At 41.2% G+C, this 57,671-nt stretch carries 40 protein-coding genes, 1 other RNA gene and 4 pseudogenes (1 of these 45 running past the window's edge); 23 read left to right on the forward strand and 22 right to left on the reverse strand.

Going from position 1 to position 57,671, the window contains the following annotated elements:
• Nucleotides 1–241 precede the first annotated feature (241 nt).
• Entirely contained in the window at nt 242–2,002 is a 1,761-nt protein-coding gene (hmpF, locus tag RMY16_RS13475) for a pilus motility taxis protein HmpF (RefSeq protein WP_322736787.1), read from the forward strand.
• Nucleotides 2,003–2,239: 237 nt separating this feature from the next.
• On the opposite strand, the gene RMY16_RS13480 is transcribed toward hmpF, so the two are convergent.
• The 3 genes from RMY16_RS13480 to RMY16_RS13490 all read right to left on the reverse strand — a co-directional run bounded on the left by RMY16_RS13480 (nt 2,240) and on the right by RMY16_RS13490 (nt 4,792).
• Entirely contained in the window at nt 2,240–2,848 is a 609-nt protein-coding gene (locus RMY16_RS13480; protein ID WP_322736788.1) for a hypothetical protein, read from the reverse strand.
• A gap of 542 nt (nt 2,849–3,390) precedes the next feature.
• Nucleotides 3,391–4,383, reverse strand: a complete 993-nt coding sequence (gene tilS, locus RMY16_RS13485; protein WP_322736789.1) for a tRNA lysidine(34) synthetase TilS — start codon at nt 4,381–4,383, stop codon at nt 3,391–3,393.
• Between the two features lie 79 nt (nt 4,384–4,462).
• A complete protein-coding gene (locus RMY16_RS13490; RefSeq protein WP_322736790.1) occupies nt 4,463–4,792 on the reverse strand; it encodes a KGK domain-containing protein in 330 nt (109 codons plus the stop codon).
• 409 nt (nt 4,793–5,201) lie between these two features.
• Here RMY16_RS13490 and RMY16_RS13495 point away from each other — a divergent pair.
• From RMY16_RS13495 to RMY16_RS13515, 5 genes and pseudogenes are all read left to right on the forward strand, one after another.
• Nucleotides 5,202–5,459 (forward strand): annotated as a pseudogene (locus RMY16_RS13495) (ribonucleoside-triphosphate reductase, adenosylcobalamin-dependent); the annotation flags it as partial.
• A 677-nt stretch (nt 5,460–6,136) separates the two neighbouring features.
• On the forward strand, nt 6,137–7,930 hold the full coding sequence (ltrA, locus tag RMY16_RS13500) for a group II intron reverse transcriptase/maturase (RefSeq protein WP_322736791.1): 1,794 nt from the start codon (nt 6,137–6,139) through the stop codon (nt 7,928–7,930).
• Nucleotides 7,931–8,023: 93 nt separating this feature from the next.
• Nucleotides 8,024–8,902: pseudogene (locus RMY16_RS13505) on the forward strand (ribonucleoside-triphosphate reductase, adenosylcobalamin-dependent); the annotation flags it as partial.
• 291 nt (nt 8,903–9,193) lie between these two features.
• Nucleotides 9,194–10,267, forward strand: a pseudogene (gene nrdJ, locus RMY16_RS13510) (ribonucleoside-triphosphate reductase, adenosylcobalamin-dependent); the annotation flags it as partial.
• A gap of 182 nt (nt 10,268–10,449) precedes the next feature.
• A complete protein-coding gene (locus RMY16_RS13515; protein ID WP_322662852.1) occupies nt 10,450–10,668 on the forward strand; it encodes a hypothetical protein in 219 nt (72 codons plus the stop codon).
• Nucleotides 10,669–11,339: 671 nt separating this feature from the next.
• Here the strand turns inward: RMY16_RS13515 and RMY16_RS13520 are convergent.
• Nucleotides 11,340–13,109, reverse strand: a complete 1,770-nt coding sequence (locus RMY16_RS13520; RefSeq protein WP_322736792.1) for a WD40 repeat domain-containing protein — start codon at nt 13,107–13,109, stop codon at nt 11,340–11,342.
• 406 nt (nt 13,110–13,515) lie between these two features.
• Nucleotides 13,516–13,911: a hypothetical protein gene (locus RMY16_RS13525; RefSeq protein ID WP_322662848.1), complete on the reverse strand. Its 396-nt coding sequence runs from the start codon at nt 13,909–13,911 to the stop codon at nt 13,516–13,518.
• Nucleotides 13,912–14,230: 319 nt separating this feature from the next.
• On the opposite strand from RMY16_RS13525, the gene RMY16_RS13530 reads away from it, so the two are divergent.
• Nucleotides 14,231–15,211 (forward strand): dienelactone hydrolase, encoded by a 981-nt coding sequence (locus RMY16_RS13530; RefSeq protein ID WP_322736793.1) that lies wholly within the window; start codon nt 14,231–14,233, stop codon nt 15,209–15,211.
• 11 nt (nt 15,212–15,222) lie between these two features.
• Nucleotides 15,223–15,900 (forward strand): SDR family oxidoreductase, encoded by a 678-nt coding sequence (locus RMY16_RS13535; RefSeq protein WP_322736794.1) that lies wholly within the window; start codon nt 15,223–15,225, stop codon nt 15,898–15,900.
• Nucleotide 15,901: 1 nt separating this feature from the next.
• On the opposite strand, the gene RMY16_RS13540 is transcribed toward RMY16_RS13535, so the two are convergent.
• The 3 genes from RMY16_RS13540 to RMY16_RS13550 all read right to left on the reverse strand — a co-directional run bounded on the left by RMY16_RS13540 (nt 15,902) and on the right by RMY16_RS13550 (nt 18,976).
• A complete protein-coding gene (locus tag RMY16_RS13540) occupies nt 15,902–16,954 on the reverse strand; it encodes an aromatic ring-hydroxylating dioxygenase subunit alpha (protein ID WP_322736795.1) in 1,053 nt (350 codons plus the stop codon).
• A gap of 183 nt (nt 16,955–17,137) precedes the next feature.
• Entirely contained in the window at nt 17,138–17,575 is a 438-nt protein-coding gene (locus tag RMY16_RS13545; protein ID WP_322736843.1) for a secondary thiamine-phosphate synthase enzyme YjbQ, read from the reverse strand.
• Nucleotides 17,576–17,785: 210 nt separating this feature from the next.
• On the reverse strand, nt 17,786–18,976 hold the full coding sequence (locus RMY16_RS13550; RefSeq protein WP_322736796.1) for a pyridoxal phosphate-dependent aminotransferase: 1,191 nt from the start codon (nt 18,974–18,976) through the stop codon (nt 17,786–17,788).
• Nucleotides 18,977–19,633: 657 nt separating this feature from the next.
• Here RMY16_RS13550 and RMY16_RS13555 point away from each other — a divergent pair.
• From RMY16_RS13555 to RMY16_RS13570, 4 genes are all read left to right on the forward strand, one after another.
• Nucleotides 19,634–20,626: a hypothetical protein gene (locus RMY16_RS13555; protein ID WP_322736797.1), complete on the forward strand. Its 993-nt coding sequence runs from the start codon at nt 19,634–19,636 to the stop codon at nt 20,624–20,626.
• 284 nt (nt 20,627–20,910) lie between these two features.
• On the forward strand, nt 20,911–21,102 hold the full coding sequence (locus RMY16_RS13560) for a hypothetical protein (protein ID WP_322662834.1): 192 nt from the start codon (nt 20,911–20,913) through the stop codon (nt 21,100–21,102).
• A gap of 90 nt (nt 21,103–21,192) precedes the next feature.
• Complete coding sequence (locus RMY16_RS13565) at nt 21,193–22,338, forward strand: AI-2E family transporter (RefSeq protein WP_322736798.1); 1,146 nt, start codon at nt 21,193–21,195, stop codon at nt 22,336–22,338.
• A gap of 175 nt (nt 22,339–22,513) precedes the next feature.
• Nucleotides 22,514–23,683, forward strand: a complete 1,170-nt coding sequence (locus RMY16_RS13570; RefSeq protein WP_322736799.1) for a homocysteine biosynthesis protein — start codon at nt 22,514–22,516, stop codon at nt 23,681–23,683.
• A 156-nt stretch (nt 23,684–23,839) separates the two neighbouring features.
• Here the strand turns inward: RMY16_RS13570 and RMY16_RS13575 are convergent, their stop codons facing one another.
• The gene (locus tag RMY16_RS13575) at nt 23,840–24,868 is read right to left on the reverse strand and encodes a hypothetical protein (RefSeq protein WP_322736800.1); all 1,029 of its coding nucleotides are present in this window, start codon (nt 24,866–24,868) and stop codon (nt 23,840–23,842) included.
• Between the two features lie 378 nt (nt 24,869–25,246).
• On the opposite strand from RMY16_RS13575, the gene RMY16_RS13580 reads away from it, so the two are divergent.
• A complete protein-coding gene (locus tag RMY16_RS13580; protein WP_322736801.1) occupies nt 25,247–26,140 on the forward strand; it encodes a tetratricopeptide repeat protein in 894 nt (297 codons plus the stop codon).
• Nucleotides 26,141–26,308: 168 nt separating this feature from the next.
• On the opposite strand, the gene RMY16_RS13585 is transcribed toward RMY16_RS13580, so the two are convergent.
• The 3 genes from RMY16_RS13585 to RMY16_RS13595 form a co-directional block, all read right to left on the reverse strand.
• Nucleotides 26,309–26,929: a TMEM165/GDT1 family protein gene (locus RMY16_RS13585; RefSeq protein ID WP_322736802.1), complete on the reverse strand. Its 621-nt coding sequence runs from the start codon at nt 26,927–26,929 to the stop codon at nt 26,309–26,311.
• Nucleotides 26,930–27,241: 312 nt separating this feature from the next.
• Complete coding sequence (locus RMY16_RS13590; RefSeq protein WP_322736803.1) at nt 27,242–27,694, reverse strand: DUF29 domain-containing protein; 453 nt, start codon at nt 27,692–27,694, stop codon at nt 27,242–27,244.
• A 301-nt stretch (nt 27,695–27,995) separates the two neighbouring features.
• Complete coding sequence (locus RMY16_RS13595; RefSeq protein WP_322736804.1) at nt 27,996–28,955, reverse strand: protochlorophyllide reductase; 960 nt, start codon at nt 28,953–28,955, stop codon at nt 27,996–27,998.
• Between the two features lie 424 nt (nt 28,956–29,379).
• Between RMY16_RS13595 and RMY16_RS13600 the strand changes: the two genes are divergently transcribed.
• The 7 genes and pseudogenes from RMY16_RS13600 (at nt 29,380) to RMY16_RS13630 (ending at nt 40,596) form a co-directional block, all read left to right on the forward strand.
• The gene (locus RMY16_RS13600) at nt 29,380–30,786 is read left to right on the forward strand and encodes an AAA-like domain-containing protein (protein WP_322736805.1); all 1,407 of its coding nucleotides are present in this window, start codon (nt 29,380–29,382) and stop codon (nt 30,784–30,786) included.
• A gap of 138 nt (nt 30,787–30,924) precedes the next feature.
• On the forward strand, nt 30,925–32,499 hold the full coding sequence (locus tag RMY16_RS13605) for an AAA-like domain-containing protein (protein ID WP_322662817.1): 1,575 nt from the start codon (nt 30,925–30,927) through the stop codon (nt 32,497–32,499).
• A gap of 346 nt (nt 32,500–32,845) precedes the next feature.
• Nucleotides 32,846–35,008, forward strand: coding sequence for a DNA helicase RecQ (gene recQ, locus RMY16_RS13610; protein ID WP_322736806.1), 2,163 nt, complete (start codon nt 32,846–32,848; stop codon nt 35,006–35,008).
• Between the two features lie 44 nt (nt 35,009–35,052).
• Nucleotides 35,053–35,601: a hypothetical protein gene (locus RMY16_RS13615; RefSeq protein WP_322736807.1), complete on the forward strand. Its 549-nt coding sequence runs from the start codon at nt 35,053–35,055 to the stop codon at nt 35,599–35,601.
• Nucleotides 35,602–35,673: 72 nt separating this feature from the next.
• Nucleotides 35,674–36,237, forward strand: a complete 564-nt coding sequence (locus RMY16_RS13620; protein WP_416211666.1) for a Uma2 family endonuclease — start codon at nt 35,674–35,676, stop codon at nt 36,235–36,237.
• 934 nt (nt 36,238–37,171) lie between these two features.
• A pseudogene (locus tag RMY16_RS13625) lies at nt 37,172–38,407 on the forward strand (glycosyltransferase family 4 protein); the annotation flags it as partial.
• A gap of 470 nt (nt 38,408–38,877) precedes the next feature.
• Nucleotides 38,878–40,596: an NFACT family protein gene (locus RMY16_RS13630; RefSeq protein ID WP_322736810.1), complete on the forward strand. Its 1,719-nt coding sequence runs from the start codon at nt 38,878–38,880 to the stop codon at nt 40,594–40,596.
• A gap of 147 nt (nt 40,597–40,743) precedes the next feature.
• On the opposite strand, the gene tnpA is transcribed toward RMY16_RS13630, so the two are convergent.
• On the reverse strand, nt 40,744–41,154 hold the full coding sequence (gene tnpA / locus RMY16_RS13635) for an IS200/IS605 family transposase (protein ID WP_322736811.1): 411 nt from the start codon (nt 41,152–41,154) through the stop codon (nt 40,744–40,746).
• A gap of 382 nt (nt 41,155–41,536) precedes the next feature.
• Entirely contained in the window at nt 41,537–44,167 is a 2,631-nt protein-coding gene (locus RMY16_RS13640) for a DNA polymerase III subunit alpha (protein WP_322736812.1), read from the reverse strand.
• A 193-nt stretch (nt 44,168–44,360) separates the two neighbouring features.
• Between RMY16_RS13640 and RMY16_RS13645 the strand changes: the two genes are divergently transcribed.
• The gene (locus RMY16_RS13645; RefSeq protein WP_322736813.1) at nt 44,361–45,653 is read left to right on the forward strand and encodes a dicarboxylate/amino acid:cation symporter; all 1,293 of its coding nucleotides are present in this window, start codon (nt 44,361–44,363) and stop codon (nt 45,651–45,653) included.
• Nucleotides 45,654–46,179: 526 nt separating this feature from the next.
• Here the strand turns inward: RMY16_RS13645 and RMY16_RS13650 are convergent.
• The gene (locus tag RMY16_RS13650) at nt 46,180–46,335 is read right to left on the reverse strand and encodes a hypothetical protein (RefSeq protein WP_322736814.1); all 156 of its coding nucleotides are present in this window, start codon (nt 46,333–46,335) and stop codon (nt 46,180–46,182) included.
• Between the two features lie 210 nt (nt 46,336–46,545).
• On the opposite strand from RMY16_RS13650, the gene RMY16_RS13655 reads away from it, so the two are divergent.
• Nucleotides 46,546–47,127 carry a calcium-binding protein gene (locus RMY16_RS13655; protein ID WP_322736815.1) on the forward strand — a complete coding sequence of 194 codons (582 nt, stop codon included), beginning with the start codon at nt 46,546–46,548 and terminating at the stop codon, nt 47,125–47,127.
• 268 nt (nt 47,128–47,395) lie between these two features.
• On the opposite strand, the gene RMY16_RS13660 is transcribed toward RMY16_RS13655, so the two are convergent.
• Both RMY16_RS13660 and RMY16_RS13665 read right to left on the reverse strand, forming a co-directional pair.
• Nucleotides 47,396–49,108, reverse strand: coding sequence for a diflavin flavoprotein (locus RMY16_RS13660; RefSeq protein ID WP_322736816.1), 1,713 nt, complete (start codon nt 49,106–49,108; stop codon nt 47,396–47,398).
• A gap of 119 nt (nt 49,109–49,227) precedes the next feature.
• Nucleotides 49,228–50,967, reverse strand: a complete 1,740-nt coding sequence (locus RMY16_RS13665) for a diflavin flavoprotein (RefSeq protein WP_322736817.1) — start codon at nt 50,965–50,967, stop codon at nt 49,228–49,230.
• Nucleotides 50,968–52,067: 1,100 nt separating this feature from the next.
• Here RMY16_RS13665 and RMY16_RS13670 point away from each other — a divergent pair.
• Entirely contained in the window at nt 52,068–52,523 is a 456-nt protein-coding gene (locus RMY16_RS13670; RefSeq protein WP_289795030.1) for a helix-turn-helix domain-containing protein, read from the forward strand.
• Between the two features lie 699 nt (nt 52,524–53,222).
• Here the strand turns inward: RMY16_RS13670 and ssrA are convergent.
• The 5 genes from ssrA to atpH all read right to left on the reverse strand — a co-directional run.
• Nucleotides 53,223–53,615: a transfer-messenger RNA gene (gene ssrA / locus RMY16_RS13675) on the reverse strand.
• Nucleotides 53,616–53,681: 66 nt separating this feature from the next.
• Nucleotides 53,682–54,446: a class I SAM-dependent methyltransferase gene (locus tag RMY16_RS13680; protein WP_322736818.1), complete on the reverse strand. Its 765-nt coding sequence runs from the start codon at nt 54,444–54,446 to the stop codon at nt 53,682–53,684.
• 104 nt (nt 54,447–54,550) lie between these two features.
• Complete coding sequence (locus RMY16_RS13685; RefSeq protein ID WP_322736819.1) at nt 54,551–55,498, reverse strand: F0F1 ATP synthase subunit gamma; 948 nt, start codon at nt 55,496–55,498, stop codon at nt 54,551–54,553.
• A 95-nt stretch (nt 55,499–55,593) separates the two neighbouring features.
• Nucleotides 55,594–57,108: a F0F1 ATP synthase subunit alpha gene (gene atpA / locus RMY16_RS13690; RefSeq protein ID WP_322736820.1), complete on the reverse strand. Its 1,515-nt coding sequence runs from the start codon at nt 57,106–57,108 to the stop codon at nt 55,594–55,596.
• Nucleotides 57,109–57,316: 208 nt separating this feature from the next.
• Nucleotides 57,317–57,671 carry the 3' portion of an ATP synthase F1 subunit delta gene (gene atpH / locus RMY16_RS13695; protein ID WP_322736821.1) on the reverse strand. It continues 200 nt past the right edge of the window, so the window shows 355 of its 555 coding nt (coding positions 201–555); its start codon lies beyond the right edge, outside the window — the gene reads right to left on this strand; it ends in the stop codon at nt 57,317–57,319.

Raw genomic sequence — 57,671 nt, forward strand, 5'->3', positions numbered from 1 at the left:
ATCTTTCGTAATACACTTTGACAAAGCTAGTGTTAACACGGAAGTCATCATCACTGTCATCAGTACAAAATATAAAGGCGCGACCAAATCGCTTCTATAAGTATCAAGACGTAACATTTTGCGTCTATAGTTTTGTCTGTCTTGTTCTTCTAAACCCTGGTTCAGTGAGACAAGTTAACAGAATTATTTAAGGTATATCTCAAAACACGAACTTTAAGTGCATCAATAAAGGACTAACGGTGTGCTGTATTTAGCAGAAGTACAAAAACAGAAAGGTGGTTTACTCAGTGGCGGTGGCAAAACCGAACTGAAACTGCTAGCTTGTCAGCGAACTGACCAGAATTGGAGTACTGTGTCGGAAGAGGTGATTGCCGCTGAGGACGCAAGCAAATTAAATGATGGCGCTTTGGTATTGGTTGAACTCAATCCCAATCGTCAAGTGCAGCGAATTCAAGAAGCAGGGCGTCCACTCGTCAATATTTTGCAGAATTTTTCCCGCCAGTTGGAGAAATTTAAGCTCAAGGAAGATGAGATCGATCAGTGGAAACAGTCACTAACATTTCAGGCGCAAGAGTTGAATCGCCGTGAAATGGACATGGAGGTACGAGCAGAACAGTTGCAGCAATTGGAGGATGAGGTACAACATCTAGAGCAGCAAAAACAGGAAGTTGACACCTCGCGCCAGGAAATTGAACGATTACAAGGAGAAATTGAGCGCAACCGCCAAGAGTTGGAAGGCGCTTGGGAGCATTTACGGGGTGAGCAGCGTCGCCTGGAAGAACGCCAAGCGGATTTTCAACAAGGGACGGTTTTGGATGAGGAGCAAAGTCGAGTAATGAGTGAGTTACTTGATCGCTTGTCTAGCCGTGTTACTCCTACGGAAACAGTTAGAGAACACCTGCATCTAGCCTTTGAATTAGTCGAAAAGCAGCAAGCGACTCTTAGCCCGCACTGGCAAAAACTGGAGGAGCATAAAAGTGCGATCGCACAACAGCAAGAAGAAGTTGAGCGCTTGTCACAAACCTTTAGCGATCGCCAAAATGCATTACAAGAAGCGCAAAATTCTCTAGTTCAGCAAAGAGCGCAATTGCAGATAAATACAGCAGACCTTACCAGTAAGCAAGAGTATGCTCGGCTCGTCAAAGAGCAGTTACGAAACGCTGAAGAGTTATATCAACAGATGCACTCTTTAGCTGCAACATCTGGTGATGTAGTTCTTGGTAAGGAAGCTGATGTGGAGGCTTTGGAAAAAATGCCTTTAGAAGAACTACAAAAGATAGTGCAAGACTTACAGCATAAGTTAGAAATCGACGCTAGCTTTGTTCACGATCAAGAACAAGAACTGAAATATAAACAAGAAGCTATAGAAGAACTTCAAACTAAATTAAATCACGCATCTGACCATGACCACATCAATTTGGAACTAGAACTAACTGATGAAAAAGACCTTTATCAGATGCTAAATTCCAGTTTGGTGGGACAACGCCGCAATATGCTACAGCATCAGAAGTTTCTCAAGCAACATCAAACTGTACTGCTACGGCGGCAAGGACATACTGTTACTGAGGAAGAAAGTAACAACAAAATTAATTTAGAACCGATTCTGTTACAAATTGAAAATCAGCGACAACAATATTCACAAGAAATCCAAAAGCTGGAACGTGAAATTGAGCAGATTCGTTCTGGTGTTGAGCTAAATCAGGGAATGATTGACAATCAAACTCACGATCTAGATGAAAAGCGCCAAGAACTGAAAGCGATCGAGGAAAATTTACTATCCCTACGAAGAACAACCGCTGAATTATCTGGTCGAGTGAATCTTTATCAAGAAGCATTACAACCAATTCAGGATTCTCTAGATGGATTACGGCAAAAGCTGCAAGGAATTGGAGAATCTTTGGATCAATTCCAGGAAACTGGTGATTATCAAGTCCAAGCGATCGCTCAGATGCGTCATACTCTCCAGAGTTTAATGCCTCAGCCAGAATTATTAGCATCTTAACAAGTTAGAAGTTATGGCGATTCACATCTGAATGAACTACATGATATCAAAACCTCACTCCCAACCTCTCTCCTTAGTAAGTATCCATTGGCCATAATTTTCAATTATGCAGTTGACCGGGTTTCAACATTTTATTGCTAACAAAAGATTTCCAACATTTTTAAGCCTTAATAAATCGCTAAAAGTCTTGCTGAATAAATGTTCAAATTTTGCTGTGTTAAGAGTGACAGAAAAAGGTTAGTTGTAAACAACAGTAACCTTTCCTGTAGCTGAATTCCAGTAAATTGCACCTCTTTCAAAAAAGCTCACTCGCTGTCCCGCAGTACCAACAGGTTGTTCGTCGGAAATTGGATAACCTAAAGGGCTTCTTTCACGCCCCATACTTACCCATTTTAACCGAATATCGCCATACACGGCATAAGCACCAATGCTCGGATGCCAATAGATTGATGCGTTAAACTCAAAATCATTGAATCGTCCTCCATTATAAGCAGGAAGCTCATCGGTAATGGGATAGCCAAAGCCATTTTCCCGACCAGTTTGGTTCCACTTCACACCAATGTCTCCGTAGACAGCATGTGCGCCCAAGTTGGGAAGCCAATAAATATAACCATATTGGAACTCATTGTACCGTCCTCCTCTAGCAGCAGGCAGTTCATCGGTTATGGGAGAACCAAGTGGGCTTGAATAACCACCTAGGCTTACCCATTTATCATAAATATCTCCGTAGATTGCTACTGCGTACACCGGCTGGTTCAGCACTAACGGCATCGTTACAAATGAAATTGGCATCACTGACAGGATTGCCAGTGTTGATAATCCAAAACCAAGTTTTTTAAGTTTCATAAAATTCTCTTTGTATTTATGAGCGTGATATAAAACTGACCATTAACTAAGATTATGTTCTTTTATATGTTTGCTGTCTATACATAAAAAATCAGTGCTTTAACTGAGAGTTTTTAACCTAAAAAATCAGTTTTATACGAAAAAATAAGTAAAAAAAGAGAAATTAAGGTAAATCCCTTAAATCTTCCACAATACGTACTAATAACTTGTTTCGTCTCGAGATCTTATGTCGGGTTGTCGTAATTCTTCAACTGCCCACTTCTGCATGATGTACTATGATCTATAACTATACTTTTCTCAAAACTATACCTAGCAAGTCTTTTGGTTTATTTTAAATATTTTGTTTTTTTATTAACAAAGATGAAACTAATGGATAGCCGAACTCACGGAGAGGAAATAAAGTACACTTTTATCGGGGTGAGGTACAGCTTAACCTCACTAGATTAGAAAATGCTATAAGAATGATTAGCTAAGAATTAAATAAAGTTTTGAGAGCAAATCTCAACACCCAAAATCGAAAATTCCAAACTTCAAACTCATAACTATTTCAAGCAGATCCAATCGCCTTCTACTTGAGCGATCGCACCACCAGGAAATGGATCAGTTTGGGATCGGTTGGGCGCTATGATTAAAGCGGTTAATTTTTCAATGTGTTCAAAACTGGGCGCATCAGTCAGTATTTGCTGCAATACCTGACGCATCACGCGACGTTGCAACGCCAGTGGTGCTTTCTGCAATACCCGACGATTTAACCGTAAGGGAAGAACAGTAAGAGAATCTTCTTCATGTCTCACGCCCAATGCCGCACCCCGCAAATGCTGGGCAGCTTTTTCCAAATATTCCACTTCCGCTTGTAAAAGTTCTGCTGTTTGGGCTAAGGCTGATTCTACTTGGGGGTTGAAATTATCTCGCAAATATGGTAGTAATTCTTGGCGAATGCGGTTGCGGGCATATTGCAAATCTTGATTGGTGGAATCTTCCCAAATTGGTAATTTAAATTCTTGACAAAATTGCTCTGTTTGTATTCGAGTAATTTCTAAAAGTGGACGCACTAAGACAATGCCTGTAGTTAAAGGGCGTTGCCAAGTCAAGGCTTGTAAACCATCAGCACCAGTACCGCGAATTAAATTGTAGAGGAGAGTTTCGGCGCGATCGCTGGCGGTGTGTCCTGTAACTATATATTGATAATTATTTGCCTGAGCGATCGCACTTAAAACTTGATAGCGCCAATCGCGTGCAGCAGCTTCACTATTTATCGGTTTGTTCGCTGTTTCTAAATAAAAGGATATACCCCAAGTTTTAGCTAAATTTTCGACGTGGTTAGCATTAGCTTCGGAGTCAGAACGCCAGCGATGATCGCAGTGAGCAATACCTAAATACCATCCCCATTTGGATTGTAAATCTAAAAGTAATTTTATTAAACACAGAGAATCTTGTCCGCCGGAGACAGCAACTAATAGCCGCTGGTTGCGCTCAAATAAGTGGCGCGATCGGATGGTGCGATGAATTTTTGCATGTAGGGGAGTCCATACCATTTTATTTTTTTCAGCGCACACAGACACAGATAATTTTCTATTATATCTGTGTATATCAACTTGAGTATTAGTTTTTACCTTACTTTAGTTGCTGCCGAAGGTCGTCAAGGGGAGAGTTTTCGTGTTTGATGTCTAATCGATTATCTTCGATTTCAGTTTCATCAGGGCAGAATTCTAGGCGCACTCTAATTTTACCTGTTCGCCATTGTTGACCGGGTATTAAAACACAACATTCAAATCCTTCTCCAAATACTCTTGATCCTGACGATGTAAAGTGTTCTGCCCAAATTTTTTTGATTTCCTTGAATAACTGAAACACTATTTGAGTGCGGGGTAAATTTTCAAATGCTTCTTGATAAAAATGCACAACATCATCATCAGAATTTAGAGGTTCCCATTCATCATTCATAATCAATTTCCTGTAACTAAATTTATAGTTCCCAAGAGATTGAAATTAATTGTTTGGATTTGACTGACAGCCGCAACTTATTTAACTATCACTGCTAGTTAGGGGAAACTAATGAAGAGTCCTGAGTACAATTAGCGGTAGCGGAGCGTTGAGCCATTGCTGAGTAGCGATCATCAGCCTGAAGATGGAGTGATAGAGATAATTTACTTAAAATTAATAGTGCTAATTATAACTTAGTATCCATCTCTTATCCAAGGGTAGAGGACATTATACATCATAAATTTCTGTTGTAATTAGTGCCGGGTAGAGCTAGCGTAAAGTGGACAATTTGACAATCTTTAATACTCAAACTACTTGGCGTATAGTCATAATCTGTCCGCACGCAAGAAGAACGCAAGACACTTAATATATGGTTCAGAATCTCGAAAGAACACGCCAGAGTGCAAGGTTTCCAGAAACTGCACCGGCTGCTAATCCCGTATTTTTTAGAACCTATAGCCGCCGTACAAAGGCCGGACTAAGGGAAACATGGGATGAGGTATGCGATCGCACTATACTCGGCTTAGTCGAGTTGGGAAAGTTAACTCAAGAAGAAGCTGCCACACTGGATAAGATGCAGCGCAGCTTGAAAGCTATGCCTAGTGGGCGCTGGCTATGGGTTGGTGGTGTGTGATTCGTTGAGTCGAAACTGGTTACAGGAAAAGCTTTTCAGCAAAATCCTTAGCCTTGAGATGACTCACTAGGTTCTTAGAAATCCGTTACAAATACTCAAGCGGATAACCGAATAAGTTATGTACGGATAACCGAACCTTGATAACTGTATAACCTTATAGGTGATGTGACAAACCATCACAAAGTCCTATCCTCCAAGCGTGGGAGTGAAAGCATTTCCCCTACCTAGTGACTGGTTATCAAAGGGTAAAGCGGGGAAAAACGCTGGTAAAACCAAACCATGAGGTGAATCCCAGCAAGCAAGAATGCATGGACAACGAAAGTGAAGGTACGTCTGAACAGTCGTAATCCAGTAAGCAGCGAAAAGAATGGTTGATACGCTGCGGTCAAAAGACACTGAGACACATAGGAACCTGAAAGTACCGCCATAAAGGTCACGCTTTCCTGTCTCCGGCTGAGTAGTACCGTCCTAAACATTCAAACAAAGGTTATACGGAACGAAGTAATCCTGTCTGTGGCTCTCTAAGAGGTCGATATTAGAGTAGGAACCAATCCACAAGCCCTAACAGGAAGAGATGGAATCAGAAGCAAAATGCCTACCTGTAATGGGTATGGATACGCAGACAGATTCCCGATGATTTGGAAGATAGAGTTTCAACAAAAGCAATGAAAATGACTAAAACACGGGAAAAACCGATGGTGGTATGGACACAAGTGAACTGGCGAAAGCTAGAACGCACGGTGTACAAGTTGCAAAAGAGAATCTATCAAGCCTCTCAAAGGGGAGATGTCAAAGCAGTGCGTAAATTGCAAAAGACTCTTCTAAATTCCTGGTCTGCCAAAATGCTTGCCGTCCGTAAAGTGACACAAGATAACCAAGGAAAGAATACTGCGGGAGTAGATGGGAAAAAGGCTCTAACGCCTAAAGCCCGATTTGAGCTAGTGAAAACACTAGAACTAAACCACAAATCTACCCCCACCCGCAGAGTATGGATTCCCAAGCCCGGGAAAACAGAAAAAAGACCTTTGGGTATACCCACTATTGCAGAACGGGCAAAACAAGCACTGGTGAAATTAGCCTTGGAACCCGAATGGGAAGCCAAGTTTGAGCCTAACAGCTACGGATTCCGACCTGGTAGAAGTTGTATGGATGCTATTGAGGGTATCAAAGTAGCAATTAAGCAAAAGAGCAAATATGTTCTGGATGCCGATATTGCAAAATGTTTTGACAAAATTGACCATAAGAAACTTTTGAACAAAATCAATACGTTTCCAAAACTTCGCAGACAGATTAAAGCATGGCTTAAGTCTGGTGTTTATGATAGCGGAGCATGGTTTCCAACCGATGAAGGAACCCCTCAAGGTGATGTAATTTCACCATTATTAGCAAACATCGCTTTACACGGAATGGAAAAGATTGTCAAGGAATTTGCCCGAACCCTTCCAGGGAAAAAGCACAATAACGAGAAGGAAATCACCTTAGTCAGATATGCCGATGATTTTGTCATCCTACATCCCAAGTTGGATGTACTTATGAGGGCTAAAGCACTAATTGAGGAATTCCTTAATGATACTGGTTTAGAACTTAGACCAGAAAAAACTCGCATCACCCACACCTTGGAACACATGGGTGAAGAAACCCCTGGTTTTGATTTCCTTGGCTTTAATATCCGCCAGTACCCAGTAGGGAAGTACGCAACAGGCAAAAACACACACGGGAAACCGCTAGGATACAAGACATACATTAAGCCAAGCAAAGAGGCTGTTAAAGCTCACTATCAAAGGTTAGCTAATGAAATTGATAAGTTAAAATCTTGTCAATCTCAAGTCGAACTAATCAAGCGACTAAATCCAATCATCACTGGATGGAGCAACTATTACTCCAAAGTTAACAGTGCTGAAATCTTTTCAGAGCTTGACCATTTACTAACACTGAAGTTAATTGCTTGGATTAAGGCTAGACACCTACACAAATCTATAAAACGGTGGATTAGGAAATATTTCGGCTCCAAAGGTGGGTCAAACTGGATATTCCGCGCTATTACCGAAGGTAAAACACTCTATCTTACCTACCACGGTGATTTCCATATCCAGAAATTTGTCAAAGTCAAAGGAGAAGTCAGCCCCTACAACGGCGATTTCATCTACTGGGCTACCCGCATGGGCAAAAGTGTCGAATTACCAACTAGAGTCTCCAAACTGCTGAAAAAGCAGAATGGAAAATGCACAGAATGCAATATGTACTTCAGAGATGGAGATGTAATGGAAGTAGACCATGTTATTCCTCGAATCAAAGGGGGAAAAGACAGCTACGAAAATTACCAACTATTGCATAGACACTGCCATGACATCAAAACCAAACGAGACGGTACTCATGACAAGAGCCAAATCATTGAGGAGCCGTGTGATGCGAAAGTATCACGCACGGTTCTGAAGCCGAGTCATATTGGCGACAATGTGGCTTAGGGTAATACAGACTGGATAACCAAGCCAAAGAACTTTTCCGGGGCTTATAATTGTACTTCTACCAATCTCGAAGACTGGAGCGCCTTCGGCTTAATGATGGATTTGGCAATGATGGGCTGTGGTACTGGAGCCGTCCTAGAACCACAATTTATTAACCAGTTGCCCCACATCCGTAATCGACTAAATGTCACTGTAAAAGGTGAAATTGGCAGCACTCCTGTCCAACTGCGACGTGAATATACTGAAACTCATATAGAAGGAAATAACGTCACTATTCACGTTGGAGATAGCCGTGAAGGTTGGGTTGAATCATATCAAGCCTTATTAGAACTCTCTACTGATGAGCAATTTTCAGCAGAAGTGGAAGTATTAGTTGATATTAGCGATGTCCGAAAAGCAGGAGAAACTCTCAACGGCTTTGGAGGAGTTGCAAATCCGGTGAAATTGCCTGGACTTTATCAGCGTTGTGCTTCTATCCTGAATAAAACTGTAGGGCGGCAATTAAATTCAGTTGAATGCTGTCTGTTAATCGATCAAGCTGCTGTAACAATTGTTGCCGGCAACATCCGAAGAAGCGCGGGGATGCGTCAGTTTATTGCTGACGATGAACAAGGAGCTACCGCCAAAGATAACTTATGGCAGCAAGATGAAAATGGCAACTGGCGAATCGATCCAGAGCGTGATGCACTCAGGATGGCAAACCATACCAGAGTTTTTCACCGCAAGCCCACTTTAGAAGAATGTGTTGGTGCTGTCCGCAAACAATATTATAGTGGCGAGGGAGCCATTCAATGGGCTGGTGAAGCCGTAGCGCGATCAAACATAGATTTGCTACCAACACAAGCTTTGAAAGTTGAGTTTTTACAAGCTTATGAACAAGGAACAGCAAAACAGTGGTTAAAAGAACGTTATTCAAATCTTGATGCTAATGAGTTAGAACATCGTTTAGCTCGCTATGGGCTAAATCCGTGTGGTAAGTGATTTTGCCTCACGTTAAAAACCTCGCAAAAACGGGGAAGGCTGAGATGCTAATCCCGTGGTAATCAAAGGAAGTAAAAAGTCTTTGACACCGTACAGCGTAGAGAGTGAAACTAGATGACATCCGAAATTGGTGTCTAGAATATAATCTCTCCAAGAGTGCGGGGGCGGATGTGAAAAACACTTTTATTATCTGATATCACATCTGTAAAAGGTACGCGGAGCTACTGCAAATAATCAAGCAGTAGAACTAGGGGATAAAAAGCCTCTAGGGTAACAAATCTGGAAATCATCGGTAGTAACTTCCACTGCAATTTGTCAGAGGTTCACCTTAATCAAATCGACCCACGTAACTACAAAGAACAAGAAGAAGCTTTCACTGCTGGGGCGTTATCTGTAGCGGCACTTTTAAATCACAAATTCCTAGAACCACGCTATCAATACAGCCGTGAATTAGACCCAATTGTGGGAGTTTCTTTTACAGGTTTATTTGATTTCTTTGTCCATGCTTTTGGTGTTGATTGGCTGCGTTGGTGGGAAGCAGGAAGGCCTGCAACTCCCCAAGGATTAGCTTTCAAGCGTGAGGAAGAAAAATATCTAAGTTCTTGGAGAGATATTGTACATCGTGTAGTTTGGGATTATTGCGATCGCCACAATCTCAAGCGCCCAAATCGCTGCACTACAGTGCAACCCAGTGGTACTAAGGCTTTATTAACTAATGCTAGTTCAGGCTGGCATCCTCCCAAAGCTCAAAGATTTATTCGCCGGATCACCTTCGGTAAAAATGACCCAGTAGCTTTAGCTTGTATTGACTATGGTTACAACGTCATTCCTTCTCAATCAGACAAAGATGAACAAGGTAATTTGCTTAACGATCCCTTCGATCCACGGGTGAGTGAATGGCTAGTAGAAATCCCTGTTTCTGTAACTTGGGCTGATTTACCAGGAGCTGATGAAATTGATGTTTCTAAGTTTTCAGTCTTAGCCCAATTTGATTTTGTCCTCCAGGTTCAACGTTGGTACGTGACTCACAACACATCAGCAACTTTGGAATTGCGCTCTGATGAAATCGAGCCTTTGGGACAGCGCATTTACGAAACCATTCAGAATGATGAAGGATATATTTCAGCGGCTCTTTTAGCTCGTTTTGATGATTTGCAATCATTCCCACGTTTGCCATTTGAACCAATAAATAAATCAACCTACGATCGCTTAACTCAAGAAGTGAAAGCGCGGCGCAAAACAGATGATTTCTGTGCAGTACTAAGCCGCTACGATTTAGGCGAAATGACAGAAGCTGGCCCTAGTGGTTGTGATTCTGATAAGTGTATGTTTCCTGATCAGCAACCAAGCTTGTAAGGGGAGATGAGTGGAGAGTTGGAAAATGAGGGAGATGAGGGAGACAAGGGGGACAAAGGAGAATTTACTCCCCCCTCTCTTCCTTGCCTCTTCTCCATGCTCAATGCCCCATCGCCAATGCCGTAACACGTTACGATCAATTAAGAAGTAATAATTTTTTACGGCAGTGCCAGGAGTCTCTTATGTTCATTGATGAATTGTCACCTATATTCAGAGAATTTACCCAGCATCCAGTCTCATTTGTGGGTGGGTTCTTCTCTGGTGTGCTTCGGCTCAATCTTGCAGACGATCCCGTTAAAAGCTGGCTGGATAAACAAATCCGCTCAAATAGTTACACTAGCAACACAACGGAGGCGCATAACGGCAAAGCCACCGGTCCTCAGCAGATTTCGATTGACTAAAAACTCCATCCATACATAGTTAAATTTACTACAAAAGAAGGAGTCAGTGCTGCGTCGGCAGCACTGACTCCTTCTTTCTACAATAGACTTCTTGGCATTTGTCGGGGTAAAGGGGAAGGTGGGGTCCCCTCTGGGGATAAGGGGCGGGGGAAAAGGGTAAAGAAACTCAAAATCCTTTCCCTTTAACCTTTTTCCTTTTCCCTAAGAGTGCAAAAATATATTTTTGCACTCTTAAGGCAATACTTCTCGGGTTTTGGGGAAAAGGGGAAAGGGAAAAGGGAAAGAAAAAACCTTTAACCCTTACCCTTTACCCTTTACCCCAAACCCGATTCCGAGTTAAAAATGCACAAAGCGAGAAGTATTGACTCTTAAGGGACTTGCAAAAAATAAATTATCCCAAATTATTTATAGATTTATAGGGGCGCAAGTCCTTGCGCCCCTACGACGGAATATTTTTTAACTGGAAGTCTCTAGGGAAAAGCAATCTAAACTAGATTTTTGCTCATTAATTGTTGTCTCCAGGCTAAACAAACTTTGTAGCAACAGACTTTTTAAAGTTTGTTGTCCACGATTCTCAAAGACTCCACAAGCACGAATTACATTAGCGAATCATTGTAATCCTGCAAGAAGCAAGCTAAGTAGAAAATGTGAGGATCAATTACGAACTACCATTAACTGCGTTGCCAAATTTTAATTGTCTTATCCAAACTTCCACTGACTAACATTTCACCGGAAGCTGTGAAGGCTAATGCTGTGACTATATTACTATGACCTGTAAATGTACCCAGTAATTCCCCAGTTTGTAAATGCCACAACTTGATAGTTTTATCAGCACTACCGCTGGCGATAATTTGTCCATCGGGACTTAAAGCGATCGCATAAACTCTACCTCTATGCCCTTTAAGGGTATGAAGTAATTCTCCAGTCTCCAATTGCCAAACTTTAATCGTTTGATCCCAGCTACCACTCACAAGCAGTTTAGCATCTGCACTGATTGCTAAGGAACAAACGATGTGAGAATGACCCATAAGGGTGTGTAATGGTTGTGCATCTTTTAAACTTTTGATTCCCGTTTGGGGTGAAGTGCGCCAAACTTTGATTTTGCGGTAACTACCTGTAACGAGAGTTTCGCCATCTCGACTTAAAACTAGAGAATGAGCAGCTGTATCATCTAAAGAAAGTGCGATCGCTACTTGACGTTGCATCAAATCCCAAAAGAGAATTTTTCTGTCATCTCCGCCTGTCGCTAACATTCTGCCATCTGGGGTGAAAGCAGCACACCGCACTACTCCATTGTGTTTGTGCAAAATATCTATCAAGTCTAAAGCGCCTACGTGCCAAAGCTTAATTGTTGAATCTGCACCGCAACTCACTAAAGTCTGTCCATCTGAACTAAAAGCTAGGGAATTCACTTCATCCACCAGCCCAGATATTACCCAAGGATACTCTGATAATGTCTCAATTAATTCACCCTTGCTTAAATCCCAGAGTTTCGTTTCTCCACGACTACCACTTGCCAATATGGGTAAGGCTTTGCCATTGTTACACGCAAAACTGAAAGCGAGGCAATTAATCCCTCTGGTGTGTCCTTGCAAAGTCTGCCAGCATTCCCAGTCACCGACTATATTCTTAAGGTAATGATCTGATGGTAGAGTTTGTATTGTATCTGCGATCGCCATCTCATTAATTACTGGCGACGTGTCTTTTTTGCCAATAAGTGATTCTAAATACCAATTTAACCCCCCTGCATACAACAAGTTACTCGGAGTGACATAGAGTTTTGGTTCAGTCAATTCAAGTTGATTTGTAGGTAAAAAGCCTGTTATTATACTTTGTTTCTCGTAACCTAAATTACCTGTAGATGGATAAAACAAACACAGAAAAATTAATACTTGGTGATTTTTTAAATCTTCTTGAGTAACTGACCACCTAATTTTGTCTTTCTTAATACCATTAAAACTTTCTCCATCAGCAACGTAAACTTGAACACTTAGCTGAGGATGATCTTTGAGTATATAAGGAAATTTACTTTCGCCACACAAATTTCCCTCATCATCTAAAATCATGTTTTGCAAAGTATCTTGTGACACCTTTTTTACCAATTTGCCCAAGCGTTCAGTTATTACTCTGTCAACAATATGCTCCCGAAAAAGATAATCTTGAGCTTGTTGTTGGAAGTATTTAGGAAAAGGTATCGTCCAGTCAGGCGGCTCAGGATATTCCGGCGGGGTTGGCGGCGGATTTTTAGCGAGAACTTCTGCTTGTTGGCGAGAAAGTTCTTGGAGTCTAGCCAATGGCTCGCCCCAAAAGGCTATAACTTCAGTGTGACAACCTTTAACTTGACTTTCCAGTAAAGATAAGTCATAAGTTTTAGGTTTTTTCACACGTTGAAGGAAGTCAATTTGTTGAGCTTTGAGTAAGCTAATCCAATCCATCTCCATTCCTGCGGCAAACTATTGCATACCTACGGTAAGCTATACAAATGCAATTACTCAAGTTTATAATCTTAGTTAATTAAAAATTCAGTAATATTAACAGTCTAATAAAACACAGCCATTGACAAATGTTTCCGTGAAAGAGATAGATGGATAGCACTTAGACATTTCATGAACTGATGCAGTTGAAGTATATAGAATTAGATGATATCAGTCAATTCTAACGGAGATAGAGAATGAGATACTGTTTCCCTAGAAACACTTCTAGCTGTAAAGGAAAGTTGAATTTGAGACGGATTTTAAAGACTAGAGTAAGCTGAAGTCAGCAAATAGCTACATAAAAATAACCTAGTAACGATAATTCTCGGAAATATCATCTGAAATCGAAATAAATTCTGAAGATTGGCTAATTTTAACCTTTGCGTTTCGGTTGTCTGGGTGTAGTACTTAGATCAGAAGAGTCGCCAAAAGTATCCCTTGCTTCGATCTGTTTAATTTTCATTTGCAAGTTCAAGTCATCACTGCTAACAATTGTTTCCAAATTCGCTAATCTCCGCTCTAGCAGTTCTATTTGCTGCTGTTGCAAATAGTTAGTTTTGGATTTTTGCTCATCAGAACGCCAAACAGCAACTGTACCAACAGCCGCGCCACCAATAGCAACTAAAGGAAGAATAGCACCGCTTCTAGTAACGGCTGACAGTGGGACGCAAACTCCCAGAATGGCTACTGTAATTACCCAAATTCTTGTGGTGGCAGATAATCTGACATCTTGATATTGTTCTAGATTTGATTGAGATTTTTTAGCCATAAATTTATCCAAAGAAAAGTTATTTGCTACATTCGCACAAATGTTGACTAAATTACTTCCTACAATCGGGTTAAGTATAATTGCTATCCTAGTATTATCTTTGTAATTATGGTTACTCAGTTATTTACGATCGCTAGATTAGGATTACTGGGAGTAGTTGCAATACGGTTCGGTTAAAGGGGAAAGGGGAAAAACTTTTAACCCTTAACCTTTTCCCCAAAGGTAATTCTGAGTTCAAAATGCTTATCCGAACCCTATTGGGAGTAGTTGTACCTGGGCAATAGAATAATTTTCGGAAAATGATATTAGGAAAAACCAGATGACAGTTGATAATTTTTTCCAAGCTGCTAAAATTGAGGGTTTCCAGTCTCCTTACGATACTATTCACCTGAAAATTTTCTATCCAGCACAGATGCCGAGTCAGGTAGAAATAAATAGAGAAATTTTGCCAGTAGATTTAGAAAAAGCACCTTTTCCAGTAGTGATTTTCTTTAACGGCTTTAACTGTGATGCTCAACAATATCAATGGTTGGCGGTTAAACTCGCTGAACATGGACTAGTGGTGATTCTGTTTAACTGGATTGCAGAAGTTATGCCAGGAATAATTAGTCTGACTCCAGGGATTGATATTGAAAAGAGGAAACCAACAATTTATCGTACTGTTCCGACTGCTTCGGCTTTACCTGCACTGCTAGCGAAAGTGGAACAGTTACAGTCTGAGGGTATTTTAGCTGGAATGCTCGATCTGCAACGAATAATTTTAGGTGGACACTCCGCAGGTGGTAGAGTAGCAATCGAAAATGCCGATCCTCATTTTTTCCCTCAAATTGCAGCATCTTTTGGCTATGGTTTACACACTATGGCAACGTTATCACTAGGGTATGAGGCAGGTACTATTTTACCCTTACCAGACTCCCTACCACTTCTACTGATGGGAGGAACCTGCGATGGAATAATTGCCAACAGCTGCGATCGCTATGGTATAAGTCCTGGAAATGCTACCACCTCAGTCATCCGTACATTCCAAGAAGCAATTACTGGCGGACGAAATGATAGCTATCTACTACTTTTGGAAGGGGCAAATCACTTTTCGATAGTTAATCAGCCAGACTCCACCTTAAAGACACCCTTGTTGGACTTTCCCGCCACCCAACCCCAAGAAAGCTTCCGTTTGCTTATGAGTGAAATCATTAATTTGTTTATTGACACTCATGTTCGTCATCAACCAGAAGCATCTCAGTCGCTTGAGCAATTATTAAATACTGCCAATCCTCTGATAAAATCCTTTGAGCGTAAATAGTTAAATTTATTATGACAATTGGATCTTATATTTTTCTCGCTGGAGCAAGTCGCGGTGTTGGTCGAGAAATTGCTCAATATCTGACATCTCAACAGCTAAAGGTTAAAGCACTCCTGAGAACAGCAACAGTTGCTAGTGAGCTAGAAGCAATGGGTATTGAAGTAGTTCAGGGAGATGCCTTGAATATTGGCGATGTCGAACGCGCAATCGTGACAGATGAACCTATTCACACCGTTATTAGTACAATTGGCGGTTTACCTTCAGATGTAGAAAGGCCGGATTACCCTGGTAATAGAAATCTAATCGATGCAGCAGTTAAAGCTGGAGTGCAAAAGTTTATTCTTGTATCTTCCATAGGTGCTGGCAGTAGTGTTGTTGCTGCCTCACCCCAAGTTTTAGAGGTACTGGGAAAAGTTTTAGCTGAGAAAGACAAAGCCGAACAACACTTAATTGCCAGTGGACTTACCTATACAATCATCCGTCCTGGTGGACTCAAGTCAGAACCAGCAACGGGTAATGGTGTTTTGACTGAAGATCCGCACATTATTGGTAGCATCAATCGTGCAGATGTGGCGCAGTTAGTTGTTCGCTCTTTAAATAGCCAACGTGCCAATAATAAAGTCTTGTCAGCCGTAGACCGAAATATGCTATTCGGGCAGAGAGAATTTGCCGAATTTACTTTGGAGTAATTTAAGCACGCCAGCGCAGTATTTGACTCTTGACAGGATTGACAAATTCTCGTCCTTCAGCGACAGATCGAGCGTACTCCCGCTTTAACTGGTAATACCACTGTGCCTGCATATCTGAGTCTTTAATCAGCCGCAGCACAGGATTATATTTCAAACCAATTTGCTGTTTTTCCACAACCGTTCGGTCTTGGCCAATGAAAGTCCGCGCCAGCACGTGTAACAGTGGTTTGAAAAATCCCACCCAAGGAAGTGTCCAGTAAAGAGCAAAAGTTACTTCAGTTTCGATGTCTGAAATTGGTGTAACTGCCGTCAAATTAACGACTCGATTATTACCAATGGTGGTTTCTTCAATTCTGACTCCAGGCAAACGAAAGGAAATCTCCGTTTCTGGCACACCACCGCCAATCAACCAGTATAATCGACCACCATTGGCTGGTAATCGGTGTCGTCGCATCGTAAAGCCGTAGGGCGAAGCATCAAATTGCTTTACTTCTTCGTGCAATTGCTCATTTCGCCACCACCAAGCACGATGAACGTAGGGTGAATGAGCAGGATCCATCAGACCTACTACTGCATGATCTATAAAACAAGGAAATTTTACTACTTCTACAAACTGGTGCGATCGCCCATCAAACCCTGGAATTACCGGAATTTCCATATCAGATGCAGGTTGAGGGTTATCGGGATCGGGCATATATATCCAGATATTCCCTTGGGCTTCGCGAATACTATATGACTGCACGTCGAAGCGACTCAAATCCATTTGCTGCTCCTCCACAAGAGAAGGTATCGCAGTACAGCGCCCAGCAGAGTTAAAGCGCCAACCGTGATAACAGCATTCAACTTCCTGCCCATTGAATCTCCCACAACTCAAGGGCACACCACGATGGGGACAAATGTCTGTCATTGCAGACACTTTGCCATCCTGGCTGCGAACTAACAGCACAGGTTCTCCCAAGAAAATGCGGCTGATCATCATACCTGGCTTGATTTGATCGCTAGGCAGAGCATAGTACCAAGTATTACGTAATACAAAATTATCGTTATTTTTCATAACTAATGGCCTCTGCCTTTGACACAACAAAAGTCCTGGTTTGTGGAAAGGAAGGTGATGCTGGAAAACATTCTTTCAGGTTTTTAATTACTGTAGGTAAGTTCAACTGATGTACTTATTAGTCGTGTTCGTAATTCTCTCAGATTTAGGTTGTTCTAAAAGCATTGCGGGTGTGAAATTGGATTATTCGCCAGAAATCTGTACAAATACCGTTCTTTTACGCGGCCCATCCAACTCAAAAAACAATACAGATTGCCAGGTTCCCAAAGCTAATTTACCATCCACAATGGGAATTATCTCACTCGTGGTCAGCATCATTGCCATTAAATGAGAGTGAGCATTAATCGGCTCATCTTCTGGGACATCTCTTAAATGCAAGTCATTATGTAAATAGCTGTCTGATTCCGGTGCTATTTTTTGCAAGAATACTTTTATATCTTCTAATAATCTGACTTCATTTTCGTTGATAGACAACGCTGTTGTTGTGTGTTGAGAAAATACTAAAACTTGTCCATTTTTAATTAATGTTGAGGCAATAAAATCTTGAATTTGTGGGGTGATATTATGAATATTAATTTTTGGCTCAGTTTCAATTTCAATTAACTTATTAATAATTGGCATCTGTTGAATTTTATATTTAGGATTGCGGACGAGTACCGCAAGGCGGAAGTCAAAAGTTAACACTGAGCGGAGTCGAAGTGTCAAAAGTCAAAATAATTATATTCTAAGCTCTTGCGTCATTTGAAATCGTATGTTTATTTCCGCTGTTCTGTATTAGGTAGACTAACACAGCTTAACGTCTTCTTGAAGGAGGCAGGAATTGAATGACTTCTAACTTGTAACTATAGTTTCCAAACCCTGTACCAATCTTTCTATACCTTCTTTTGCTGTCTCTTTTTGCAGCGCCCCATAGGCAACACGTAGGTAGCATCCGTCATCCATACCAAAGGTTGTACCTGGAATAACTGCTACTTTATATTCCTGGATCAGTCTTTTGACTAACTCAAAAGCATCCATTTGGGTATGAACTTTGAGGAAAAAGTAGAAAGCGCCATCTGCGGGAATAATGCTACATAAGCCTTGTAGACGGTTGAGGGAGTCTAATACTAGTTGGCGTACTTGAGCGATGCCTACGGCGGGGTGCGCCAACGCTCCTATATGACTCTTCAAATAATCCTCTTTTGCCTGCAATGCCCCTAAAGCTGCATATTGAGAAATGACTGGCGGACAAATCAAAATTGTATCCTGGACTTTTTTAACGGCGACAAGTAAGTGTTTGGGAATCACCATATAACCAATGCGCCAACTGGCAAAACCGTATGCTTTAGAAAAACTATAGAGAGAAATGGTGTACTCACTGCTATTATCAAATGACCCAGGTGAAACGTGTTTTACCCCGTTATAGGTAAAGAATTGATATGCTTCATCGCTGATGTGGTAAATACTGTGAGTAGCACAAATTTGATTTACTTGGCGTAATGCGGCTTCAGAATAGACAACTCCAGTGGGATTATTGGGTGAAATTGTCACCACAGCGCGTGTTTTGGGAGTAATTGCTTGAGCGATCGCTTCTGGACGCAGTTGGTAATTTTCATCTGTGGCCACTAATACCGGACGACAACCAGCCATTGCGATCGCCATTTCGTGGTTGAAATAGTAGGGTGTGTTCAGAATAATTTCGTCGCCTGGATTAGTGATAGCAAGAATGGCATTCATAAATCCCATATTGCTCCCTGCTGTTACAACGATACAGTTTTCCTCGTTGATTTCAATCCCGTTGAAGGCTTGCAATTGTTCCGCAAGTGCTGTCAGTAAAGGGGGAATTCCCTCTACTGATTTGTATAAATTATTAGCGGGTTCGGCTAAGAATTTAGCTAAAAATTCTATTGCTTCATGTGGTGGGTTGTAAGAAACAACACCTTGTCCTAGAGAAATGGTTCCAGGAGAGTTTTTAATCAGTTCCCCAACCACAGGAATAATTGGCGATTGTACCGCCTGCATACGAGAGGTAAGGGATTCCATATTTTCTTGCCTATATACCTGCTTTTAGTATCTCTTAATAGGGAATAAGCAACTAGTGCAGCACAGCGGAAATAAAGCACCCCTTCGGGTTCGGCAGTTCCTCATGGTGGCAACCGCCTTTGAGCAACTGCCTCACCATTGCAACTTAATGAAATGTTTACTTGCTACTATTTCAATTCCCGAAGTCAAAATCAAAGTTATACCAATACTCCCAGCTGGGGAAAGTTTAGCATTGCATCGCGATTGTCAAAGAACTGATTTTAAGGGACTTCCAGTTAAAAAATATTCCATTGTAGGGGCGCAAGGTCTTGCGCCCCTACAAATATACAAATAATTTGGGATAATTTATTTTTTGCAAGCACCTAATATCAAGTTAATAGATGTAATGAAAATCTATTTTCTACATTTAATTTTAGGCTTGGATGAATATAAAATTCGATATCTGTGTTGTTTATTGCTGTACATATTGCTACTTTGAAATTTTTTTCAAAGTATAGATAGGTTGGTTTCAATAGATTAAAATAAAATTCAAACCATACTTTACGGACACTTTATATAAAATTTAAGCTTGGTTGATATTAGTAGATATTCGTTCTTTGGCGTGTAAGGTAGAATGCAGCTAGACAACTAAAGCTTGGTTACTATTAATCAAAAACAATGTTTATTTCACAACGTGGTATTATCACATATGCTTACGGAGCGTCTTATTATCTCGAAATGGCAAAGTCATTAGCACGTTCTCTACGTCTTCATTCACCAAATATTCCGCGTGCTATTGTTACTGATAATAAAAACGATAAAGATTTACTAGAACTTTATGATTATGTTATAAACCTTAGAGAGGAATACGGTTCTAACGTCAAACAAAAGCTTCACATTTATGATTATTCTCCATTTGAATATACACTTTGTATTGATAGTGATTGCATAGCAGTGAGGGATATTAACTTTATTTTTGATGATTTTAAAGGCAGAAGTTTTAGTGTGGCAGGTAATGAATATCTTCAAGCAGGTGATAAAGATAAATTCATTGATGTAGATAACACACTCAAACAATTTAATTTGACAAAATTACCTAGATTTAATGGAGGTCTCTATTATTTTGAAAAAAACGATACTACTAAGGCATTTTTTGAAACAGCACTAGAATTTTCAAGAGACTGGAAAAAGCTAGGTATTAGTGAATTTCGTGGTGATGGCCCTAATGATGAACGTATTTTTGGTCTAGCTATGATGCTACACAATCAAAATATGTTTGAAGATAATGGTCAGACGATGCGAACACCTATCGGTCTTCGTGGTTCTTTTGATATAGATGCGATTACAGGTAAATCTACTTTTCAAAAATATAATCAGGTGGTATCTCCTGCTCTTGTACACTTTGCCTGTGTTTGGGGAGAACATCCCGTATATCGTCGTGAAGTATCAAAGTTAAAAAACCTAGACAATGGCTCAGGGAACGAGGTCAAGTCTAATATATTTTCCGCAATTCAATATAAGTTTGGCTATCAGATTGCTTTATTAAGATATATAGCTAAACGTGTACCTAAAAATCCTAAATATATTCAAGCTAGAGTGAAAAAACTTTTGATAGAATTGCCTGAATTGATTAAAGCTAAATATAGAATTGAGCCAGGTCGGAGCAAATAAAGTTTGCTAAAACTCTGCATTTCTTTGTGCTTAACTTGAATTAATCAAAGGCTGCTTTGGTTACTTTCTGTAAAGCTTTAATAGTGTATAATGTGCTGTCTGAGGTTCAGGCAGCACTAACAACGTGTAATAGCGATCGCACTTCACATCCTTCGCTCCTGACAGGTACTGGAAATTATATTTTTGTGAAAACTACAAGGATTGTATCTGTGGGTTTATTCTAGAAACTACAGGGTACAACGCAAATTTGTATGTACCACAAAAATCTGTATTGCCGTACTTTTATGAAAAATCAACTAGGATTAATTCTAAAACTGCTTTTACTCTCGGCTTTCTTATCAGTATTGATTAAGTATGCAGGGCCAAGTCTACCAATTCCGGCGACAGCAACCAACGCGCTGATTATAGTATTATTGCCGATTGCGATGGTAGCGATCGCTCTACTGTGGCGATTTCAAGCACAAAAACAAAATTAACTCAAACTATCTACGCACAAGTTCCTAAAATCAGCTAACCTAGCTGAATTACAAGAAAATTGCATCTTGCCAACCGTTGGGAGTTAGCCTGTGAACCTGGGTCAATGGATCGGCTTAATCGCCATACTTCTTTGTTTATACATCCTGTGGCAAATTCGGGAAGTGCTTTTGCTGATGTTTGCCGCAGTTGTGTTAGCCACCACCTTAAATCGCCTAGCTAAACGCTTTCAAAGATTGGGGATGAGGCGTGGATTCGCCGTCCTCTTAGCAGTAGCTATCTTTTTCGCAGGGATCGTGGGTTTTTTCTGGCTTATTGTACCGCCATTTGCCCAGCAGTTTCAAGAATTAACCTATCAAGTTCCTAAAGGGTTTGGACGCTTTAATAGTTGGCTTGATGCTTTGAGAACTCGTATTCCTGACCAGTTAGTTCCTTATATCCCAGATATCAATAGTCTCATCCAACAAGTACAGCCCTTCGCCAATCGGCTACTGGGAAACTCCTTTGCCTTTGTATCTGGCTCTTTGGAAGTTGTCCTCAAGATTTTGCTAGTATTGGTTTTAACAGGAATGATCTTAGCCGACCCCGTGGCTTACCGCAAAGTATTTGTGCGGCTTTTCCCCTCATTTTATCGGCGGCGGGTAGATGGGATTTTAGATAAATGTGAAGTCTCTTTGGAGGGATGGATTACAGGCGCTTTCATTGCCATCTTTGTAGTGGGGGTGATGAGTTTGATTGGCTTATCAATTTTGCATGTCAAGGCAGCACTTGCTTTAGCGGTTTTAGCGGGATTTTTTAACTTGATTCCCAATTTGGGGCCGACAATGAGTGTAATCCCAGCAATGGCGATCGCTTTCTTAGATGAACCTTGGAAAGCGGTCGCTGTCTTGATTCTCTACTTTATTATTCAACAGATTGAGAGTAATTTCATTACGCCTGTTGTCATGGCGCATCAAGTCTCATTGCTACCCGCTATCACCTTAATAGCCCAGCTATTTTTCGTAACTTTCTTTGGCTTTTTAGGATTATTTCTAGCGCTACCTTTAACTGTTGTCGCTAAGATTTGGTTACAAGAGGTGTTAATTAAAGATGTTTTAGATGAATGGGGAAATCATCATAAAAAAGAGACTGAGTTTGTAATAGTGTCTGAATCTCCTGGAACAGATGATAATTGGACGGCAGAAAATCCAGATAGAAATGATAATCCCTCGATTGATGATGATATCTTGAAAAAATAAGATTAGTCACTTGGAGTTATATGAAATTTTGCAAATTTTGAAGCGATTGGGATAATGAGTGCTGGAGTGAAAAAACAATAAGATTCCCAACTTTTTTTTTTATAAGTTGGAAATCTCATACTTTTGAGTCTTTCTCCCCATTCACCATTCAGCAGGAAGCGCAAGCACTGAGAAGATGCGAACAATTGCAGAAATTAACGAGAAAATTAAGCGCCAACGTGCGGTGGTGTTGACAACTGAAGAATTAAAAGCACGAGTTGTAGAAATCGGTGTTACTAAAGCTGCTAAAGAAGTTGATGTAATTACCACTGGTACTTTTGAGCCAATGGAATCAAGTGGTGCAATTATCAATCTGGGACATACCGATCCCCCAATAAAAATTCGCCGTTGTTGGTTAGATGGCGTGCCAGCATACTCTGGTTTTGGGGCAGTAGATTTATATTTAGGTGCGAGTTGCCCTGTGGAGACGACGGATGGGGAAGAAGTGCGAGAACGTGGTGGTGGTCATATAATCGAAGATTTGATTGCTGGTAAATCTATACACGTGAAAGCGCAAGGACAAGTAACAGATTGTTATCCCAGAGCAAATTTTGAAACTACAATTACCAATGACACAATTAATCAGTTTTATTTATTCAATCCGCGCAATCTTTATCAAAATTTTATTGTTGGTGTAAATGGTGGCGATCGCCCCCTCTTCACCTATCTCGGCCCTTTACAACCGCGTCTGGGAAATGCTGTTTATTCTAATCCTGGTGCGATTTCCCCCTTACTCAACGACCCCGATTTGCAACTCGTTGGTATAGGTACTCGAATTTTTTTAGGCGGCGGTATTGGCTATGTCGCTTGGGAAGGCACTCAGCACTTCCCCTTGCAAAAGCGTTTAGCTAATCGTACACCAATTGGGCCTTCTGCCACCTTAGCTTTAATTGGTGATGCCAAGCAAATGGATGCTCATTGGGTGCGGGGGTGTTACTTCAAAAGTTATGGCCCATCATTAATGTTAGGGGTTGGTGTACCACTACCTGTATTAAATGAACAAGTAATTGAACACTGCGCCGTCCAAGATCAAGAATTAGTAGCCCCAATAGTGGATTTTTCCATTCCCCGGCGCGTTCGTCCCACCTTTGGTTTGGTGAGTTACGCCCAACTCAAATCTGGGTGGATCACCATAGAGGGCAAAGCAGTACGCTCTGCCCCCTTAGCGAGTTTGTTTTTTTCTAGGCAAGTCGCCCTAGAGTTGAAAAAGTGGATCGAAGCAGGTACGTTTACCCTGACAGAACCAGTTTCTCCAATTCCGATGGAGCGATCTTTTCTACCCCAAGACCGTCGGACGGATTTTTGATTGGAGCAGGGCAGGGGAGCAGGGGAGCATACTTCGACTACGCTCAGTAACCGGGGGAGCAGAGGAGAAGTAGGAGTAAGTCTTTCCCCTCTGCCCCTCTGCTCCTTTGCACCTCTGCCTATTGTGCCCCATGCCCAATGCCCCATACCCCATGCCCTACTCTTGAGTCGGTTTCGGTCGCTTGATGGGTTTAGGAGCGGGTGTTCTTGGTATAGGTTTTGACACCACTGAAGGGTCGCCGCCTGTACTTGTTTTCTTGATGGGACGAGGAGTTTCGCCAGTGCGTCTGGGAGGGAATGGTTTTCTACTACCAGCACCACCACCACTGCCAGCACGAGGCCCACCTTTAAATGGTGGTTTGCGTTTTTTGGGCAAATCAGCGATCGCTTCAGCTTTTTCTACTACTAAAACGTCTGCTTCCCTCTTGGCTTGGAAGTCCCAGAATTTTCCCACTGCTTTGGTAGTTAGCACACCCCTCAATTTCAACTTAAAATACTTGGGTTTATCAGTTGATTTGCGTGGAGCCTGCCTAATTTTGACTACCAAACTTTTAGCATCAAAAGATTGGTATACTACTTCACCACGAACAGAAAAACCACCATCTGCAACTTCTGATGAAGGTCTGGGGGCAGTTGTATTTAGTTCAGAGTTCTCGGATAAGCCATCATCGAGTGTCTGTAAATCTTGCAACTCAAAATCCGATTCGTCCTCATCTGTTGAGTTTTTAGCCAGATTTTCTGGCTCCCAAACTCCGACGATTTGGATATGCAAGGTATCATTTTCTTGTCTAGTACGTGGATATACTACCCACAAGTGTTCTTTTTCTAAGTCTAGATGATTCTTGACTAAGCTCATAATCCGGCCTAGGAGGACGGCATTGAGTTCTACACCATCTGGAGTCAGCAGAGTACCTTGAGTAAATTGTTCGCTACTAGCATGATAGCGACCCCGGACTAACCCGATCGCTCGATACTGCATCGGTTCGCTGGGAGGCGGAATCGGTTGCTGGCGATTAATCAAGTTCCCATTTGAGTCAGTTTCGCTGAGGTTGACAGGCAAATTGTCAACTTGTTTAGAGGGCTGGGCTGCTATATGAACATTAGCGGCTGCCTCTACATTAGTTGGGCCCTGGTTAGAGGCAGAAGAATTGGAAGATTCAGGCAACGGCATCAGGTCGGAATTCATAAAAACTCCTTGCGGCGGAGACACATCCCATTGTGGGATTTTACAAAGGCAGCTGGAAAGAGCATTTGTGCGACTGATGAAAGTATATTGGCTTTTCACAAAATCACACTAGGGTACTCTATACAATCCTAAAGGCGCTAAATTTAATGTATAAACACTAAATGTCTAATTTAGCGGCTTTACACTAGTTTCGGAAGCATATCATAGCTACAATTCTGACGGCTCCTCCTAAAGTCATCACTTACTTTAGCAGTGTGGATAGTTAATTGTTATAAAATTCACAGGCAATTGGCGGTATTCCGCAAAGTTTTGGAAATTTTTAACTTTACGATTTGTGTAAATGATAATGTCATTAAAATTTAGGAGAAAGACAAAATTGTGTCTCAACCGCGTAATCGTTGGATAGTTCAAGTCGTCTTAGCGGTGGCAATTCTTGCTTTTGTGGGTGTTTCGGTGATTCCCATAATTGGAGCATTTAATAATACGCCACCCTCAAACCAAAATACCGCTAGCACTAGAGGCAGTTTGACCTCCGCTGACCAAAAATCAAAACTGGAAGACGAAGTACGGGGTTATGAACAGGTTTTGCAAAGGGAACCAGAAAATCAGACTGCGCTTAAGGGTTTATTACAGGCACGGCTGCAATTACTGAGTCAAAAAGATAAAAGTGAGGTTAAACCAGCTGATATCCAAGTTGTCATTGAACCCCTAGAAAAGCTAGCAAAACTGAATCCCGAACAGTCAGAATATTCAGTGTTACTAGCTCAAGCCAAACAGCAAATTGGCGATCGCGAAGGAGCCGCTCAAGCTTATCGTTCGATTTTGTCCACTAAACCGGGCGATTTGAATGCTTTGCGAGGAATGGTGGCTCTGTTAATCAGTCAGCAACGCCCCGAAGCAGCCATTGGTTTGTTGCAAGAAACCCTCTCTAATGCAGCCCAAGCAAATACAATTCAGCCTGGAAGTGTAGATATAGTAGCGGTGCAGGTGCTGTTAGGTTCTGTTCATGCTTCTCAGAAACGCTACGCTCAAGCTAGCTCTGTTTATGACCAGGCAATTAAGAAAGATCCCAAGGATTTTCGCCCCGTCGTGGCAAAAGCGATGCTCCTGAAACAACAGGGCAAAGACGCAGATGCAAAACATTTGTTTGATAGTGCTGTAGCTTTAGCACCTGCTCAGTACAAAGACGGAATTAAAAAGGCAGCAACGGCTTCCCCCACACCTAATCCTGTTGCATCTCCCGCGCCTTCACCGGAAAGTACGCCCAAGTAAGGGTATTGGGCATTGGGCATTTGTACTGAGCGAAGCCGAAGTATGGGGCATGGGGAAGAGATTTGGGGATAAGGGGAAGGGAAAGACTTGTTGCAAGTTCTAACTTTTGTCACCTTGTCCCCTTGTCCCCTTGCCTTCCCTGATCCTCTGCTCCCCTACTTCTTCCCCTCACGCTCCCTCAATGGCTGCAACTATACCAAAGACTAAAAACAGGCATCCGCCAATCAGGGTGAGTTGACGCTCAGAAATGCGTCCAGCAATCATTTTGCCGCCGATGACTGCGATCGCAGCACAAATAGCATGTCCTAAAATTGCACCTATTGTCACTCCAATGGGGTTATTGCCTGCTGCTAGGGCAATAGTGGCAATTTGGGTGCGATCGCCCCACTCCGCCATAAATGTCAACGCAAAGGCTTCTACAACAATTGCCAATCCAGTCTTTTGCTTTGGTAACTGCAAATCGGCTTGTTTCACCGCAGCTTCTGCTTCTTGTACAACTTCTGTATCACAAGCAGCGGCAGACATCTTACTAGCGTCATACAACAGCTTGATACCAAAGGCAATAAATAAAGCTATTTCAGCGTAATGAATCAAAACTTTTGGTAAAAAAGATACCGCTTGTCCAAATATCACCGAAAGGATTGTCATCGCCGCCAAAGCAGCTGTCACACCTATAAATACCAGCCGCCGCGGGTGGTGCATTGCTAAAATCACAGCAATAAAAAATGTTTTATCGCCTAGTTCTGAAACTGTAATTAGTAATAAACCTGCGGTAAAAGCTGTTAACACTCTCTCAAGCTCCTGAAGAATCGTTTACCGATGTGAAGCTTGATGAGAACCAAAAGACCTCACCAAGTTTACACTTTTCGGTGTGAACTTAGTGAAGGTCTCGCTTTCAAATATTTGATTACTTGCCATCTGAACCAGGCTCATCGCCAGTATGTTGATTCAGATGTACTGGCTTTCAAGTTTTTTTGCCAGCAGCTACTCCCCTTCTATGCGCCAGCTATTATACATATTTTCCATGTATTAAGTCAAGAGAGTAGCCAATATAGAGGTATAACTGTAGAGTGAAGTGTGAGATACAGACCGATTCAGGGCTTATTGAGGTAAAAACTCATCATCTGTGACTTCTGCTAGCTGGTATGGGCACTTCAGAGGAAACGATTCCATTGACAAGCCAGTTTCAGCTTTTGCTTGCTTAACCGCTTGTGTGTAACACTCAGCAAAAACTATCTCAAAATAGGATTTGAGACTAGGTGAATCATTTAGAGCTTCTTTGACACATCTACGATGTTCAATTATGCTTCCTTCCCAGCTACCGCTTCTTTTATCGGGCTGAAATTGCCATTTGAGCAAATGCATCAGAATTACAATCAGATTACTCTTGAGACTCCGGCGCTCATTCCTTACCATATCGGCAATTTCTTCAATTAGGTTCTCCCATTCAACGTTTGCGTAATCCTGACTTTGCAATTTTTCTACAGTCGTTTCTAGCCATTGCAAGTAATCAGTTTCATATAGGGTTTGGGAATGCGCCTTTAGAGAAGACATGGCAGTTTTAATCAGAAATGTTTAGATAACTTTTCGTATCTTTTTACAATTAAGATTCGGTGCGTTAACACAGTGTAACGCACCCTACGAACTAAAGTAATTACCAATGGATCGCACTAAATACTAGCTTTTTTAACAACTGTATTGGCTCTGTAGCGCTACTTAAAATAAAGTTATCAATAAAGTCAGAGGTGACGTAATAATCACCTCAACCATTTTTACCTCTACATAATGCCAATTCAAAAAAGTGGATTGATGAATCGATGAATCATGCACAAGGGTAACGCCAAGTCCTGTATCATCAGGCAATCCCAACCAACTTAGCACTTAGTTCCCACATGCGATCGCCTTTGTCGTCATCACGAGCTTGAGGAGAGACTTTTTGCACAAAAGACTTGCCATCTTTCTTCTGGCGATTTCCCCAACTCCAATAGACACCGGATTGATTATACTCAGGATCGGCAACTACGGCAGCAACCCTTTCTCCCGCCAACTCTTGAGACACATATCCCCCAGTGATGTACTTCTGGAATAAGGGGAAGATTTTCTGAAACAGGGGATAGTGGTTTCTAAATAGCGGCGTTTCTGCAACACATCCCGGATAAAGAGAATTGAAGACGATACCAGTTGACTCGTGAAAGCGCTCGTGCAGTTCCCGCATAGTCAGCACGTTGCAAACCTTGCTGTCTTTGTAAGCTTTGACTGGTTCAAATTTCTTGCCATCAATCATCGATATTGGCTCTTTAAACCCTTCTGCAAAGCCTTGCAAATCGCCTAAGTCGGGACGTGGTGGAATTTTTCCACCTAGTTCATCTGGATTGTGCGTGACTGTTCCTAATATTACGAGCCTTGGCTCTAAAGAAGATTTTTTCAGATCCTCTAGCATCAGGTTGCACAATAAGAAATGCCCTAGATGATTAGTAGTGACAGTTAACTCGTAACCTTCTGGGCTGCGTAACGGCTCTTTGATTAAGGGCATATAAATTGCAGCGTTGCACACCAAAGCGTCTAAAGACTTGCCAGTGGCTCGGAAGTTCTTCACAAACTGTCGAACACTTTCCAAGGAGCCAAGGTCAATATGTATGCTGGTATAACTGTTGTAGGGGATTTCCACATCTTGAGCAGCTTTTTGTGCCTTCGCTAAATCCCGACAGGCTAACACCACATACCATCCTTTATCAGCAAGAGCTTTTGCAGCATACAAACCCACCCCCGAAGAGGCACCCGTAATTACAACCGTTGGCTTCTGATGTTGTTCCATTGTGTTCGCACTCCATTGACTGTCTCTAGGATCTCATACCAGTGAGCCATGATTCTCATCAGCTTTTTCAAGGCTACATTAGGCTGAACTAACTTCCTACTCCAAATAACAGAGAATAATCGTCAATAAAAAAGTATCTAATTATACAAAAACTTAGCAAAAAAATATAATTACAATAATATTTGCGAGCTATTAATAGCGTTTAAAATTGTATCAATGCAATCTTTAATTTTTCTGGTTTCAAGTATTTTTTCAGATGTATATTATTAGTGGGCCAAAAATTATATAGCGTTTCCTAATCACATAAGGTACATCATAGTTACCTTCTCGCTTGTGGGGAGGTGGTTGGGGTGAGGTTCTCATACCTTACTCAACCGATAACCGCTATAAGTAAGTTGCCTACCTGTTTAACAATTTATACACTGTGGATAAGCTTCTACAATCTGTAAAAAAAATTCTCCAAGACAAGCCTCTCGATTCAATTCAGTGGTTTGTGCTTTATCAATCATGGTTGGGTAAAACTTATGGTGAAATGGCAGAGGTATCAGGCTACGGCAACAATTACATTAAGGAAGTTGGTTCTGAGTTGTGGCAAGACCTTTCTATCGCACTTGGAAAAAGAATAACGAAAAAAAACTTGCATTTAGCCTTGAATAAATACTTACAAGACGAGTTAGGTAATCAAGAAAACCAGATCCAAGAAAAGTTCGGTGAAGAATCTAGCTTAGAAATTGTTTCTCCAGACTTTTTTTCAGCAAGCAAGATAGAATTTCCTAGCGGCCCTGTAGCACTAGCTTCTCATCTATATATTAATCGCCCTTCCCTGGAAGAACTTGTTTGTAATGAGGTTTTACACCCTGGTTGCTTAATCAGGCTGAAAGCACCTAGAAAGATGGGAAAAAGTTCTCTACTCAATCGGATGATTGCTTATGCTAAAGAGCAAGATTATCAAATTGTCTATTTAGACTTTCAAGAAGCTGACCAAGACGTTTTTGCTTGCCTGGATAAATTTTTGCGTTGGTTTTGTGTAAATGTCAGTAGGCAGTTAAATCTCTTTCCTTGTATAGATGATTTTTGGGATATAGAAATGGGCAGCAAGGTAAGCTGCAAAATCTATTTTGAAGCTTATCTGTTGCAATACATTAATGATAGTCCTTTAGTTTTGGCTTTAAATGAAGTCCATCGGATTTTTGAACATCCCAAAATTGCCCAAGACTTTCTGCCAATGCTGCGATTTTGGCATGAACAAGCAAAGCAAGATCAGACTTGGCAAAAACTACGGATGGTAGTGGTTCACACCACAGAAATTTATATTCCGCTTAAGCTTAACCAATCGCCTTTCAATGTAGGCATAACAATTACACTGCCACCATTTACCCTTAAGCAAGTACAGAGTTTAGCATTACGTTACGGGCTAGATTGGGCAGGAAACTCGGAAGGGGCAAAACGCCTTGCGCCCCTACAAGCAATGGTAGGAGGACATCCCTATCTGGTGAGCCTTGCATTTTATCATCTATGTCAGAGTGGAATGACGCTAGAGGTGTTATTAGAAACTGCATCTACACCAGTAGGAATTTACGGTCAGCATTTACGAGAACTGTTGACACTACTGCAAGAAGAACCAGAATTAATGTCAGCTATGGAACAGGTAATTGCAACAGATGAAAAAGTGGAGTTAGATGCGATCGCTGCTTACAAACTAGAAAGTATGGGTTTGGTTCAACTAAACGGCAATCAAGCTAGTGCCATGTGTGAATTATATCGTCTTTATTTTAGTCAACAGTTTGGAAAGCAAAATAGTGCTAATACTTCTATTAAACTTTCACACTAGTTTTAAGAGTTCATAGTAAATAATAAAGTTTTTACTATGAACCTAATATTTCATCGGGATTATGATAATTTATCAAACTTACCTATGCAAGTTTCCTGATTGAAATATAGAAGAAATTTAAAATTAAAAATCAATTAAATGAAAAATTATCGATACCAAGTTGGTGGTACTCTTACTAATGACGCTCCTAGCTATGTTCAGCGGAGAGCGGATGTGGAACTTTACGAAGCTTTAAAACAGGGTGAATTTTGCCACATTTTAAGCTGTAGACAAATGGGTAAATCCTCACTTATGGTGAAAACAAAGCACCGCTTGCAAAAAGAGGGCTTTAGATGTGCCACTGTTGATATGACTAATATTGGTTGTGAAAATATAACTCCAGAACAGTGGTATAAAGGAGTTGTCGGCGATTTATGGTTGAGTTTTAAACTTTTAGGAAAAGTTAATTTAAAAACCTGGTGGCAAGAACAAAACGATCTTTCTTTAGTTCAGAAAACCAGTCGATTTATTTCAGACATTTTGTTAACTCAGTTTCCTAACGAAAAACTATTTATTTTTATTGATGAAATTGATAGTATACTAAGCCTCGATTTCTCTGTGGATGACTTTTTTAATTTGATTCGGTTCTGTTACAATCAACGAGCAATTAATCCAGAGTATTATCGGATTACATTTGCAATTTTTGGGGTTGCTACACCTTCAGACTTAATTATATATCAAAATAATACTACCCCGTTTAATCTTGGTAAAACCATCCAAGTAAATGGTTTCACCTTTGAAGAAGCTCAACCACTTTCTTTGGGGCTAGATATTAAAGACAATCATCCTCAGAAAGTTTTGAAAGAAGTATTAGCTTGGACAGATGGGCAACCATTTCTTACTCAAAAGCTGTGTCGGCTACTTGTGAGTTTATCTCAAGATGATGTGGGTAGAAAGCTGAAAATTCCCCCTGGCACAGAAGAATTTTGGATAGAAAATGTGGTGCGATCGTACATCATTGAGAAATGGGAATCACAAGATGAACCAGAACATTTACGAACTATTCGCGATCGTATCCTCAGAAATGAAAAATTTGCCGCCAGATTGTTAGGAATTTATCAACAAATCCTCCAAGGATTGAAAGTACCAGCCGACGATAGTCGAGAACAGGTAGAACTGTTGCTGTCTGGTTTGGTAATCAAAAAACAAGGTTGTCTCAAAATAAAAAATCGAATCTATCAAGAAGTTTTCAATTTAGAATGGGTTGGAAAAAAATTAGCTTACTTACGCCCCTACTACGAAACCTTTAATGCATGGATAGCCTCAGAAGAAAAAGATAAATCTCGCCTATTGCGTGGACAAGCCTTGATAGATGCTCAAATGTGGGCAAATGGTAAAAGCTTGAGTAACTTAGATTATCGGTTTTTAGCTGCTAGTGAAGAATTAGATCGGCGAGAAGTACAGCAAGCATTAGAGGCTGAACGTGCTCAAGAAGTCGAAGCAAGGCTTGCAGAGCAACAAAAAAGGCTGGCTCAACAAAAGAGAAATGCCACAATAGTGACACTTTTGCTCGTAGGTATGACTATCAAGTTGGTGATTTCTATAGTGTGGGGAGTATCGCTTTTACGAAAGATTGATGTTTTAGAATCACAGCTAAAATGTGCCGAGCCGACTACACCCCTTCAATTTACTCACTGTCCAAAATCAAGAACTGCTAGGGAAACCTCAGAATAACGAGCGTTAAAAAAACTCTCAATACCCCAAGTGCATCCGATGTATAGGTTAATTATCACGAGCAAATTTAAAACAGCTTTCCGAAAATTTACTCGTCGTAATGCTGACTTACTTATGACGATGTTTATTAGCTCAATACAAGTGCGATCGCTAATATTGTAGCGACAGTCTTTAAAGTCAAGAGTAGGCGTAGCCCGTCGTAGACATCGCATCATGTATGATGGTTGATCGGCGTGCGATCACCGTATAGAAACGCAGTTGTGGCCAAAGCTGCCGATGATGTGAGTTAAAATCCTGATATCTTCAATCACTACTAACGCAGACAGCCCCCGAAAAAGCGATCGCTATGCTTCAGTATCCCCATCTCGAACAAGCGCTAAAATATCACTTCGGTTATGACCAATTCCGCCCCGGACAACGGCAAATTATCGAAGATGCGCTGCAAAATCGAGATTTAATGGTTGTGATGCCGACTGGCGGGGGAAAATCTCTATGTTTTCAGCTACCAGCATTGTTGAAAAATGGACTAACTGTGGTAGTGTCGCCGTTAATTGCTTTGATGCAAGACCAAGTAGAAGCACTGCGAAATAATAATATTAACGCGACATTTCTCAATAGCAGTTTGAATGCTTACCAAGTGCGATCGCGGGAAGAAGCCATCCTCGGCGGTAAAGTAAAATTACTCTACGTCGCCCCGGAACGTCTCCTCAGTGAAAGGTTTCTCCCGTTTATCGATTTAGTTAAAGAAAAAATCGGTATTTCTAGCTTTGCTATTGATGAAGCGCACTGTGTTTCGGAATGGGGACACGATTTTCGTCCAGAATATCGCCAGTTAAAATCTCTGCGGAAACGTTATCCTGATGTGCCTACAGTCGCTCTCACCGCCACAGCAACCGATCGCGTCCGCAGTGATATCATTCAACAACTAGGACTAAAGCAACCAAGCATCCATCTTGCCAGCTTTAACCGTGAAAATCTTTATTACGAAGTTCGTCCTAAAACTAAATATGCTTACGCTGAATTGTTAGAACTAATTCGAGAAACTGAAGGTTCGACAATTATTTATTCTTTAACTCGTAAAAAAGTTGATGAACTCACGTTTAAACTACAAAATGATAAAGTTATTGCTCTGCCTTATCACGCCGGATTAAGTGATGAAGAACGTAGTAGTAATCAAACAAGATTTATTCGAGATGATGTCCGGGTGATGGTGGCAACAATCGCCTTTGGGATGGGAATTAATAAACCCGATGTCCGGTTGGTAGTTCATTTCGATCTGCCCAGAAATATAGAAAGTTATTATCAAGAATCGGGCAGAGCCGGTCGAGACGGAGAACCATCTAGGTGTACGATATTTTTTAGTTTTGGTGATGTTAAAACAATTGAATGGAGTATCGATCAAAAAACCGATCCTCAAGAACAGTTGATTGCTAAACAACAACTGCGGCAGATGATCGATTATGCTGAAGGCACTGATTGTCGACGAACAATTCAACTGGGTTATTTTGGCGAAAGGTTTCCTGGGAATTGCGGTAATTGTGACAATTGTCGTCATCCCAAACCCGTGCAAGATTGGACAATTGAAGCCATGAAGTTTTTATCTTGTGTGGCGCGTTGCAAAGAAAGGTTTGGAATGCTACACATAATTGATGTGTTGCGAGGAGCAAAAAAAGATAAAATTATCCAGTACGAACACGATAAACTTTCTACCTACGGTATTGGTAAAGATAGAACTGTAGATGAATGGCGAATGTTGGGGCGATCGCTTTTACATCAAGGGTTAATAGAACAAACTAGCGATGGTTACTCAGTTTTAAAACTAAATGCCTTAAGTTGGCAAGTCATGCGAAAACAACGCACAGTTTCGCTAGCTGTAACCACAGTGCAAAAGATTACCTGGGAGCCGGAGAGTGAAAAAGCAGAAGTTGCAGAAATATTATTACAGAAATTGCGATCGCTACGTAAACAATTAGCTGATGAGCAATCTGTACCACCTTACGTCATCTTCCACGATTCCACTTTAAAATTGATGGTACAGGTGCAACCCCAAAACTTAGCTGAATTTGCCAAACTTTCTGGTGTAGGTAGTCACAAACTCGCTCAATATGGCGAAAAGTTCATTACAGAAATTCGCGCCTACCGCCAAGAAAAAGGTTTGCAAAATAAATCTGCTACTTCTGTATCATCTCCCAAATCATCTTCTTCTTACACCGAATTGCAGACATTACAATTGCATCAACAAGGTTTAAATATCGCTCAAATTGCCCAAAAGCGCAACCTTAGTCCGGCAACAGTTAGCAATCATCTAGAAAAACTTATTGAAAAAAATCAGCCAGTTGATTTAAATCAATTAGTACCTATAGAACATCAACAAAAAATTTGGCAAGTTTTAGAAGTACTCGGTGATATTTCCCTGACTCCCATCAAAGAACAATTAGGAGAAAGCTACACTTTTGATGAAATTCGTTTAGTACGGAGTAAGTGGCGGCGCGAAAATCGCAAGAGATAATTTGCTGAGGACGAGTAATAAAAAAATACAATGATTGTTTTGTTATGAATGACAATCAAGAAAATAACGAGAGAGATAAATCAAAACTCTCAAATATGCCAAAATCAATACACTGCTTTAACTTTATATATTTGCTTTTTTGTGTTTCGCTTATTGCATTTGGAGTCAAGTTAATATCTGCACCAGAGAAGATTACCACTTTCTCTTGTGAGCGAACACCAAAACACATCAATTGTCAGTTGACTAATCGAGATTGGTGGGAGTCGTCTGTGAAAATTTATTCGGAATTAGATTTATGGATGGGCGTAGAAGTTAAGGCAATCAATGATGATGGAGGCAAACAATATTATGTCGCCCCTGTTATCAAGGATGGGAAAGATTATCGCATTTCTAATTCCTCCTACTGGCAACTATCTGCACAAAAACTTGCTGACAAAATTAATGCCTTTCTAAACGATTCTCAACAGCAATTTCTGACACTCACTCAAGACAATTCTAACCCACTTATATTAGGTGGCTGGTTTTGCGTTTTATTTGGTACATTTTGTTTAAGTCTTACTATTTGCTCATATATTTGTTTTTTGAAAAACTAGATAAGAAAGCTCAACTTAAATCTTATGATTAAAATACAAGAGCAATATCAAAGGAGTTAGCCAATGAGTCAGATGCTTAACACAGGAGTACGCTGGACAACTCAGGATGTGGAACTATTCGCAGAAAACGAAGGGACGCGTTACGAGATAGTTGATGGAGAATTATTTATGACTAGGGCACCTCACTTTAAACATCAGCAAACTTGTGGCAGAATTTTCCAACAGCTTAACATTTGGTCAGATTCTACTGGTTTAGGAGAAGCTGTAATCAATCCCGGTGTTTTGTTTTCAGAATCAGATAATGTGATTCCTGATGTAGTTTGGGCTACTAAAGAAACCTTGGCACTAACATTGGATGAAAAAGGACATTTTACTGGCGCACCAGATTTAGTAGTCGAAGTCTTGTCTGAGAGTAAGTCAGATGAAAGACGGGATAAGGAAGCAAAACTTAAACTTTATTCTTCCAGAGGAGTAAAAGAATATTGGATTGCTGATTGGCGATCGCGTAAACTAGAGGTCTATCGGCGCGAACAAAGTCAACTGAATTTGGTAGCAACCCTATTTAGTAATGATAATATAATTTCTCCGCTATTGCCTGATTTTAGCTGTACTGTAGACCAGTTTTTTCCTGTATAAATTTTAGGTTGAATGGAAAAACAACTCTCATTTTTTTCCCAAAACACAATCTGTATAATTTATTGTTCAGATATCGCCTTGCACCAATAACTAAGTTTTATCCTCATCAAGGCGATATCTATGAGATCGTCAGTTTACATTAAGAAAAACTGGGAATTTTAGAATTAGAATCTTGTGATGTCATAGCAGACTTTGAAGACTGAGTGTTTTGGTTTTTGCCAGGTAGAATTACAGATAGCAGCTTAGGCAGTGCTAGACAGGCAACAGTATTTAATATCGTCAGAAATATACCATCTATCAAACTCATATACTAATCTTCTCCGTTTGAAAATTGGTGGTGACTATATTTATTAGTTTGAAGCAAAAACAGTAAAATTGCGTAAAAAGAGAATTTAGATTTATTTTAGAGAATATAAGCTAAATAAATATATTTTTATCAAAACAGAATAAAGGCGTCAGTCGCCAGAATACAAGAAGGGTATTTTGAACGAAAAAGCAGATAGCGTCACGTCAAGATTGCTGAATCCTGAATTCTGAATTCTGACTTCTTTTTCAAGTCTTCTGGCTTCCTACTCTGAGATGTGTTAGGGGGTCAAACCCCCTATTCACCAGATATATTCTCGTAGAAGTCAAAGAACTGAGTCTATAGGTAGAGAGCAAATTAAAATTGCCATATCTATGAAATTGGAGCTAGACATGAATGAAAAAATCTCATTTTTATCTATCAAAAGGATGAGATATAGATATAACAATTTCCTATATCTAAAGAAACTAAATGTTTGTTTTTAACCTATCTGACAGAAGATGTTAAAAAAAATTAGACATAGTAAATTAAAATCAATAATAATCAAAGTTCCTAAATAATTCAGGTAAGTGTGCTATACACGTGCTTGGAACAACCTAAAACTTTGTTAAAATCAGCAACACACAAACTATGAACTCTACCACCGAAAAACGTATCGCCTTGATTTCCGTCCACGGAGACCCAGCGATTGAAATAGGGAAAGAAGAAGCAGGGGGACAAAATGTTTATGTGCGCAATGTGGGTGAAGCACTAGCGCAGCTGGGATGGCAAGTTGATATGTTTACCCGCAGAGTGAGTCTGGAGCAAGACTCGATAGTTGAACATAGCAACAATTGTCGAACTATCCGTTTAAAAGCTGGCCCCCTTGAGTTTGTGCCGCGAGATGAAATTTTTGAATATCTGCCAGAATTTGTGGATAATTTCCTCAAATTTCAAGTAAAAAATGATTTTACATACGAGTTAGTTCATACTAACTACTGGCTTTCTAGTTGGGTGGGGATGCAATTAAATAAAATCCAACAGAGCAAACAGGTTCACACCTACCACTCCTTAGGAGCAGTCAAGTACAACACTATAGAAAATATTCCTTTGATTGCTAGTCAGCGATTAGCAGTGGAAAAACAAGTGTTGGAAAAAGCAGAGCGAATTGTAGCGACAAGCCCGCAAGAACAGGAACATATGCGATCGCTAGTTTCCACAAAAGGCAATATCGATATCATTCCCTGTGGTACAGATATTCAGCGCTTTGGCTCCATTGGACGAGAAGCAGCCAGGGCTGAATTGGGGATTGATAAAGAAACCAAAGTTGTACTATACGTGGGGCGCTTTGACCAACGCAAAGGTATAGAAACTTTGGTACGGGCGGTAAACGAGTCTCAACTACGCGACTCCAAAAATATCCAGCTAATTATTGGTGGTGGTAGCACTCCAGGTAACAGTGACGGCATTGAGCGCGATCGCATTGGGCAAATCGTCAACGAATTGGGAATGAGCGACTTTACCACCTTTGCGGGTCGTTTGAGTCAAGATATTTTACCAACTTATTACGCCGCTGCCGATGTTTGCGTTGTTCCCAGCCACTACGAACCCTTTGGATTAGTGGCGATCGAAGCTATGGCAAGCGGTACACCAGTAGTAGCAAGCGATGTTGGCGGACTTCAGTTTACTGTAGTTAATGAAAAAACTGGTTTATTGGCTCCAGCGCAAGATGTAAATGCTTTTGCTTCTGCGATTGATCGAATTCTCTTAAGTCCAGAATGGCGAGATGAATTGGGTAAAGCTGGTAGAAAGCGCGTCGAAACTAAGTTTAGCTGGGATGGTGTCGCAAATCAACTGAGTGAACTTTACACCCAATTGTTGCAGCCACAACCAGTAGCGGCAACAGCAAAAGAACTAGTACAATCAACCGCCGAATTAGTGCAATCAAAAGCAAAAGAACTAGTACACTCAACTACAGAGCTAGTGCAGTCAGCAGCAAAAAAGCCAGTTTTAGCTGCTAAATAATGCTTTTGCATAACAGATAATGGTGAGTGAGTAACTCGGATAAAATTTTGGGTTTAAATTTGGCAGCGTAGGCGTAGGCGTAGCCTCTGGTCGAGAAGCCCGCCGTAGGCATCGCTTGAGCTTGGAAAACTCAACACCAACAACAAACTGTATAAAAAACGAACTTATCAGTTAAACGCAGAACCTTATCTTACGATAATTTCTGCGTTTTTTGATTCGCAGCTATCACCAAAGCAAGTAACCGCTATGATAGTTGAGGTCTGTTATGCTTTAACTAAACAAAAATAAAAGCATAGCGATCGCTACCATTTGAATGTTAAAAACTAATCGCTTTGCAACCAGTTGACTTTACCACTCTCACAGCTGCTTGTAGCGAAATCCGCGCTAACTGGCTACCATCACGTTTAGAACAGGTTTACCAGCGCGATCGCTACACGATTGCTATGGCATTACGCACCCTGCAACAGCGAGATTGGCTACAGATTTCTTGGCATCCCCAAGCTGCACATATTTGTATTGGCGATCCGCCACCGCGATCGCCAGATACCTTTACCTTTAGCCAACAATTAATACACCAATTGGGTGGTTTAGCATTGGTGGCGATTGAAGGGATCGCTCCTTGGGAGCGTGTGATTGATTTACAATTTGCCCGTCGTCCTGGAGAAAGCGCTCTATATCATGTCTATGCAGAAATCATGGGCAAGTATAGCAACGTCATTCTCACCGACGCTAACAATATAATTATCACCGCCGCTCATCAAGTCAGTCAGCAACAATCTAGCGTTCGTCCCATCCAAACCGGACAATTTTATGAAACACCACCGAAACTAACTGGAAGTGTCCCCTACTTGAGTGAATCTCAAGAACGTTGGCAAGAACGGGTAAGTTTAGTACCAGGAGCAATCAAGCGGCAATTGCTCAAAAGTTATAGTGGTTTGAGTGCTGCACTAGTGGAGTTAATGCTGCTAGAAGCAAATATCGCACCAGAAACATCCACCGATACTCTCAACTCCGACGACTGGCGACGGTTGTTTGAACGTTGGCAAGAATGGCTGCAAGCCCTAGATTCCAAAGAATTTCAACCCGCTTGGACAAAAGATGGTTACACCGTAATGGGTTGGGGTGCAGTTGAAAAGGTCAAAAATATCCAGGAGTTGCTCAACCGCTACTACAGTAACCAAATTGACCAACAGTTATTTTCCCAATTGCGCCATCAGTTGAGTCAGAAATTGAATAATATTCTGACGAAATTACGCAATAAAGCTCAAACCTTTCAGACGCGCTTACAGCAATCAGATCAAGCCGATGAGTATCGCCAAAAAGCTGATTTATTGATGGCTCACCTGCAAAACTGGGAACCGGGGATGAAAGAAATTATCCTTGCTGATTTTGAGACAAATTTGCCAGTTGCGATCGCTCTCCAGCCAGATAAAAATGCTGTCCAAAATGCCCAAAGTCTTTACAAACAGCACCAAAAGCTGAAACGCGCTCGTGCTGCCGTTGAACCGCTACTATTGGAAGTGCAGACAGAAATTGAGTATTTAGAGCAAGTAGAAGCTGCGATCGGCCAAATAGATAACTACCAAACAGCAGAAGATTTGCGAGCTTTAGAAGAAATCCGCGAAGAGTTGATTGGCCAAAAGTATTTAGAAGATCCAGAATATCGCAGCCGCAGTGCAAACGAACCCCCCAGCACCAACTTCCATCGTTACCTTACCCCCAATGGCTTTGAAGTATTAATCGGTCGTAACAATCGCCAGAATGACCAATTGACCTTCCGGGTAGCAGGGGATTATGACATCTGGTTCCACGCTCAAGAAATTCCAGGGAGTCATGTATTACTACGTTTAGAACCGGGTGCTGTGGCAGAAGAAGCTGATTTGCAATTTGTAGCTAATCTCGCTGCATACTACAGTCGCGCCCGTCAAAGCGATCAAGTGGCAGTAGTTTACACTCAGCCAAAACACGTCTACAAACCTAAAGGAGCAAAACCGGGAATTGCCATTTACAAGCAGGAAACTATACTTTGGGGAAAACCACAATTAAAATAATTCAAAATTCAAAATGACGCTCTCTACTTCACCAAAACCTAAATCAGTTATTTTAGTTTTCTCCGCTTGCTTTTTTCTTTGGATGCAAATTGATTAAATCAATCAGCTTTGAGTTGCCCGTAGATATTAGCATTTCCTTTTTCTTGGTTATGCATCTGCTTTTTCTAAATGGGAATTTATTGTGCCTTCAAGATGATGTATTTTTTGATTTTGAACATATATAACAGCTTGCTTAAGTTGCTTACTGCCCAAAGAGAATATACCATATTCTTCTTGCCAAGCAAATTTTTCTGATGTAGGGCAAAGATTGTGGTTGAAATAGTGAGAACTACTTCCTTTAATTTTTTTCACAAACTCTGCGATCGCGATTGTTGGCGGGATAGATACTACTAAATGTATGTGGTCTTCAATACCTCCAATGGCATGGAGTATACAATTTAAACTATTGGATTTATCAATGATGTAATTATAAAGCTCAGTTTCTTTATTGGAGGTAATTAGAGGTTGGCGTTCTTTTGTTGCCCAAACAATATGATAATAAAGTCGCCACAGAGACATAATATTTTTTAAATTTTGTATTTACTTACATATATTTATGTTTCCTATATTGCTCAAAAAAATTATCATATTAGCAGTGTCCATCAGGCAGAAGGCAGCAGCCAGCCAGGGAATGAAATTCCCTGTCTGAAAGCTAAAGTCGTCTTCAGACGACTATATGAAACTAGTGAATAATTAAACCAAGTTTTTTCTAGTCCTCTTCTAGAGGACTTGCACCATTAGACAGGGAATTCTATTCCCTGGCGGTCTGGTTGGTAAATCAATGAATTTGGTTAGCGGGACGCCCCCGACTAAAACCCATCAAACCCTGGTATTATTGGCGCATCTTCTTTAATTTTACGCGGTTTCCACCCCACAATAGTTAAAACGAATACCCCTCCTCTCAATTCGGTAAACCCTCTACCCGCATTAAATCCAATTCCCGTTCAAATATTTCATCAATCGGCAACATTTGACCATCAGCAGTCATAAATTTATGGTCTTTTGTTGCCCGAATCAATGAACCATCTTCTAAACAATACTCAAATACCTCTTGTTGCCCGCGATCGTGCCACTGTGCTACAGGTTGCGTGTAAATATTTCCATTATTATCAACACTGTACACACTACATTCAATGCCTTTTTCTACAATTTCTCCAATCGGTATTAATCCATATTCTACAGTCAATATTTCTGTGTCATAGCTTAAACAATATTCGGCAAACTTTAACATTTGCTCAAATAATTCATCCGCAACTTTTTTGGGAACACCGTTTTTCGCTGCACCATCGACGAATTTTTCTCGCTGCTTTTGCATCTCAGAAACTTTCTTTTTACCCATCGCGCGGCGCAGCAAGTCAGCTTGTCCTAAAGAATATCCAGCCATATCTTGAGCAATTTTCATGATTTGCTCTTGATAGACCATAATTCCATAAGTTTCATCTAATATTGGTTCTAAAACAGTGTGTTGATAATCAATATTTTCTCGACCATGCTTGCGGTTAATAAATTTAGGAATCAGCCCTGCATCTAATGGCCCCGGCCGATAAAGTGCCAAAATTGAAGAAATATCTTCTATATTAGAAGGTTTCAAATCTCGCACGATCTGACGCATCCCAGAAGATTCTAATTGAAATATCCCTTCTAACTCACCTGCTTCTAATAATTCATAAGTTTTTTGTACATCTTTTGGTAGAGTGCTATGTTCACCTTTAGCTAATATCTTCTGGGCTTTTCTTTCCTGGCGCGGAATTTCATCAGGATCAACCCGATACCCTCTAGTTTCTTGAATCAAATCAAGGGTTTTTTGAATCAGCGTCAAGTTCCGTAAACCCAGAAAATCCATTTTCAACAAACCCATTGATTCCAAGTCTTCCATGAAATACTGGGTAATCACAGAACCATCATTATTCTTCTGTAGCGGCACAATTTCATCAAGTGGTTCGTCTGAAATCACTACGCCTGCTGCATGAACACCAAAAGTTTTGTTGGTTCCTTCAATTCGCATCGCCATATCAAGCCAGTGGCGAACATGGGGTTCTCTATCATATTTCTCTTTAAACTCTGGTTCTGGAGTTTTATCAGAAACCATCACCTTGAGTTTCGTTGGTTTCCCCCGCACCACAGGAATCATTTTCGCCATTTTGTCAGCTTCCCCATAGGGAATATTCAATACTCTGGCGACATCTTTTAAAACTGCTTTAGAAGTTAGACGGTTAAAAGTAATAATTTGGGCAACTCTATCTGCACCATATTTTTCAGTTACATAATCAATAACTTTATCCCGTTGTTCAATACAGAAATCTGTATCAATATCAGGCATGGATTTCCGTTCTGGGTTCAGAAAACGTTCAAATAGTAGCCCATGATGCACAGGATCAATATTAGTAATTCGCATCGCATAAGCAACTAACGAACCAGCCGCCGAACCCCGACCTGGCCCCACGGGAATATTATTATCTCTAGCAAATTTGATGTAGTCCCATACAACTAAAAAGTATTTGGAAAAACCCATCTGCTGAATCATTTTTAGTTCGTATTCCAATCTTTCTTTATAGACGGAATCGACTTCCTGGCGAGATTTGCGATTTAAGCGTTCTAACAGTCCACTCCATGCAACATCTTCGGCGTAAGTGTCAGCAGTATGGCCAGAGGGAATGGGAGGCGTAGGAATCTGAGGCTCACCCATAATATGGTAAGGCTCGACTTTATCAGCGACTTCTTCAGTAGTTGCGATCGCTTCCGCAATTACATCATCCGGCAAATGGTCGCGAAATAGCTGCCGCATCTCCTCACCAGATTTGAGATACTCTGTGCCGCTATAACGCATCCGCTTATCTTCAATAATTAACTTGCCAGTTTGAATACATAGCAAAGCGTCGTGGGCTTCAACGTCAAAACAAGAGATAAAATGCGAATCATTGGTAGCAACAATTTTAATCCCTAGCTCCCTAGCAATTTTCACTATTTCTACATTCACAATCCGGTCTTCTTGGGAACCGTGGTCTTGAATTTCTAGATAATAATCATCACCAAATACATCTTTATACCATTGGGCAACTTTTCGGGCTGCATCTGGTCGATTACTGAGAATCGCTTGGGGAATTTCTCCACCTAAACAAGCGCTGGTGACAATCAAGCCTTCATGATATTGTTTTAATAAATCTTTATTAATACAAGGACGAGAAAAAATTCCTTTACCTTGAACACCTTGGAGGTGAGAAATTGTGGTTAATTTGACTAAATTCTTGTAACCTTTGGTATTTTTAGCTAAAACTACTTGATGATATTTTGGTCGGCGTTCTTGTTTCTCAATATCGCCATTAATTACATACATTTCATTGCCGATAATCGGCTTAATATTTTGACTACGGCAGATTTTGATCAGTTCAACGGCTCCATACATGACACCATGATCGGTAAGGGCGATCGCTTTCATCCCCAGTGCGATCGCTTGATTCACCAACTCTGGAAGCTGACTTGCCCCATCAAGTAGACTGTAGTCACTGTGAATATGTAAAGGAACAAAGGACATAAGCATCTCCAACCATAAGCCAAGATCCCTCTAGGGGCCTACCTTGTGGTATACCCTTTCGAGCCAGATTTTGCAAAGCAACGGAATCTTAGATTAACAGTTTTTCACCAAAATTAAAGCTGTTCTTTTTCAGGAATTATCACTATTATGAGTGTTGTTTTAATAGTTACAGCAGTTAACCAGTATCTAGCCAATGAGTCAAACAGAGAGAACTACTTCGCCTGAAACCAAAGCTAGCCCTTGGTGGCAGCGTATCCCTCTCACGTTGCAAATTCTCATCGCCTTAATAGCGGCAGTCAGCGTCGGAATTGCCCTTGGTGCAGGGAATCCCAATCCCAGCAATGCTGCCTTAATCAACAATTTAGCAATTCCGGCTGAATTAGTGCTAAAGGCTCTCCGCGCCTTGGCTACACCCCTAATTCTGGTAGCGGTGCTGCATACTTTGATGACTACCAATATCCCTGGTACAGCCGGACGGCGGCTGGCAGTGCTACTTTTAACCAACACTACTGTAGCCATTTTGGTGGGGCTGTTCGTAGCTAATGTACTGCGTCCGGGGACTTGGGGCAATGTAAACACCTCAATAAGTACGGCAATAACTGCTCAGAGTCTCGACCCTTGGGGAATACTCAAAGATGCTGTACCAGAAGCCGTCCTCAAGCCATTGGTTGATAATAATGTCATCCAGCTGATTGTGATTGCCTTGAGTTTTGGTATCGTCCTGCGGGGATTAAAATCTGAACAAATCGCTCAAGGTAAGAATGGATTCCAGCCGATAGAGGATGTCATCGGAATTTTATTTGAAGCGGTAGTCCGCATCCTCAACTGGGTAATTGCCTTAGTGCCGTTTGCAGTCTTTGGGATTGTAGCTAAAACTATTGCGATGCAGGGCTTTGCACCGTTTAAATCTTTGGGTGCATTTATCGTCGCTGTATTGTTAGCACTAGTATTGCAGGCGTGCTACTACCTGATCAGAGTAAAATTTGGTTCTTGGGTACACCCACTAAAATTCCTCGCTGGTGGTTCTGATGCCTTTTTGACAGCTTTCTCAACTTCTTCCTCTGCGGCGGCAATGCCCATAACCTTTGAGGTTTTGCAAACAAAAGTCGGTTTAAGGGAATCTTCTGCTGCTTTAGGAGCATTAGTCGGGGCAAATTTCAATAATGATGGCACTGCTCTCTATGAAGCAATGTCTGCGTTGTATATTTCCCAACTGATTGGACAACATCTGAGTCTGACACAGCAGTTAATTGTCATCTTGACCTCGATTTTTGCATCGGTAGGTGCGGCCAATATTCCTAATGCGGGATTGGTAACGATGACACTGGTGTTTACTTCTGTCGGCTTACCTACGCAGTACATCGCTTTGCTAGTTACTGTAGACTGGTTTTTGGATCGCTGCCGCACCGCAATTAATGTTATGGGAGATATGACTGTCAGTGCTTTACTTGATGGCAAAAAGCCACGTTCTGTAGACGAGGCTTAGTTTGCCAGCTTTTAGTTGAGTTCAGCAGCCTTTTAAATATCTAATGCTGTTGAGGTCCTTTGGCGTCACATGCTTTAGTCCAGCAACGTTCTAAAAGTTGTAGACGCCAGATCAATACAAAGCGTTGGGGATTCAATACTAATTTAGTATCCCGACTAAATAATGGCTGGTTCAAATACTGCCAAAGAGGAAATTTAATTTGGGTGTGTTTTGGAGTCATAAGAACAAGAAAAATAATATAAAAGTTGTGTCTAGGAATTACCTAATACTGTTTTTCTAGTTAAAGGCTACCCTGCGTTTTTGCTATTGTCTTTGTGGCAATTGCGGAATTCCAGCAAGTGAATCTATGTTGTTTACGCTTTAATACTGAAATTGCACGCGCGATTTTTCTGATTCTAGATCGCCAAGCCGTTGCTGCCATTGAGATTAGATAGGTAAAAAATTACTTAATTAAACATCATTGATGTTGATTTTTTTATTTTGAATTGCTTTTCATCCCACCGTTACCACCCGCCGAATTTTGTCGCTACGAAACCCGATCGCCATTGGACGACGTACCCCCAAAAGTGCTACCAGCAAAGCCAAACTCGCCCGTACCTGAGTTGAGTAGGCAGAGTTTTTCCTGATGCCAACGCGGGGAGTGGAGTATAGACAGCCTCTGCAAGGTATTTATAGAACCCATATCGAAATCTGCAATTCTTAATATTGCGTGAGATGATCTTCATTACACAAGTCTTGAAGTCTATTTGTAGCTTAGACTACTATTTTTTCTTGTTCAGGAACGACTATTTAAGTTTGTATGTAAATTTATGTAACTTGTTATTTTATCCAGTCATAGATAAAACACAATCTTCAACGTAGTCTAATGTAGTACTTTGAAGGAAGAATAATCATGGCTAATCCAGTTTTTACCGACATTTTTGATAGCAACCTAAACGACAATAACACCACAACAGGTACTAATTTAGACGATGTAATCCTTGGTGATAATGGGAACGACATTCTAACAGGCTTGGCTGGTAACGATCTTCTGTTCGGCAATAACGGCAACGATACAATTAACGGTGGATTGGGCAACGATATAATCAACGGTGGAAATGGCGACGATATTCTTATCGGTGGTGCAGGTACTGACACAATAACTGACGGCGATGGCGACGACATCTACAAGTACTTCAGTACTTCTGAAAGTCAGGTAGGTGTGACACGGGATATTCTCACAGATTTCACATCAGGGTTTGACAAGATCGACTTGTCGGCGATAGATGCCGAACTCTTAACTGCTGGCGATCAAGCCTTTAAATTTATCGGTACTGCTGCCTTCACTGGAACTGCTGGCGAAGTACGCTACTTTACGAGCGGCAGCAACCTATTCGTTCAGGCAGAGATCAATAACGACGGTAACATAACCGCAGATTTAGAAATTCAACTGAATGGATTGTCAACGATCGCTGCGACTAGTTTCATCCTTTAAGCATTTAGGGTTCGTTTTTAGCGATGTCTATGACGGGCTACGCCTACGCATTTAGAGGATGTTTTAAAAGGGTCTTTTGCTCTCATACCGAGACTTTTAAGACATCCTCTTAGACTTCAGCTTAAAATTGCTTAAGTTTTGTCGATTAACCACAAAAAAATTGGGACGGGCAAGATGCCCATCCCACAAGAAAAAAGAATTTTTCTCATCAAAAGCCTTGGTTGTGTTAATAGCTAAGGCTTTTTCGTTAAGTTAAATTTCTCACTATTTAATAATGAGTGCCTGTTTTCCGATGGTTGATGGCAGTCACAGCATCAGGCTTGAGTAATTTACCTTCGTCCACAGTTGCATACACAACCCAGTGATCGCCACATTCCAGACGTTGGTTGACTGAACATTCCAAATATGCTGATGAATCGGTGAGGATGGTACAACCGTTATCTGCAACTGCTGTACTAAAGTTGGCAAATCGATCTTCCCCAGGCGCGAAAGATTTACGGAAATGCTTCATGTAGTCTTGATGATTGCCTTCAGGTAAAATATTTAAGGCAAACTTACCGCCTGGATACATCAAAGATTCGATCGCTCGCTCTTTAGCGATCGCCACTGTTATTCCGGGTGGGTTGAAGGTAGCTTGGGAAACCCAAGCGCCTAACATTGCGGTAGACACTTCTCCTTGTTTCGCTGTCACCACGCAAACGGAACCAACAATCCGACCAACAGCCTGTTCTACTGGAGTAGCGGCTTGTTGGGGTAGGCGTACCTTTTTAGCCTTTTTCAGTGCTTGGGCAAAGTCTGTACCTAATTCCTCACAGAATTTGAGAGTGACATCATCAGGTTTAAACTTCACCTTCAGGGTGTCAAAACCAAAGCGATATCCAGCATCGCGGAGTTTACCTTCGATTAAGTCAAATGCTTCGCCACTCCAGCCGTAGGAACCAAATACCCCAGCGAGTTTACTGTTGTCACCACTCGATAACACAATCCCTAAAGCAGTATGAATGGGAGTTGGCGCATGACCACCAATGGTAGGAGAACCGATGATAAAACCCTCTGACTGTGCGAGGTTGATGCGAATTTCATCAGGGGTAGCAAATTCGCAGTTGATTGATTTGACTGCGACTCCACCTTTAGTTAGTCCCAGAGCGATCGCTTGTGCTAAAGTCGCTGTATTTCCGTAAGCTGAAGCGTAAAGTAAGGCAACGGAAATTTCGCGATCGTTGTGAGAACGGCTCCACTCTCCATAAGCTTTGGTGAGTTCGATTAAGCTGCTGCGTACTAAAGGCCCATGACCTACAGCATACATTCTCACCTGCAAATCTGATATTTTCTCCAAAGCTGCTTGCACATGAGGAGTTTGGGGAGCCATCAGGCAGTTAAAGTAGTAACGCTGATCTTCTTTGAGCGCTTCCCAGTTATCATCAAACACCTCATCACCACAAAGATGAGTTGCAAATAACTTATCTGTGTAGAGAATTTGGGTTTGCTGGTCGTAGGTACAAAGTCCTTCCGGCCAACGTGGGCTGGGAGTGGGCAGGAATTTCAAAACATGACCCTTGCCTAAATCCAGAGTTTCTTTCCCCCGCATCACCAAGACATTTAAATCTTGCTCTAAGAAAGCAGCACGCAAATTGTTCGCACCAGGAAGAGAACAGACAAAAGTTATCTGTGGTGCCAGTTCTAAAATTGCTTTGAGGGTTGCAACTCGATTGGGGCTAAAATGACCCAGGATTATATAATCCAAACTTTGTAAATCTAAAGTCTGCCGCAATGCCTCTAAATAAATTTCGGTAAAGCTTTCTGGCGGTGGATCAATAAGTGCGGTTTTATCAGCTTCAATTAAATAGCAATTGGAGGTTGTACCTCTTTCAAGTGCGTATTCAATTTCAAACCGCAGACGTGACCAACTACGCGCTCTGATAGCTTTAGTATTGGTAGCAATTGGTAAAACTTGTACGTCGCGTGGCTTGGAATTGGTCATAGCTGTTGGATAAAGTTAGGGAACAGGAAATAGGGAATAGGTTATAGGGTATAGATCATAGGAAACAGGGGATAGTTTTCTTTGCTGTCCCCTGTCACCTGTTACCTCTTGCCTCTTTCTTAGTAGTAATTACCTACTTTGCGATGGCGAACGGCTGTCAATCCATCGTTTTTGGAGACACGACCTTCTTGCACAGTGCAGTATAAAATCCAGTGGTCGCTGCATTCCATGCTGGTCTGTATTTCACATTCCATGTATGCCAGAGCATCAGTTAGAATCGGCGAACCGTTTTTCGCGGTTTGAGTTTTCACTCCCGCAAAGCGATCAGCACCAGGATGCAAGCGCTTGAGGAAATGTTTCTTGAGTTCTTGATAATTGCCTTCTTCTAAAACGTTGAGGACGAAGCGATCACCTACTTGCATTAAGGAATCAATGGCGCGGTCTTTCGCAACGGCAATTGTGAATCCTAATGGTTGCAAACTCGCTTGCGTTACCCACGATGCCAGCATTGCACTTGAGACATTATCTTTTTTCGTCGTGACTATATATAGTCCACTACTAATCCGACCTAATGCCTTTTCCATGTTGACATCAAGGGACTTGATTTGCTTGATGTTGCGATCGCGCACCAGCAATTGTCCGATGTCTTTACCCGCTTCTTCACACAACTGGAATGTTGAGGCGCTGGGAGTCTCTTTAATCCGAATGGGTGGGAAAGCTTCTTTGATACCAGAGTTGAGAAATTGTCTGCGGATTGTATCAATGGGTTCATCATCCCCACCGTAACATTCAAACAGCCCAATCAGTTGCTTGTTTTTGGCGACAGCTAGCACCGAACTGATACTAGCTTGGGCGGCTGCGGAAGTTGTCGGGGGCATACCAATAATGATGCCTGCTGCTCTCCCAGCTAGTTCTTGAATTTCTTGGCTTTCAGCAGTACTCAGATCCAGTACTTCTACGCCAACGCCAGTTTTCAGGATACCTTCGGCAATTGCGTGACCAAGACGCTCGCCATAACCATATTCTGAGACAAAAAACAAGCCAACTGTTGTTTCTGCTTTAGCTTGTCTTTGGCTCCAATTTTCGTAACACCCAGTCAGAACATCTAAATGGTGGTATAATAATGGGCCGTGACCATTTGCGATAATATTAATCTTTCCGAGATCGCCCATCCGCTTCATCGCATTCAGCAGCGAACGAGCGTTAGGACCCATCAAGCAGTCGTAGTAAAATCTAAAGTCAGCTTCAATCGCTTCTAAATCTTCATCGAAGGTGCGATCGTCACAAAAATGCATCCCAAAAGCATCACAGGTATAGAGAATTTGGGTTTTGCGGTCAAAGCTAAAGATTGTATCCGGCCAGTGCAGGTTAGGCGCACTCACGAATTCCATTTCGTGTCCTTTGCCGATATCGATGCGATCGCCAGTTTTCACAACCCGCTTCGAGAAAGGATCGTGTACCAAACCTTCTAGAAACTGAAGCGCAACTTTTGAGGCTAAAACAGTAGCTCTAGGAGCTAACTGGAGGACATCTTCTACTAAACCGCTATGGTCTGGCTCTGTGTGACTAACAATTATGTAATCAATTGTTTTGGGGTTTACAAGACCTTTAAGGGTCTCTAAATACAGATCGCGAAACTTCTGGTGAGAAGTATCAATTAAAACTGTTTGTTCGCCCCTAATTAGATATGAATTGTAGGTTGTACCGTTTTGCAGTCCGAATTCGATATCAAAGCGATCGCGATCCCAGTCAAGAGAGCGAATCGCCGTTGTGTTAGGGGCAATTTCTACAGTTTGTATAGTTAACCGATGTTGAACGTTCTCTGCGTGGGCCTTGCCGGTCGTAGACATCGTTACCATTATTCGTCTCCGAGCGCAAATTAACAGGTTTTTCTTCTGCCCCCATTCTCTCTATTATTTTTCTTTGAAGTTGTAATGAATATCAGTTTTTTAAAAATTTAACTTGTATCAATTATTGCTGTTTTTTAGCAAAAAATATGACTCAAAAAATATACTAAATATTAATTGATTCCTAAATTTTACTGAGTACTTGTTTTTGCTATTTATCTGGTTTTATCTTAATCCAAAAATATCATAAAGATTATATTTTTAACTAGAAAAACATAATTTAAACAATCTTAGATTACTGACCGAGCTACAAACTCAAAATTACTTGTAATGCTTAATATCGTCAGAGTATATATTTATTAAATAGAAAAATTTATTTTTTTTGCTACTCCCTTAATTAGAAAAAGTAGGAAAGGTAGGAAAGGTAGGAAAGGTAGGAAAAGTGGGAAAGGTGGGAAAGGTGTGATAAATCTGATTAGGTTCCAAAAATCATCAAACAAGCTGCTAGCATTAGTTTATTCAATGGGTATTCAATATGTTGTTGCCTTAATCATAAATATGGTGGCATAGAATATAAACTTTATGTAAAGTCGATAAAACAGACATTTTTTTAGAGATAATTAAGTCAAATTTCCAGAAACTAGTTGAATAAAAAGGAACTAGGCTTGTATATCTTCTTCCGCTCATCCAAATGGAAACTAGCATCAAAAGGATTTTTAAAGTTTCGATAAACCTCCGTAAGCACAGGAATAATGTTAGGAATTTAATGATACAGTCCTTTATTATCGACTTTAAACATTAATCAAGATAACGCCAACAAATTTTCTTGTTATAGGTATAAGCTACAGCTTTAGTCTATCTGATAAATTTACCTATATAGATTAATGGTGTAATTTCGATATGCCTAAATTTTTATAAAAATCCATTGTTGATAAAAAACTGCAAACTTTAATAGTGTTCTCAAGCCAATACTTATCGTGTAGCAGCCTTATTAGACGCCAACATCCTTAATACTTGTAGTCGCTTTTTTAGAATGTATTATCAAATACCTAAGTAATACAGTGTACAGACGTAAATAGATACAAAAGTTGATTGTCAAAAGGTTATTGTTTATGGGATGCCGATTAAAAGTGTTTCTCACAGAAGAAGAAAAGCTAACTTTAGAAGAGTTGAGAAAAGCCAAAGATGTTCCTCAACGTACTAAGGATCGCGCTCAAGTTTTACTGCTGAATACTCGTGGCTTAAAAAATGAGCAAATTGCAAAAGGCTTGAATTGGGCGATTTCAACAGTGCGTCAAACCCTTCATCGTTGGGAAAAAATGGGTTTAGCAGGTTTATGGGATGCTCCTGGTCGAGGAGGAAAACCTCGATATTCGGAATCAGATTTGGTTTATCTAGAAAATTGTTTAGCTCAAGAGTCAGAAACTTATAACTCTAAACAATTAGCAAAAAAACTAGCATCTGAACGTCAAGTAAACTTGAGTGCAGATCGACTACGACGGGTACTGAAAAAAAGGGGAAGGAGGTTTGGAAGCACACGCACACAAACCCAGAAACAGCAAGCATAATTAGCTAACTAAACCATCTTGGACTCGAATAACTTGCAATACTTTTCGCTTAAGGGGGAAAAGGGAAAGGTTTGGATTTACCTTTACCCCAAGTCCAATAAGCTTTCCTCGGAGCAAAAGAGAGATTGTTGAGTTTATCCGAAAAGTATTGGAATTACTCTTTTCATTTGAGATGCGATCGCTAGATCGTGAATGACCATCACGATTATCTTCTTGACAAATTCCTGCTTTTTGCAGAGAGAGTGCTTGTTGTTGCTTTACTTCTGCACCGGCTTAATCGATATCTTTTTGGCAGGTTTTTGCTTTTTGCAGAGATAGTGCTTGTTGCGCTTCTTTGTGTTAATTGGGTTTAACTGAACGGTATTGCTATAAGCTAACGCGCCTACATATTGCGCTATTCTCTGTGTAGACGGTCATTAGTCATCAGTCACTTGTACTGAGCCTACCCCTGCGGGGAAGCAAGCTACGCGTAGCGTCTCGCAGAGAAGCCGAAGTATTAGTCATTTGTGTTTACCAAGGACAAAGGACAATTGACTTAGGACAACCTCACCCAGTTGATGTGCAATCTTATTTGCGTAACAGCTTATTAGCTGTTGAACTCAAATTAGCTGTGCATTATAGAAAATTCTCATGGGAGTTTTCCCATAAAACAAAGTCCACTTACACATCACAGTGTCAAGTGGACTTGTTAACTATTTTTAGTGGATCCGAGCAGAGTCGAACTGCTGTCCAAATTGGGTATTGACCCCCCGCTCATTCACAGGTTTAGCCTTTCTAATCCTCAAGGCGGGAATCGTTCATTATCCCGAACGTAGGATGCTCTGATTTAATCTTAGCTAGCAAGCCAACCAGAGAACGCTTACTAGAGCATCCGTTGGGGGTTGGTCTTCAGTCCTTAACGGAGTCAAACTAAAGACGCTCGAACCTGTAAGAGGTTTTTAGGCAGCTGCTACTAGAGCAGGCTTACGAGCAAAGCTAACGATGTTATTCGCATTTACTTTTTGTTTGAGCCTTTGATTTTCGAGAGGAGACTCACTCTCGACCTGAATCACAGAGCAGCGTTCGCCAACCTGTCGAAACCGTGACGGACCCATGCGCTTCATACTTCGATTATAATACGCAATTCTGCAAATGTGTTAATAGACAAAAATTTTTGCTTTATGCAAGTGCTGCTGAGAAACACATGGTGTCTTGGTAGGAGCTTGGCTGGAGATCATCATTATAGTTGGCACACAGGGTGATGTTTTTGTAGCCGTTTTCCTTTAAACACATGATAAATTCGTCACGCCCAAACCAATGTAGGGGAAGATTTTGTAACTCTGTGGCAACGAGTTTGCTGTCTTTCCATTTTTCGTAACGAATCACAGTCGTGTTAAGTTGATTAAGCCAGTCTATCCGAGATGTAGATTGCAAAAGGATTGTTGATCCATCAGGGCAGTCAATTGGCGATTGCTGTTTAACAATGTTCTCTGTTTTAAAATCTTCGATAGGCAACTCTAAATCAATAAAGATTCGCCCTTGTGGTCCCAGATGTCGAGCAAAAGCTTGTAGAGCGGACATAGCAGCAGTTCGGTTTTCAAGCAGCATAAATGAGCCGAAGGAAACTGCGATCGCATTAAATTTACCAGGAATTTCAAGATTTTTTACACAACCTTGATGCAGAACAGGATTTAAATTTCGATCGCTACAGTGCTTTTGACAAGCAGCCAGCATATCTGGTGAAATATCAATTCCCTCAATATTGATACCAGCTTCTAGCAGTGGAATGAGTAATCGTCCCGTCCCAACCATCGCCTCTAAAATTCTGCCACCAATTGACGAAAGGTGTTTTATGTAGTAGTTAACATCAGGATAATCTCGATCGATGGGCTTGGTTATTTGATAAACCTCAGTACATAAAGGCCCATACACCGTCAATGTCATCTAGTTAAAAGCCCCAAATACTAAAATAGCCAATTGCTAATCTTAAAATAATTAGCAATTGGCTATATATTACAACGCACTACAAATAAATAATTAGTTATACCCTAAGTCAGTGCTTCAGCACCGCCCACAACCTCAAGAAGTTCTTGGGTAATTGCAGCTTGTCGAGCTTTGTTGTAAGACAGCGTGAGGGTGTTAATCAGTTCACCAGCATTTTCACTGGCATTACTCATAGCTGTCATCCGCGCTGCTAGTTCGCTAGCTGCCGATTCTTGTAACGCCCGCAATAGCTGGTTACTCAGATACAGAGGCAAGAGAGAATCGAGAATCTGTACGGGATCTTGCTCGAAAATCATGTCAGGAGCCAACGTGCGGACTTGGCTAGTCACTTTTTCGCGTTCGACTTCAAATTTACCACCACGAGTTGTCAAGCGGAAGATTTCATCATCGCCTGCTTCTAGACCTTGGGGATCGAGGGGCAGTAAGGTTTGTACCACAGGACGGGAGCTAACTAAGGAAATGAATCTGGTATAGATTAATTCGATGCGATCGACTTCTTCTGAAAGGAACAAAGAAAGTAGTTGATCGGCAATCTGATTGGCTTCTGCTGCGGTGGGAATTTGCTCTAAGCCGCTGTAGGTGGCATCAATTGGCTGATTGCGGCGTTGAAAGTACTGTGTAGCTTTGCGTCCGACGATCACAAATTGATAGTTTAAACCTTCTGCTTGGATTTCTTTAGCGCGGTTTTCTGCACGACGGATAACGTTACTATTGTAGCCGCCGCATAAACCACGATCGCCTGAAATAACCAACAACCCAACTGACTTAACTTGGCGTTTTCTCAGTAGAGGTAGGTTTGCTTCTTCAAAGCGCAGACGGCTTTGCAAACCATACAATACTTGTGCCAAGCGATCGGCAAAGGGGCGAGTTGCTAGCACTTGTTCTTGCGCCCGGCGCACTCTAGCCGCAGCTACGAGACGCATGGCTTCTGTAATTTTTTTGGTATTTTTGACCGACTGAATGCGATCGCGTATTGCTTTTAGATTGGGCATATTCTTGAGTTAGGAGTTAGGAGTTAGGAGTTAGGAGTTAAGAGCTAGGAGTATTCATTAACTTTTAACTCTTAACTCTTCACTCCTCACTTTAATTACGCTGCTGCTTTGAAGGTCTTCTTGTATTCGGTAAGTGCTTCCTTTAAGGCAGCTTCTTCTGCATCACCTAGTGCTTTGGAGGCTCTTACTCCTTCGGCATACTTACCAGTCTTTAAGTATTCCCGCAGACCTTGGGTAAAGGTTGTGACTTTATCTACAGGCACATCATCCAAGTAACCATTAATACCAGCGTAAAGAATTGCTACTTGCTCATATACTGAGAGTGGCGAATTTTGTGGCTGTTTGAGAAGTTCGCGCAACCGTTGACCCCGTGCCAATTGGTCTTGAGTGGCTTTATCTAAGTCAGAAGCAAATTGAGCGAAGGCTTGCAGGTCGTCAAATTGGGCTAGTTCCAATTTAATCTTACCGGCAACTTTTTTCATTGCCTTGGTTTGCGCCGCAGAACCCACGCGGGATACAGAAATACCTGGGTTCACAGCCGGACGGATACCAGCGTTGAACAAGTCAGAAGATAGGAATATCTGACCATCGGTAATAGAAATTACATTGGTGGGGATGTATGCCGAAACGTCACCAGCTTGGGTTTCGATGATTGGTAGGGCGGTCATACTGCCTTTACCTAATTCATCACTCAGCTTTGCTGCTCTTTCTAACAAGCGGGAGTGAATGTAGAATACATCTCCAGGGTAAGCTTCGCGTCCGGGTGGACGACGCAGCAACAGGGACATTTGGCGATAAGCTTGGGCTTGCTTGGAGAGGTCATCATAAATTACCAGCGTAGCTTTGCCTTTGTACATAAAGTACTCAGCAATAGTTGCGCCTGTGTAGGGAGCTAGGAATTGCAAGGTTGCTGGGTCACTGGCGTTAGCGGCAACGACGACGGTGTAATCCATTGCGCCTTTTTCTTGCAATGTTTGCACCACGTTAGCAACTGTGGAAGCCTTTTGACCGATCGCAACGTAAACACAAATTACATCTTCTTCTTTTTGGTTGATGATTGTGTCGATCGCGATCGCAGTTTTACCGGTTTGGCGATCCCCAATAATCAATTCCCGTTGACCACGACCGATAGGAATCATTGAGTCAATAGCTGTGATCCCCGTTTGCATGGGTTCGTGTACTGACCGACGAGCAATGATACCAGGTGCTGGAGATTCAATCAAACGGCTGTCTGAGGATTTGATGTCTCCTTTACCATCAATGGGACGACCCAAAGCGTCTACAACTCGTCCAATTAAGGCTTCTCCTACTGGAATCTGGGCAATTCTACCAGTAGCGGTTACAGAACTACCTTCTTGAATTTCTAACCCTTCACCCATAAGCACCGCACCCACGTTGTCTTCTTCCAAGTTTTGGGCGATGCCAACTGTGCCGTCTTCAAATTCTAAGAGTTCCCCAGCCATAGCCTTTTCCAGACCATAAATCCGGGCAATACCGTCACCAACTTGTAGTACAGTACCAACGTTAGCAACTTTGACCTCTTGATCGTATTGCTCGATTTGTTGTTGGATAATGCTGCTAATTTCGTCAGGTCTAATTGATATGCTCATGTGTCTATCTTGTTTGCTTTCGAGACGGGAAAATTCAATAGTTAGGAGTGATGAGTTAAGAGTGATGAGTTAAGAGCGATGAGTTAAAAAAGCAAAGGTTAAAAGTTAAAAGTCAAAATAAATTATTGTTTACTTAACTCCTAACTCCTAACTTTTAACTCCTAACTCCTGTACAGACGCGATTAATCGCGTCTCTACTCCTAACCTTCTAGCTGTTAGTTAAGCGCAATGAAAGGCGGCGCAGCTGACCCCGGATACTGGCGTCAATTACCTGCGAACCTACTTTAATGATCACACCACCAATTAACTCACTGTCTACCTTGGTTTCTAGTTCTACCTGGCGAGCATTAGTTATGGCAATGACTTTTTCTGTAATTGCCTGCTGTTGAGCTTCTGTGAGGGGAACGGCTGAAACTACTTCCGCTAATACGGTTTGATTCAGCTGCCGCAACAGCGCCAGATATTGTTGAAAAATCGATTCCAAGAATGCAATGCGGCGTTTGTCTACTAGCACCAACAAAAAGTTGCGTAAGTAGGGGTTAGAGCCTTCCCCGAGTATTTGT

Source organism: Nostoc sp. DedQUE12b, from assembly GCF_034530835.1.
Taxonomy (GTDB): domain Bacteria; phylum Cyanobacteriota; class Cyanobacteriia; order Cyanobacteriales; family Nostocaceae; genus Nostoc.

Excerpts from the sequence above, each read along its gene's own strand:
- RMY16_RS13640 (WP_322736812.1), bottom strand. The coding sequence starts at position 44,167 with ATGTCCTTTGTTCCTTTACATATTCACAGTGACTACAGTCTACTTGAT.
- RMY16_RS13530 (WP_322736793.1), top strand. The coding sequence starts at position 14,231 with ATGACAGTTGATAATTTTTTCCAAGCTGCTAAAATTGAGGGTTTCCAG.
- RMY16_RS13570 (WP_322736799.1), top strand. The coding sequence starts at position 22,514 with ATGCGAACAATTGCAGAAATTAACGAGAAAATTAAGCGCCAACGTGCG.
- RMY16_RS13545 (WP_322736843.1), bottom strand. The coding sequence starts at position 17,575 with ATGCCAATTATTAATAAGTTAATTGAAATTGAAACTGAGCCAAAAATT.
- RMY16_RS13525 (WP_322662848.1), bottom strand. The coding sequence starts at position 13,911 with ATGGCTAAAAAATCTCAATCAAATCTAGAACAATATCAAGATGTCAGA.
- RMY16_RS13605 (WP_322662817.1), top strand. The coding sequence starts at position 30,925 with ATGAAAAATTATCGATACCAAGTTGGTGGTACTCTTACTAATGACGCT.
- RMY16_RS13670 (WP_289795030.1), top strand. The coding sequence starts at position 52,068 with ATGGGATGCCGATTAAAAGTGTTTCTCACAGAAGAAGAAAAGCTAACT.
- tnpA (WP_322736811.1), bottom strand. The coding sequence starts at position 41,154 with ATGTCTCTGTGGCGACTTTATTATCATATTGTTTGGGCAACAAAAGAA.
- RMY16_RS13645 (WP_322736813.1), top strand. The coding sequence starts at position 44,361 with ATGAGTCAAACAGAGAGAACTACTTCGCCTGAAACCAAAGCTAGCCCT.
- atpA (WP_322736820.1), bottom strand. The coding sequence starts at position 57,108 with ATGAGCATATCAATTAGACCTGACGAAATTAGCAGCATTATCCAACAA.
- RMY16_RS13480 (WP_322736788.1), bottom strand. The coding sequence starts at position 2,848 with ATGAAACTTAAAAAACTTGGTTTTGGATTATCAACACTGGCAATCCTG.
- RMY16_RS13665 (WP_322736817.1), bottom strand. The coding sequence starts at position 50,967 with ATGGTAACGATGTCTACGACCGGCAAGGCCCACGCAGAGAACGTTCAA.
- RMY16_RS13615 (WP_322736807.1), top strand. The coding sequence starts at position 35,053 with ATGAATGACAATCAAGAAAATAACGAGAGAGATAAATCAAAACTCTCA.
- RMY16_RS13650 (WP_322736814.1), bottom strand. The coding sequence starts at position 46,335 with ATGGGTTCTATAAATACCTTGCAGAGGCTGTCTATACTCCACTCCCCG.
- RMY16_RS13515 (WP_322662852.1), top strand. The coding sequence starts at position 10,450 with ATGTTCATTGATGAATTGTCACCTATATTCAGAGAATTTACCCAGCAT.
- ltrA (WP_322736791.1), top strand. The coding sequence starts at position 6,137 with ATGACTAAAACACGGGAAAAACCGATGGTGGTATGGACACAAGTGAAC.
- RMY16_RS13590 (WP_322736803.1), bottom strand. The coding sequence starts at position 27,694 with ATGTCTTCTCTAAAGGCGCATTCCCAAACCCTATATGAAACTGATTAC.
- RMY16_RS13620 (WP_416211666.1), top strand. The coding sequence starts at position 35,674 with ATGCTTAACACAGGAGTACGCTGGACAACTCAGGATGTGGAACTATTC.
- RMY16_RS13655 (WP_322736815.1), top strand. The coding sequence starts at position 46,546 with ATGGCTAATCCAGTTTTTACCGACATTTTTGATAGCAACCTAAACGAC.
- RMY16_RS13540 (WP_322736795.1), bottom strand. The coding sequence starts at position 16,954 with ATGAAAAATAACGATAATTTTGTATTACGTAATACTTGGTACTATGCT.
- RMY16_RS13560 (WP_322662834.1), top strand. The coding sequence starts at position 20,911 with ATGAAAAATCAACTAGGATTAATTCTAAAACTGCTTTTACTCTCGGCT.
- RMY16_RS13490 (WP_322736790.1), bottom strand. The coding sequence starts at position 4,792 with ATGAATGATGAATGGGAACCTCTAAATTCTGATGATGATGTTGTGCAT.
- RMY16_RS13550 (WP_322736796.1), bottom strand. The coding sequence starts at position 18,976 with ATGGAATCCCTTACCTCTCGTATGCAGGCGGTACAATCGCCAATTATT.
- RMY16_RS13520 (WP_322736792.1), bottom strand. The coding sequence starts at position 13,109 with ATGGAGATGGATTGGATTAGCTTACTCAAAGCTCAACAAATTGACTTC.
- RMY16_RS13575 (WP_322736800.1), bottom strand. The coding sequence starts at position 24,868 with ATGAATTCCGACCTGATGCCGTTGCCTGAATCTTCCAATTCTTCTGCC.
- RMY16_RS13555 (WP_322736797.1), top strand. The coding sequence starts at position 19,634 with ATGTTTATTTCACAACGTGGTATTATCACATATGCTTACGGAGCGTCT.
- RMY16_RS13685 (WP_322736819.1), bottom strand. The coding sequence starts at position 55,498 with ATGCCCAATCTAAAAGCAATACGCGATCGCATTCAGTCGGTCAAAAAT.
- RMY16_RS13595 (WP_322736804.1), bottom strand. The coding sequence starts at position 28,955 with ATGGAACAACATCAGAAGCCAACGGTTGTAATTACGGGTGCCTCTTCG.
- RMY16_RS13535 (WP_322736794.1), top strand. The coding sequence starts at position 15,223 with ATGACAATTGGATCTTATATTTTTCTCGCTGGAGCAAGTCGCGGTGTT.
- RMY16_RS13680 (WP_322736818.1), bottom strand. The coding sequence starts at position 54,446 with ATGACATTGACGGTGTATGGGCCTTTATGTACTGAGGTTTATCAAATA.
- tilS (WP_322736789.1), bottom strand. The coding sequence starts at position 4,383 with ATGGTATGGACTCCCCTACATGCAAAAATTCATCGCACCATCCGATCG.
- RMY16_RS13660 (WP_322736816.1), bottom strand. The coding sequence starts at position 49,108 with ATGACCAATTCCAAGCCACGCGACGTACAAGTTTTACCAATTGCTACC.
- recQ (WP_322736806.1), top strand. The coding sequence starts at position 32,846 with ATGCTTCAGTATCCCCATCTCGAACAAGCGCTAAAATATCACTTCGGT.